52 protein-coding genes (2 of these 52 running past the window's edge) are annotated in these 56,524 nt (G+C 70.3%); 25 read left to right on the top strand and 27 right to left on the bottom strand.

From position 1 onward, the window contains the following. The 3 genes from ACXVUM_RS06190 to ACXVUM_RS06180 form a co-directional block, all read left to right on the top strand. On the top strand, positions 1-1,212 hold the 3' portion of the coding sequence (locus ACXVUM_RS06190) for an acyl-CoA dehydrogenase family protein (RefSeq protein ID WP_458520958.1). Its footprint begins 3 nt before the window's first position; the window shows 1,212 of its 1,215 coding nt (coding positions 4-1,215); its start codon lies beyond the left edge, outside the window; its stop codon occupies positions 1,210-1,212. After that, on the top strand, positions 1,209-2,231 hold the full coding sequence (locus ACXVUM_RS06185) for a phosphotransferase family protein (protein ID WP_458520957.1): 1,023 nt from the start codon (positions 1,209-1,211) through the stop codon (positions 2,229-2,231). Before ACXVUM_RS06190 ends, ACXVUM_RS06185 begins: the two co-directional genes overlap by 4 nt. 153 nt (positions 2,232-2,384) lie before the next feature. Then, positions 2,385-3,656, top strand: coding sequence for an HNH endonuclease (locus tag ACXVUM_RS06180; RefSeq protein WP_458520956.1), 1,272 nt, complete (start codon positions 2,385-2,387; stop codon positions 3,654-3,656). A gap of 13 nt (positions 3,657-3,669) precedes the next feature. Here the strand turns inward: ACXVUM_RS06180 and ACXVUM_RS06175 are convergent, their stop codons facing one another. From ACXVUM_RS06175 to ACXVUM_RS06160, 4 genes are all read right to left on the bottom strand, one after another. Then, complete coding sequence (locus ACXVUM_RS06175; protein WP_458520955.1) at positions 3,670-4,287, bottom strand: dihydrofolate reductase family protein; 618 nt, start codon at positions 4,285-4,287, stop codon at positions 3,670-3,672. A 61-nt stretch (positions 4,288-4,348) separates the two neighbouring features. After that, positions 4,349-4,747, bottom strand: a complete 399-nt coding sequence (locus tag ACXVUM_RS06170; protein WP_458522798.1) for a PaaI family thioesterase — start codon at positions 4,745-4,747, stop codon at positions 4,349-4,351. Between the two features lie 77 nt (positions 4,748-4,824). Further along, a complete protein-coding gene (locus ACXVUM_RS06165) occupies positions 4,825-5,499 on the bottom strand; it encodes a histidine phosphatase family protein (protein ID WP_458520954.1) in 675 nt (224 codons plus the stop codon). A gap of 7 nt (positions 5,500-5,506) precedes the next feature. Continuing rightward, the gene (locus ACXVUM_RS06160; protein ID WP_458520953.1) at positions 5,507-7,003 is read right to left on the bottom strand and encodes an MFS transporter; all 1,497 of its coding nucleotides are present in this window, start codon (positions 7,001-7,003) and stop codon (positions 5,507-5,509) included. A gap of 95 nt (positions 7,004-7,098) precedes the next feature. Here ACXVUM_RS06160 and ACXVUM_RS06155 point away from each other — a divergent pair, with 95 nt between their 5' ends. Next, positions 7,099-7,857 (top strand): TetR/AcrR family transcriptional regulator, encoded by a 759-nt coding sequence (locus tag ACXVUM_RS06155; RefSeq protein ID WP_458520952.1) that lies wholly within the window; start codon positions 7,099-7,101, stop codon positions 7,855-7,857. 103 nt (positions 7,858-7,960) lie between these two features. After that, on the top strand, positions 7,961-8,293 hold the full coding sequence (locus ACXVUM_RS06150; RefSeq protein WP_458520951.1) for a helix-turn-helix domain-containing protein: 333 nt from the start codon (positions 7,961-7,963) through the stop codon (positions 8,291-8,293). A 30-nt stretch (positions 8,294-8,323) separates the two neighbouring features. On the opposite strand, the gene ACXVUM_RS06145 is transcribed toward ACXVUM_RS06150, so the two are convergent. The 5 genes from ACXVUM_RS06145 to sfnG form a co-directional block, all read right to left on the bottom strand. Then, on the bottom strand, positions 8,324-8,977 hold the full coding sequence (locus ACXVUM_RS06145) for a response regulator (RefSeq protein ID WP_458520950.1): 654 nt from the start codon (positions 8,975-8,977) through the stop codon (positions 8,324-8,326). Next, entirely contained in the window at positions 8,974-10,254 is a 1,281-nt protein-coding gene (locus tag ACXVUM_RS06140; RefSeq protein WP_458520949.1) for a histidine kinase, read from the bottom strand. Before ACXVUM_RS06140 ends, ACXVUM_RS06145 begins: the two co-directional genes overlap by 4 nt. 45 nt (positions 10,255-10,299) lie before the next feature. After that, positions 10,300-11,307 (bottom strand): sigma-70 family RNA polymerase sigma factor, encoded by a 1,008-nt coding sequence (locus ACXVUM_RS06135; protein WP_458520948.1) that lies wholly within the window; start codon positions 11,305-11,307, stop codon positions 10,300-10,302. A gap of 63 nt (positions 11,308-11,370) precedes the next feature. Beyond that, entirely contained in the window at positions 11,371-12,048 is a 678-nt protein-coding gene (locus tag ACXVUM_RS06130; RefSeq protein ID WP_458520947.1) for a hypothetical protein, read from the bottom strand. A gap of 4 nt (positions 12,049-12,052) precedes the next feature. Further along, positions 12,053-13,159 (bottom strand): dimethylsulfone monooxygenase SfnG, encoded by a 1,107-nt coding sequence (gene sfnG, locus ACXVUM_RS06125; RefSeq protein ID WP_458520946.1) that lies wholly within the window; start codon positions 13,157-13,159, stop codon positions 12,053-12,055. A 474-nt stretch (positions 13,160-13,633) separates the two neighbouring features. On the opposite strand from sfnG, the gene ACXVUM_RS06120 reads away from it, so the two are divergent. Further along, entirely contained in the window at positions 13,634-14,959 is a 1,326-nt protein-coding gene (locus tag ACXVUM_RS06120) for an ROK family transcriptional regulator (RefSeq protein ID WP_458520945.1), read from the top strand. An 18-nt stretch (positions 14,960-14,977) separates the two neighbouring features. On the opposite strand, the gene ACXVUM_RS06115 is transcribed toward ACXVUM_RS06120, so the two are convergent. The 3 genes from ACXVUM_RS06115 to ACXVUM_RS06105 all read right to left on the bottom strand — a co-directional run bounded on the left by ACXVUM_RS06115 (position 14,978) and on the right by ACXVUM_RS06105 (position 17,933). Continuing rightward, positions 14,978-15,826 (bottom strand): ABC transporter permease, encoded by an 849-nt coding sequence (locus ACXVUM_RS06115; protein ID WP_458520944.1) that lies wholly within the window; start codon positions 15,824-15,826, stop codon positions 14,978-14,980. After that, positions 15,823-16,818 carry an ATP-binding cassette domain-containing protein gene (locus tag ACXVUM_RS06110; protein ID WP_458520943.1) on the bottom strand — a complete coding sequence of 332 codons (996 nt, stop codon included), beginning with the start codon at positions 16,816-16,818 and terminating at the stop codon, positions 15,823-15,825. The genes ACXVUM_RS06115 and ACXVUM_RS06110 overlap by 4 nt, the downstream gene beginning before the upstream one ends. A gap of 224 nt (positions 16,819-17,042) precedes the next feature. Beyond that, complete coding sequence (locus ACXVUM_RS06105) at positions 17,043-17,933, bottom strand: SDR family oxidoreductase (protein WP_458520942.1); 891 nt, start codon at positions 17,931-17,933, stop codon at positions 17,043-17,045. A gap of 96 nt (positions 17,934-18,029) precedes the next feature. On the opposite strand from ACXVUM_RS06105, the gene ACXVUM_RS06100 reads away from it, so the two are divergent. Both ACXVUM_RS06100 and ACXVUM_RS06095 read left to right on the top strand, forming a co-directional pair. Further along, positions 18,030-18,605 carry a TetR/AcrR family transcriptional regulator gene (locus tag ACXVUM_RS06100; RefSeq protein ID WP_458520941.1) on the top strand — a complete coding sequence of 192 codons (576 nt, stop codon included), beginning with the start codon at positions 18,030-18,032 and terminating at the stop codon, positions 18,603-18,605. Between the two features lie 148 nt (positions 18,606-18,753). Then, entirely contained in the window at positions 18,754-20,757 is a 2,004-nt protein-coding gene (locus ACXVUM_RS06095) for an SDR family oxidoreductase (RefSeq protein ID WP_458520940.1), read from the top strand. On the opposite strand, the gene surE is transcribed toward ACXVUM_RS06095, so the two are convergent. Beyond that, positions 20,748-21,545 carry a 5'/3'-nucleotidase SurE gene (surE, locus tag ACXVUM_RS06090; RefSeq protein ID WP_458520939.1) on the bottom strand — a complete coding sequence of 266 codons (798 nt, stop codon included), beginning with the start codon at positions 21,543-21,545 and terminating at the stop codon, positions 20,748-20,750. The genes ACXVUM_RS06095 and surE overlap by 10 nt on opposite strands. A 44-nt stretch (positions 21,546-21,589) precedes the next feature. On the opposite strand from surE, the gene ACXVUM_RS06085 reads away from it, so the two are divergent. After that, complete coding sequence (locus tag ACXVUM_RS06085) at positions 21,590-22,411, top strand: DNA-formamidopyrimidine glycosylase family protein (RefSeq protein ID WP_458520938.1); 822 nt, start codon at positions 21,590-21,592, stop codon at positions 22,409-22,411. Here the strand turns inward: ACXVUM_RS06085 and ACXVUM_RS06080 are convergent. Further along, positions 22,408-23,214: an enoyl-CoA hydratase gene (locus ACXVUM_RS06080; RefSeq protein ID WP_458522797.1), complete on the bottom strand. Its 807-nt coding sequence runs from the start codon at positions 23,212-23,214 to the stop codon at positions 22,408-22,410. The genes ACXVUM_RS06085 and ACXVUM_RS06080 overlap by 4 nt on opposite strands. Positions 23,215-23,332: 118 nt before the next feature. Here ACXVUM_RS06080 and ACXVUM_RS06075 point away from each other — a divergent pair, with 118 nt between their 5' ends. Genes ACXVUM_RS06075 through ACXVUM_RS06060 form a run of 4 tightly spaced genes read left to right on the top strand, consistent with a single transcriptional unit; the run spans position 23,333 to position 26,401 of the window. Beyond that, positions 23,333-23,755 (top strand): TOBE domain-containing protein, encoded by a 423-nt coding sequence (locus ACXVUM_RS06075; protein WP_458520937.1) that lies wholly within the window; start codon positions 23,333-23,335, stop codon positions 23,753-23,755. Beyond that, the gene (gene modA / locus ACXVUM_RS06070) at positions 23,755-24,531 is read left to right on the top strand and encodes a molybdate ABC transporter substrate-binding protein (RefSeq protein WP_458520936.1); all 777 of its coding nucleotides are present in this window, start codon (positions 23,755-23,757) and stop codon (positions 24,529-24,531) included. Before ACXVUM_RS06075 ends, modA begins: the two co-directional genes overlap by 1 nt. After that, positions 24,528-25,331: an ABC transporter permease gene (locus ACXVUM_RS06065; RefSeq protein ID WP_458520935.1), complete on the top strand. Its 804-nt coding sequence runs from the start codon at positions 24,528-24,530 to the stop codon at positions 25,329-25,331. The genes modA and ACXVUM_RS06065 overlap by 4 nt, the downstream gene beginning before the upstream one ends. Then, on the top strand, positions 25,328-26,401 hold the full coding sequence (locus ACXVUM_RS06060; RefSeq protein WP_458520934.1) for a sulfate/molybdate ABC transporter ATP-binding protein: 1,074 nt from the start codon (positions 25,328-25,330) through the stop codon (positions 26,399-26,401). Before ACXVUM_RS06065 ends, ACXVUM_RS06060 begins: the two co-directional genes overlap by 4 nt. Before the next feature lie 8 nt (positions 26,402-26,409). Here ACXVUM_RS06060 and ACXVUM_RS06055 read toward each other — a convergent pair whose 3' ends face one another. From ACXVUM_RS06055 to ACXVUM_RS06045, 3 genes are all read right to left on the bottom strand, one after another. After that, positions 26,410-26,979: a dihydrofolate reductase family protein gene (locus ACXVUM_RS06055; RefSeq protein WP_458520933.1), complete on the bottom strand. Its 570-nt coding sequence runs from the start codon at positions 26,977-26,979 to the stop codon at positions 26,410-26,412. A gap of 62 nt (positions 26,980-27,041) precedes the next feature. After that, positions 27,042-28,010, bottom strand: coding sequence for an adenylate/guanylate cyclase domain-containing protein (locus ACXVUM_RS06050; RefSeq protein ID WP_458520932.1), 969 nt, complete (start codon positions 28,008-28,010; stop codon positions 27,042-27,044). After that, positions 28,007-29,188 carry a TetR/AcrR family transcriptional regulator gene (locus ACXVUM_RS06045; protein ID WP_458520931.1) on the bottom strand — a complete coding sequence of 394 codons (1,182 nt, stop codon included), beginning with the start codon at positions 29,186-29,188 and terminating at the stop codon, positions 28,007-28,009. The genes ACXVUM_RS06050 and ACXVUM_RS06045 overlap by 4 nt, the downstream gene beginning before the upstream one ends. A gap of 113 nt (positions 29,189-29,301) precedes the next feature. On the opposite strand from ACXVUM_RS06045, the gene ACXVUM_RS06040 reads away from it, so the two are divergent. The 3 genes from ACXVUM_RS06040 (at position 29,302) to ACXVUM_RS06030 (ending at position 34,637) form a co-directional block, all read left to right on the top strand. After that, positions 29,302-30,510 carry an acetyl-CoA C-acetyltransferase gene (locus ACXVUM_RS06040; protein ID WP_458520930.1) on the top strand — a complete coding sequence of 403 codons (1,209 nt, stop codon included), beginning with the start codon at positions 29,302-29,304 and terminating at the stop codon, positions 30,508-30,510. A gap of 33 nt (positions 30,511-30,543) precedes the next feature. Then, the gene (locus ACXVUM_RS06035) at positions 30,544-32,718 is read left to right on the top strand and encodes a 3-hydroxyacyl-CoA dehydrogenase NAD-binding domain-containing protein (RefSeq protein WP_458520929.1); all 2,175 of its coding nucleotides are present in this window, start codon (positions 30,544-30,546) and stop codon (positions 32,716-32,718) included. 392 nt (positions 32,719-33,110) lie between these two features. Further along, a complete protein-coding gene (locus ACXVUM_RS06030; RefSeq protein ID WP_458520928.1) occupies positions 33,111-34,637 on the top strand; it encodes a flavin-containing monooxygenase in 1,527 nt (508 codons plus the stop codon). Positions 34,638-34,653: 16 nt separating this feature from the next. On the opposite strand, the gene ACXVUM_RS06025 is transcribed toward ACXVUM_RS06030, so the two are convergent. After that, positions 34,654-35,232: a GNAT family N-acetyltransferase gene (locus tag ACXVUM_RS06025; RefSeq protein ID WP_458520927.1), complete on the bottom strand. Its 579-nt coding sequence runs from the start codon at positions 35,230-35,232 to the stop codon at positions 34,654-34,656. 47 nt (positions 35,233-35,279) lie between these two features. On the opposite strand from ACXVUM_RS06025, the gene ACXVUM_RS06020 reads away from it, so the two are divergent. Next, a complete protein-coding gene (locus tag ACXVUM_RS06020; protein ID WP_458520926.1) occupies positions 35,280-36,137 on the top strand; it encodes an alpha/beta fold hydrolase in 858 nt (285 codons plus the stop codon). 3 nt (positions 36,138-36,140) lie between these two features. On the opposite strand, the gene ACXVUM_RS06015 is transcribed toward ACXVUM_RS06020, so the two are convergent. The 3 genes from ACXVUM_RS06015 to ACXVUM_RS06005 form a co-directional block, all read right to left on the bottom strand. Next, complete coding sequence (locus ACXVUM_RS06015; protein WP_458522796.1) at positions 36,141-36,797, bottom strand: GAF and ANTAR domain-containing protein; 657 nt, start codon at positions 36,795-36,797, stop codon at positions 36,141-36,143. A gap of 282 nt (positions 36,798-37,079) precedes the next feature. Beyond that, positions 37,080-37,337 carry a hypothetical protein gene (locus ACXVUM_RS06010; protein ID WP_458520925.1) on the bottom strand — a complete coding sequence of 86 codons (258 nt, stop codon included), beginning with the start codon at positions 37,335-37,337 and terminating at the stop codon, positions 37,080-37,082. A 71-nt stretch (positions 37,338-37,408) separates the two neighbouring features. Continuing rightward, positions 37,409-39,403: a M13 family metallopeptidase gene (locus tag ACXVUM_RS06005; RefSeq protein WP_458520924.1), complete on the bottom strand. Its 1,995-nt coding sequence runs from the start codon at positions 39,401-39,403 to the stop codon at positions 37,409-37,411. A 209-nt stretch (positions 39,404-39,612) separates the two neighbouring features. Here ACXVUM_RS06005 and ACXVUM_RS06000 point away from each other — a divergent pair, with 209 nt between their 5' ends. Then, positions 39,613-41,235 (top strand): NTF2-like N-terminal transpeptidase domain-containing protein, encoded by a 1,623-nt coding sequence (locus tag ACXVUM_RS06000; RefSeq protein WP_458520923.1) that lies wholly within the window; start codon positions 39,613-39,615, stop codon positions 41,233-41,235. A 17-nt stretch (positions 41,236-41,252) separates the two neighbouring features. On the opposite strand, the gene ACXVUM_RS05995 is transcribed toward ACXVUM_RS06000, so the two are convergent. The 3 genes from ACXVUM_RS05995 to ACXVUM_RS05985 all read right to left on the bottom strand — a co-directional run bounded on the left by ACXVUM_RS05995 (position 41,253) and on the right by ACXVUM_RS05985 (position 44,465). After that, positions 41,253-42,815, bottom strand: coding sequence for an ATP-binding cassette domain-containing protein (locus ACXVUM_RS05995; RefSeq protein ID WP_458522795.1), 1,563 nt, complete (start codon positions 42,813-42,815; stop codon positions 41,253-41,255). A gap of 64 nt (positions 42,816-42,879) precedes the next feature. After that, positions 42,880-43,299: a DUF3054 domain-containing protein gene (locus ACXVUM_RS05990; RefSeq protein ID WP_458520922.1), complete on the bottom strand. Its 420-nt coding sequence runs from the start codon at positions 43,297-43,299 to the stop codon at positions 42,880-42,882. Further along, positions 43,296-44,465 carry a lysylphosphatidylglycerol synthase transmembrane domain-containing protein gene (locus ACXVUM_RS05985; RefSeq protein ID WP_458520921.1) on the bottom strand — a complete coding sequence of 390 codons (1,170 nt, stop codon included), beginning with the start codon at positions 44,463-44,465 and terminating at the stop codon, positions 43,296-43,298. Before ACXVUM_RS05985 ends, ACXVUM_RS05990 begins: the two co-directional genes overlap by 4 nt. Positions 44,466-44,596: 131 nt before the next feature. Here ACXVUM_RS05985 and ACXVUM_RS05980 point away from each other — a divergent pair, with 131 nt between their 5' ends. The 5 genes from ACXVUM_RS05980 (at position 44,597) to ACXVUM_RS05960 (ending at position 50,824) form a co-directional block, all read left to right on the top strand. After that, the gene (locus ACXVUM_RS05980) at positions 44,597-45,883 is read left to right on the top strand and encodes a PE-PPE domain-containing protein (RefSeq protein ID WP_458520920.1); all 1,287 of its coding nucleotides are present in this window, start codon (positions 44,597-44,599) and stop codon (positions 45,881-45,883) included. 77 nt (positions 45,884-45,960) lie between these two features. Further along, complete coding sequence (locus ACXVUM_RS05975) at positions 45,961-47,214, top strand: AI-2E family transporter (RefSeq protein ID WP_458522794.1); 1,254 nt, start codon at positions 45,961-45,963, stop codon at positions 47,212-47,214. Next, positions 47,211-48,383 carry a MacS family sensor histidine kinase gene (macS, locus tag ACXVUM_RS05970; RefSeq protein ID WP_458520919.1) on the top strand — a complete coding sequence of 391 codons (1,173 nt, stop codon included), beginning with the start codon at positions 47,211-47,213 and terminating at the stop codon, positions 48,381-48,383. Before ACXVUM_RS05975 ends, macS begins: the two co-directional genes overlap by 4 nt. Next, complete coding sequence (locus ACXVUM_RS05965; protein WP_458520918.1) at positions 48,380-49,027, top strand: response regulator; 648 nt, start codon at positions 48,380-48,382, stop codon at positions 49,025-49,027. The genes macS and ACXVUM_RS05965 overlap by 4 nt, the downstream gene beginning before the upstream one ends. A 63-nt stretch (positions 49,028-49,090) precedes the next feature. Continuing rightward, positions 49,091-50,824 carry a DUF2339 domain-containing protein gene (locus tag ACXVUM_RS05960; protein ID WP_458520917.1) on the top strand — a complete coding sequence of 578 codons (1,734 nt, stop codon included), beginning with the start codon at positions 49,091-49,093 and terminating at the stop codon, positions 50,822-50,824. A gap of 7 nt (positions 50,825-50,831) precedes the next feature. On the opposite strand, the gene ACXVUM_RS05955 is transcribed toward ACXVUM_RS05960, so the two are convergent. From ACXVUM_RS05955 to trmB, 3 genes are all read right to left on the bottom strand, one after another. After that, a complete protein-coding gene (locus ACXVUM_RS05955) occupies positions 50,832-53,852 on the bottom strand; it encodes an MMPL family transporter (RefSeq protein ID WP_458520916.1) in 3,021 nt (1,006 codons plus the stop codon). A 63-nt stretch (positions 53,853-53,915) separates the two neighbouring features. After that, complete coding sequence (locus ACXVUM_RS05950) at positions 53,916-54,590, bottom strand: NYN domain-containing protein (protein ID WP_458520915.1); 675 nt, start codon at positions 54,588-54,590, stop codon at positions 53,916-53,918. Beyond that, complete coding sequence (gene trmB / locus ACXVUM_RS05945) at positions 54,587-55,384, bottom strand: tRNA (guanosine(46)-N7)-methyltransferase TrmB (RefSeq protein ID WP_458520914.1); 798 nt, start codon at positions 55,382-55,384, stop codon at positions 54,587-54,589. The genes ACXVUM_RS05950 and trmB overlap by 4 nt, the downstream gene beginning before the upstream one ends. A 65-nt stretch (positions 55,385-55,449) precedes the next feature. Here trmB and ACXVUM_RS05940 point away from each other — a divergent pair, with 65 nt between their 5' ends. Further along, positions 55,450-56,256 (top strand): hypothetical protein, encoded by an 807-nt coding sequence (locus ACXVUM_RS05940; protein ID WP_458520913.1) that lies wholly within the window; start codon positions 55,450-55,452, stop codon positions 56,254-56,256. Then, positions 56,253-56,524, top strand: partial view of a hypothetical protein gene (locus ACXVUM_RS05935; RefSeq protein ID WP_458520912.1) — the 5' end (the start) only. 1,018 nt of this gene lie beyond the right edge of the window; the window shows 272 of its 1,290 coding nt (coding positions 1-272); it begins with the start codon at positions 56,253-56,255; the stop codon falls past the right edge of the window. Before ACXVUM_RS05940 ends, ACXVUM_RS05935 begins: the two co-directional genes overlap by 4 nt.

Here is a 56,524-nt window from a genome sequence, read left to right as displayed (position 1 = left end):
GCTGTCGACCTGCGGTACGACGACGAGGTTCAGCGGACGATCGAGGCGACACAGGCGTTCATCGCCGACGTCGTACTGCCCGTCGAGGAGGAGTTCGACGGCGACTTCGAGAAGGCCGGTGGCGAGCACCTGCGCATCGAGCTGCAGGAGAAGGCGAAGGCGGCAGGTGTTTTCGCCCCCCACGCGCCGGTCGAGTACGGCGGCCTCGGCCTGAACATGTCCGACCGCGCACCGGTGTTCGAGGCCGGCGGACGTTCGGTGTTCGGGCCGATCGCCCTGAACATCGGTGCACCCGACGAGGGCAACGTGCACATGCTGTCCCACATCGCATCGCCGGCGCAGAAGGAGCAGTTCCTCGCCCCGCTGGCCACCGGCGACGTCCGCTCGGCGTTCGCGATGACCGAGCCGGAACCCGGTGCGGGATCGGACCCCTCGGCGCTGACCACCGCGGCGACGCGGGTCCCCGGCGGGTGGTCGATCACCGGCCACAAATGGTTCATCACCGGCGCCGACGGCGCAGGGTTCTTCATCATCATGGCCCGCACGTCGGGCTCGCCCGGTGAGAGCGGGGGAGCGACGATGTTCCTCGCACCCGCGCCGGACGAGGGCATCGAGATCGTGCGGCACATGGGCACCACCGACCGCGCCGGGCTGGGCGGGCACTGCGAGATCAGGTTCCGCGACCTGTTCGTCCCCGACGAGAACGTCCTCGGCGAGGTCGACGAGGGCTTCCGCTATGCGCAGGTACGTCTGGGTCCCGCGCGGATGACGCACGTGATGCGGTGGCTCGGCGTCGCCGTCCGTGCGCACGAGGTCGGGGTCGACTACGTCGCACGCCGCCGGGCGTTCGGGGGGCGGCTCGGCGACCTCGGCATGATCCAGCAGATGGTTGCCGACAACGAGATCGACCTCGCCGCGTCGCGGGCGCTGCTGGTGAAGGCCTGCCACGAGCTGGATCTCGGCCGTCACGCCAGCAACGAGACGTCGATCGCCAAGACGTTCGCCGCCGAGGCGTATTCGCGGGTCGTCGACCGCGCCATCCAGATGTGCGGCGGGTCGGGCGTCACCGACGACCTCCCGCTGGCGCGTCTGCAGGCTGAGCTGCGGCCCTTCCGCATCTACGACGGGGCCTCGGAGGTCCATCGCTGGGCGATCGCCAAGCGGGCCGTCGGACGTGCGGCGAAGAAGCAGCAGGCGCAGGAGGCGCGATGACAGGCACGACGCCGTTGCCGGGCATGGATCCCGTTGCCCTGCGGTCGTTCCTCGTCGAGTCCGGGGTCGAGGTGGCCGGCGATCTCGATGTCCATCTCATCTCCGGTGGGCGCTCGAACCTGACGTTCGGGGTCACCGACGGGACGACGAGGTGGGTGGTGCGTCGCCCACCGACGAGTGGTCTGACGCCGTCGGCACATGACATGAACCGCGAGTGGACGGTGACGTCGGCGTTGCAGGGCACGGCGGTCCCGGTGGCGCGGACGGTCGCGTTCGACGCCGAGGGCACCGTCCTCGGCGCACCCTGCACCGTCGTCGAGTTCGTCGAGGGCACGGTGATCCGCAGTGCGTCGGAGCTCGATGCGCTCGACGACGCGGCGGTGGACCGCAACGTGGACGCGTTGATCCGCACCCTGGCCGATCTGCACGCGGTCGACCACCAGGCCGTCGGGCTCGGCGAGTTCGGTCGTCCGGAGGGGTTCGTCGCGCGTCAGGTGAAGACCTGGACGCGGCAGTGGGGCTTGGTGAAGACCCGCGAACTGCCGGACGTGGAGAGGCTCGCCGGCCTGCTGGCGGAGAACATCCCGACCGACTCCGCGAACGCGATCGTGCACGGGGACTTCCGCGTCGACAACACCATCCTCGACGCCGACGACCCGGGCGTCGTTCGTGCGGTGGTGGATTGGGAGATGTCGACACTGGGTGACCCGATCACCGACGTCGCGCTGATGTGCGTCTACCGCCAGCCGATCTTCGACAGGGTGCTGGGGCTCTCGGCCGCGTGGACGAGCCCCCGCTACCCCGACACCGACGAGCTCGCGCAGCGCTACGCGACCGCCGCCGGCGTCGAGATGGCGCACTGGGACTTCTATCTCGCCCTGGCGAACTTCAAACTCGGTGTTATCGGCGAGGGCATCGCCTACCGCGCGCTGCAGGGATCGTCATCGGGCGAGGGGGCCGAGAAGGCCGCCGAGGCGACCCAGGAGTTCATGGCCGAGGGTCTCCGCGCCCTGGGCTGACCGATCGCTCCGACACAGGACCGGCACGGGTACGTGTGGGACCGGCACGGGTACGTGAGAGACCGTCACGGGTACGTGTGACATTCAATTCGGTTGCGGTTGGCCGTGTTTGGGCCTCGGGGATTGTCGGACCCCTCGTGTACACATGTGCGTATGGAGCACACCGGCATCGTCGACGCCCGCGAGGCGCTGCGTGGTGTCATGGCCGTGCTGGCCGACCTACCGGCCGCCGGTGATGAGGCCGAGGCGATCGACCGCATCTCGCTGATGGAGTCGATCAAGGCGGTGTGTGCCGCCGGGCAAGCCGGCGACACCCTGCGGTTTCAGGAGTTGCGGTCCGCCGCGGAGGCAGAGGCGGGTGTGCCCGTCGAACGACGCTGCCGCGGACTGTCCGCGGAGGTCGCATTGGCGCGGCGGGTGTCGGGTAACGCCGGCGGTCGGCATCTGGGGTTCGCCCGCGCGATGGGCGAGATGCCCAACACCTTCGCACGTCTCCGAGACGGGTCCTTGTCGGAGTGGCGGGCCACCATCCTGGTCCGCGAAACCGGGTATCTGCAGGTGGAGGACCGTCGCGCGATCGACGACGCCCTGTGCGCGGATCCCGCCACCCTCGACGGTGTCGGCGATCGGGCGGTGGAGGCGCTGGCGAAGCAGATCGCCTACTCCCGTGACCCGCACGCCGTGGTCGACCGCAACGCCAGCGCCCCGAAGGATCGGCGGGTGAGCCTGCGGCCGAAACCGGATGCGATGGTGCAACTGTCTGCGCTGTTGCCGATGACCGCGGGCATCGCCGCCTACGCCGCCCTGACGAAGCAAGCTGACCTGATCTGTCAGTCCGACGACCGCACCCACGCCCAGGTGATGGCCGACACCCTGCTGCGTCGCCTCACCGGTGTGGCAGTGCCGGCGAAAGTCGCCCTCGCGGTCGATGTCGTCACACCCGCGGACGTTCTCGCCGGTGCAAGTGACGCCGCGGCGGATGTTCCGGGCTACGGCCCGATCCCCGCCGCCACCGCGCGGGATCTGATCGGCGACGCACTCGACCACGACACGACAGTCACTCTGCGCAGGTTGTTCGCCGCACCCGAGACTGGGGCGCTGGTCGCGATGGAATCCCGGGCGCGGCTGTTCCCGACAGGCCTACGCCAGTTCCTGACCCGCCGCGACGTGTCGTGTCGGATTCCTTATTGCGACGCCCCGATCGCCGAGATCGACCACGCCCACCCCCATCACACCGGCGGGCCGACCACCGCTGACAACGGCCTCGGTGAATGCCGCACCCACAACAGACAGAAAGAGAACCCCGGCTGGCAGGTCACCACCGCCACCGACGACCACGGCCGACACGAAGCCCTGGTCCGCACACCCACCGGCCACGAACACCGCTCCCGAGCGCCGGCGCGACCGGGCGACGCGGCCGCCTAGATGTACTGATCGGTCAGCGGATGACGCGATAGCGCAGATGCACGGTGCTGGGTGGTGCTTCGAGGACCCGGACCAGTTCGAGTGCGGGTGCGCCCGGGGCGAACCCGTCGAACAGTCGCTCGCCGCCGCCGAGGATCTCGCCGCTGACCTGCAGGTCGATCTCGTCGACGAATCCTGCCGCGATGGCCTGGCGTGCGCACGACGCGCCGCCGGCGATCGAGATCGAGCGACCATCCGCGACGTCGACGGCCTGGCGGTAGGCGGATTCGATGCCGTCGGTGACGAAGTGGAAGGTCGTCCCGCCCTGCATCTCGATGGGGTCGTGGGCGTGGTGGGTCAGCACGAACACCGGGCAGTGATACGGCGGTTCGTCGCCCCACCAACCACGCCAGTCGGAGTCGCCCCAGTCCCCGCGGATGGGACCGAACATGTTGCGGCCCATGATGGTCGCACCCATCCCGTCCATCATGTCCGACATGACCTGCTGATTCACGGGGTGGCCGGCGTCGGGGCCGATGTGCCAGCGGTGCAATGCCGGACCGCCGACCCCCAGGGGGTTGTCGGCGCTCTGGTCCGGACCGGCGACGTAGCCGTCGGCCGAGATGGACATCGACAGGTTCGTCCTGCTCATCGTGATCGTTCCTCCGCGTGGTGGGGTTGTCGCTGATGTGGACTCATGCCGGCGTCGGAACTCATCGGCCCACCGCCTTGTCGCCTCGGAGCGTCAGGACGGTGCTGGTCGCCGTGGCGACGGTCTTGCCGTCGTCGCGGGTGATGTCACATGCGTAGTGCTGCACCGTCGCCCCGATGTGCGTCGGGTACGCGCGCGCGGTGAGGGTCCCGGCGAACATCGGCCGCAGGAACGTGATGCGCAGGTCGATGCTGGTGAACGACTCGCCGGGGCTGACGGTGGTCGATCGAGCGGTCCCGATCGCCGCGTCGGCGAGTTCACCGATGAACCCGCCGTGCACCGTGCCCTGCTGGTTGCTGTGCAGGTCCGGGTCGGTCACGACCGTCAGGGTGGCGGTCCCCGCGTCGATCTCGGTGATCTGGAACCCGAGCAGCAGGGAGATCGCCGTGGGGTACCGCAGGAACGTGCGGTCGTCGGGATCGAGCGTCCCCGCCACGTGACGTCGCAGGTACTCGAGCACCGACAGGTCGTGTCCGCTCATCGGAACGTCATCACGTCTCGGTCGGCGACGAGGTCGAGGTGGGCGTGGTCGTTGACCGAGACCACCGACACCCCCGATCGGCCGGCGAGGAGCTTGGTGACCGAGGTGTTGATCATCGTCCTGGCCACCGCCACCCACGTCTCGTCGTCGAGACCCCACAGCGATGCGACGACCGCGGCGATCGTCCCCGCCGACGACACCGCGACCACCGTTCGACCCGAACCTGCCTGTGCTGCCAGCCGTTCCAGCGACCGGTCGGCGCGGGCGCGATACGCCCGATACGAGCCCTCCTCCGTCGAGGACGCCGCGACCCAGGTGCGGAGGTCCTCGTCGAGTCGGGCCTGGAACCCGGCGCCGTGGACGCCGCCGTCGGATGCGCTGCCCGACGTGATCGAGCCGAGGTCGTATTCGTCCCACCCCTCGTCGACGCCGTGCTCCGGGGCGTCGGCGAACCCGTCGAGGATGTGGCGCAGCGTCTGCTGTTGGCGTGCCAGCGATCCGGACACCGCGTGGTCGACGCGGTCGGTCCGCACGGCGAGTGCGCGACCTGCCCGCCGTGCCTGCTCGGCCCCGAGATCCGTCAGGCCGCCCGCCTCGGACTGTGCCGCCGCGAGCGACCCGTACGCCTTCGCGTCGGCCTGACCATGACGGACGAGATAGATCACTCCCATGCGCCCATCATGACCGAGCGGCCTGTGCCGCCGGCACGCGATCCCGGACCGAGAGGGTGAGCAGAGCGGTGACGATCAGCAGTCCGGCCGCACAGGTCGACGTCACGTGCATCCCGTCGACATACGCGACGCGGGCGGCGTCGAGAACGCCACGACCCGCGTCGCCGCCCAGGCGGGCCGCGGTCGCCACCGCACCGCCGAGCCCGTCGGCCGCGGCCCCGGACACGCCGGGAACCGAGGTGTCGACCGTCGCGCGGTACACGGCGGTGAGCACGCTGCCCAGCACGGCGATCCCGATCCCGCCGCCGAGCTCGCTGCTCGTCTCGAGCATCCCGGCGACGGCACCCGCTCGGTCCGCGGGCGCCACGCCGACGACGTGGTCGGCGACGACGGTGGCCGCGGCGACGAGACCTCCCGCGATGAGAGTGCTGGCGGCGAGCATCACCCACAGTGCCGATGTCCCACCGCCCCAGGTGATCAGGAAGCCCGTCGCAGCCACGGCGAGTCCGCCGGCCATCACCGCGGGGCGGCCCCATCGGGCCGCGAGGGTCGTCGACGCAGGCGCGACCGCCGCGACCACGACGGTGGGAGCGAGGCTCCACAGGGCTGCCGTGAGCGGCGAGTACCCGAGCACCGACTGCAGGTACTGCGTGACGAGGACGGCGTTGCCGACGATCCCGAACATCGCCATCAGGTTGACGACGATCGACGACGCGAGGCGTCGGTCGGCGAAGAGTCGGAGATCCATCAGCGGATGCGGGATGACGAGTTGGCGCTGCACGAATACCGCCCCGATCGCGAGACCCGTGGTCAACACCGCGAGTGCCGTGGGCGTGAGGCCGTCGGTCCCGAGTGCCTCGATCGCACCCACGATCGGCAGGATCGCGCCGAGAGCCAGTGCTGCGCTGACGACGTCGATCCGGCGGCTGCGATCGCCCGTCCCGCCGGGCAGCAGCAGAGGCGCCGCGACGAGCAGCGCGACCATCACCGGGATGTTGACGAGGAACACCGACCCCCACCAGAAGTGCTCCAGCAGCAGCCCGCTCACGATCGGCCCGACGGCGACCCCGCCCGCCATCACCGCGGACCACGCTCCGATTGCCTTGGCGCGGGCGCCGTCGTCGGTGAACAGGTGCCGGATGAGCGCGAGCGTCGACGGCATCAGTGTCGCGCCGGCGATGGCGAGGACGGCCCGGGCGCCGATGAGCATCTCGGCGCTCGTCGAGTACGCGGCGAGCAGCGACGCACCGGAGAAGAGCGCCGCGCCGACGACCAGCACCCGTCGGTGGCCGACGCGGTCGGCGACAGCGCCCATCGTGAGCAGCAGACCGGCCAGCACCAGCCCGTAGATGTCGAAGATCCACAGCTGCTGGGCGGGCGAGGGCCGGAGATCGGCGGCGATGTCCGGCACCGCGAAGAACAGCACCGACACGTCCATCGAGACGATCAGCATCGGCAGGAACAGCGCGAGAAGGCCCCACCAGGGGGAACGGGTCGTGATCATCGGGATCCTCACTGTGTACGTAGTCCACTGTTTATGTCGTACGCACAGTAGATGCGTATCTGCGTATACCGCAAGCAGTTTGTTACGATGGCCCGGTGAGCAGCGATGACGTGGCGATCCCGCGCTATCTCGAGCTGTTGTGGGAGCGGTCGACGGGAACCCGGCGCGGTCCGAAGCCGGGCGTCGGGATCCGGGACATCGGCGCCGCCGGTACCCGACTGGCCGATCGGGGTGGGCCGGACGCGATCTCGATGAAGGCGGTCGCGCAGGAACTCGGGATGACGACCATGTCGCTCTACCGCTACGTCGACAGCAAGGACGAACTGCTCGCAGTGGTGCTCGACGAGGGCTACGGGCCGTGTCCCGACGACGTCGCCACCGGCGAGAGCTGGCGCGAGCGCGTCGAGTCGTGGACACGGGCTGTCGCGGCGGGCCTGTCGGCGCGGCCGTGGATCGTCGAGATCCCCCTCACCACCCCGCCGGCGACACCGAACATCCTGGGGTGGACCGATGCGGGTGTCGCTGCCTTCGACGGCACCGGGCTGTCGGCCCGTGCCGTCCTCAGTTCGCTGCTGGTGCTCGACGGCTTCGTCCGCAACCACGTGCGGCAGGCCGCTCAGCTCGGTGCGTTGCGGACCGACGGCACGCCCGCGCCCGACGACCGCTCGTACGAGACGGGCATCCTCGCGCTCGTCGGGGACACCGGTCGCCTCCCTGCCCTCACGGCAGCGGCGCGCGAGATCGCGGCGGGTGACGCGTCGACCTTCTACGACGACGAACTCGCCTACGGGTTGTCGGTGCTGCTCGACGGCCTCGAACGCCGCGTCGAGGCCGTCGCCGACCTTCCGCTGTGAGCGAAACACCCGTGTCGCGGGCGGCGCGGCCGGCGCTGCCGCCACTACCGTGGCAGCAAGGTCCCGGCCGGGTGGGACGCGCGCGCGTGAGAAGGAGGCACCGATGACCGATCTGCATGTGGTCCCCGCGGACGAGGGCACCACGGAAGCGGTCGCTGCCCCGCTGCTGCGCGAACTGCTCGGGGCCACGCTGCGTGCCGCACGTCAGCGCCAGCAGCGCACGCTCAAGGACGTCGCCGACCGAGCCGGTGTGTCCATGACGTACCTGTCCGAGGTCGAGCGGGGTCGCAAGGAGGCGTCGTCGGAGGTCGTGGGTGCCGTCACCCGCGCACTCGGTGGCGAACTCGTCGACCTCCTCACGGAGATGGCCGGCGCGGTCGCCCGTCCCGCCCCCGCATCCCCGGCGCGCACCACCGCGATCCGCGCGGTCGCCTGACCCCTCGCACGATCCGCGCGGTCGGCGTCGTCAGGAGTCCCGACCGGCGTCGTGCACGACGAGCGCGATCTGCACACGGTTGGTGAGCTGCAGCTTGTCGAGGATGTGCGAGATGTGACTCTTCACCGTCGCCACCGTGACGAACAGTTCCCGCGCGATGTCCGCATTCGACAGACCTTGCGCGACAGCGGTCGCCACCCGCATCTCACCCGCGGTCAGCTCGGCCAGCTGCCGCTGCGCGGCGGCGCATCGCTCGTCGCGTTCGGGGCCGGTGATCCGGTCGATCAATCGCCGCGTCACGGTCGGTGACAGGATCGGGTCGCCCGCGACGACGGCCCGGATCGCGGCGATCAGGTCACCGGGTGGGGTGTCCTTCAGCAGGAATCCCGACGCGCCCGCCCGTAGCGCCCGCACAACCAGGTCGTCGGCGTCGAACGTCGTGAGCACGATGACGTGCGGAGGATCCCGCAGGTCGCGGACGGCGGCGGTCGCGTCGATGCCGTTCACCTTCGGCATGCGCAGATCCATCAGGACCACGTCTGCGGCCGTCTCCCGCACCAGGTCGACGACGCCGGATCCGTCTGCGGCCTCACCGACCACCTCGATGTCGGGTTCGCCGCCGATCATCGTGGCGATGCCTGCGCGGACGAGCCACTCGTCGTCGGCGAGCACGACGCGGGTCACGCGACGGCTCCCGACTGCCACGGCAGGTGCGCGTCGAGGACGAACCGGTGCTCGACGACTCCGTGGTGCAGGGTCCCGCCGGCCAGCGTCACCCGCTCTTCGAGACCCGTCAGGCCGGTGCCCGTGCCGGGGATGGGGTGGTGATCGGCCGAGTGGTTGAGCGGTTGACTGACGGTCACCCGGAGGCCGCGTCCGGGGCCGCCCACGACGTCGACGGAGACCGGGACGGAGCCGGCGTGCTTGCGCGCGTTGGTGAGTCCCTCCTGCACCACGCGGTAGGCGGCCCGCCCGACGACGCCGGGGATCTCGGCGGGTTCGTCGATGTCGATGTGCGGGGTGATCTGGGCCCCGGTGCTGCGGCCCTCGGCGAGGAGGTTCTCCACGTCGACGAGGGACTGCGGCCGGACGGTGAGGTCGTCGGTGCTGTCGCGGAGCATCGTGATGACGTCACGCAGGTCGTCGAGCATCTGGTGGACCCCGCCGCGGATCACGCCGGCCGCGCGGGCGATGTCCTCGGGGGGTGCGTCGGGTCGGTACTCGAGCGCACCGGCGTGCACCGACAACAGGCTCATGCGGTGGGCGAGGACGTCGTGCATCTCGCGCGCCAGCCGTTCCCGCTCGCCGGCACGGGCGGCGGCGAGGCGTTCGCGCTGTTCGGACTCGGCCCGTCGAGCGCGTTCGGCCAACGAGATCAACAGCTGACGGCGGCTGCGGATCGAGGTGCCCCATCCGATCGCCCCGCCGGTGAGCAGGACGCTGAAGGCGAGGGCGATCCAGAACTGAGTCCCCGACGTGCCCGCGACCAGCACCAGGTTGAGCTGTGCGGCGACGACGCCGAGGACACCGACGGCCGCCGCGTACCGGAGCGGTCGGTGGACGGCGAGCGAGAAGGTTGCGAGGTAGGCGGCACCGGCGACCGCGGTGAACGGGATGCAGACGAGGTTGGTCACCACCGCGATCTGCAGCGGCCACCGACGTCGCCACGCCAACGCCGCGCAGGCGACCGTCCCGACGACGAGGTCCGGCCAGAGCGACAGCGTGTTGCCACCGATGCCCGGGACCGCAGCCACCACACCGATCCCGGCCGCCAGCACGATGACGAGCGCGTCGACGACGACGTCGCGGGAGGTCCGTCGACCGTGCAACGGTCGCGGGTCGCCGTCGAGTTCGGCCTGCACCACGCCGGGCAGCCAGGGCCGTCGGACGCGTGGCGGCTCCGGCGCCGGGACGCTCGGGTAGGGCAGGGGCAGGCTCATGACGAGGACATCGTCACCCATCGGCGTCCCCCACCGCATCCGGCAGAAGTCGGAGACGTGCAGCGGTCAGGTCGCCGGCCGTGCAGGGAGCCCGAAGCGCGCGAACAGGGCCTCGGTGTCGTCGTCGAAGAACACCACCGCATGGTCGACGGTGCGCCCGTCGTCGGACAGTTCGAGCACCTGCAGCTGGAACGGCAGATGTTCGCCCGACTCCTTGTCGAGCATGTAGAGCCCGTACGCGTGCTGCCCGTTGGCGATGGTGGGCAGCAGAATCTGGTCGCCGGCCTTCTCCGCCGGGCAGTTCTTCCGGATGAGCGTGCCGATGGCGTCGCCGCCCTCGTACCATCCGGTGAACGGCGGCATCTCCCAGATCGACGACGCGGTGAACATCGCGACGATGGCGTCGACGTCATAGTCCTGGAAGGCCGCCACGTAGCGGGCGAGAGTCTCGCGCTGCACCGCGTCGTCGGGTTCGCGGGTCGAATCCCGCTGCGGGGCACTGTTCTTCACCTGTGCCCGGGCGCGCTGCAGCAGGCTGTTGACGGTGGCGACACTCAGGTCGAGCGTCGACGCGACCTCGGCGGCGCGCCACTGCAGGACGTCCCGCAGGATCAGCACGGCGCGCTGACGTTCCGGCAGATGCTGCAGCGCGGCGATGAACGCGAGACGGATCGACTCCCGTGAGTCGACGACCGTGGCGGGGTCGGCGGTCTCGGCGGGCGCGACCTCGTCGGTGCCGGACCACGGTTCGAGCCACGGCACCTCCTTGTCCATCACAAGCGTGTCGCTCGGGTCGTGGGCGTCACTGCCGAGCCCGGACGGGAGTGGGCGCTTCTTCTTGCTCTCCAACGCGGTGAGACAGGTGTTGGTGGCGATCTTGTGCAGCCAGGTCCGCACGGACGCGCGCTGGTCGTATCCGGCGTAACCGCGCCACGCGCGGATGTAGGTCTCCTGGACCAGGTCCTCGGCGTCGTGGTGGCTGCCCATCATCCGGTAGCAGTGCGCCATGATCTCACGCCGATAGGGCTCGGTGATCGCGAGGAACTCCGCGTCGGTCGAGATCGAGGTCGTCATGGCTGACGAGCCTAGATCAGCGGTCGGACATCCGGCGGGGTTCGCGAACACCCCGACCGCTGGTCAGCGGGCGATGCGACCGGTGAGGACCCACCCGCCGAGCAGGTCGAGATCAGCGGTGTCGCCGGATGCGCCCGCGGTGTCCCCGTGTACGGCCGCGGTGCTCACATGGATCAGTGCCTGCGCGGCGTCTGTCGCCGCTCGACTCGCGAGCACCGTCGCCACGGCCAGCGCGGCGTGTGCCTCGTCGCGGAGCAGGTCGGGATCGTCGGGCGAGGTCCGCACGGCGTCGACCGCGACCCCGGCGCGGGCGAGGGTGGCCTCGGCCGCGCTGACGGCCGTCGCGAGTTCACCGAGTCGGGGGCGGGCGGTGCTCCCGGCCCCGTCGAGTTCCCGCGCGGCCGCGATCACCCCGTGCAACGCGGCTGCCGCAGACCCCGTCTCCAGCGCGGTGTCCAGCAGGCGGGCGACGAGGTCGTGCCCGACCGACTCGTCGCCGTCGATCAGGGAGCGACGAACCTGCCGCGCCAGGTCGAGATGGGAGACCGCCAGGACCCGGACCACCTCGGTCGCCGTCGACGGGGAGACCCCGCCGTCGGCGGGCGCGAGGACCACGCCGAGGAGCCCGGAATCCCGCAACCGCGCCGACGCACCCGGACCGGGACAGCCGCCGATCACGCGCGCGGCGTCCACTGCGTCGGTGGTGGTCTCGATCCGGGTCGTCGGCGTGGCGAGTGTCATGGCGTCAGGCCGGGACCTTCTCCGAGGCCTCGATCTCGCGCACCAACGGCATGACCTTCTCGCCGAAGTACTCGACCTCCTCCTGGAAGTGCAGGAAGCCGCCGAGGATCAGGTCGACGCCGAGCTTCTTGTAGGCGACGATCCGCTCGGCGATCTGCTCCGGGGTGCCGATCAGCTGCGTCTTGAAGCCGTCGTTGTACTGGACGAGGTCGGCGAACGTCGAGTCCGCCCACATGCCCTTGCCGTCCGACGTCGACTTGCCGGCCTGCTGCACGGAGTCCCGGAAACCCTGCACCGCAGGCTTGTTCGCCTTCTCGATGATCTCGCGCAGGGTGTCGTGCGCTTCCTTCTCGGTGTCACGCGCGATGATGAACCCGTTGAGGCCGAACTTGGTCGACCGGTTGTGTGCCTGGGCGACCGAGCGCAGATCCTCGATCTGCTCGGTGACGCCGTCGAAGTCCTTGCCGTTGGAGAAGTACCAGTCGGCGAACTGTCCGCCGTTGCGACGTGCCGCCGTCGAGTTGCCGCCCTGGAACAACTCGGGATTCGGGCGCTCGGGGGTGTTGAGCGGCTTCGGCTTCAGCGTGAAGTCGCGGATCCGGTAGAAGTCGCCGGCGAACTCGACGTTGTCCTCGGTCCAGATCTTGCGGATCACCTCGAGGAACTCGGCGCTGCGACGGTAGCGCTCGTCGTGTTCGAGCCACGGCTCGCCGAGGGCCTTGAACTCGCCCGAGAACCAGCCGGAGACGACGTTGATCGCGAAGCGCCCGTTCGACAGGTGGTCCGCGGTCGCGCCGAACTTCGCCAGCACGGCCGGGTGCCACAGGCCGGGGTGGATGGCGGTGATCACCTTCAGCTTCTCGGTCGCCATCAGCAGTGCCAGCGAGAACGAGGTCGACTCGTGCTGGTACTCCGCGCCGTAGGACGCCATGTAGCGGACCTGGGACAGTGCGTACTCGAAGCCGACGCGCTCGGCGGTCTGCGCGAGCTTCTTGTTGTACTCGAACTCCCAGTTGGTGCGCTGCTCGATGTCACTGGTGACGAGGCCGCCACTGACGTTCGGGACCCAGTAGGCGAACTTGATCTCGTCGGCGATGCTGTCGGTGCTCATTCTCTTCTCTCTGTAAGCGGTGGGACGTCACGGGACGCTGGCGCGCTCGGGCGGCGAGGAGAAACGCGGTCCACTCCGCCCGGCGTCCGGGGCCGTGTCGTCCATGTGGGGGTGTCCCGAGAGGACGAGGATTCGACGCCCAGCGCAGCGTACTCGGCGACACGGCACGCACCGTCGACTAAAACCCGCGGTGAGCGAAAGACGGTCCTCGTCACCCGGGGCGTCCCGTCTTTGCCGCGGTCCGGTGGCCCTTGCTAGATTCGGCGTCATGCAGGGCGCGACGCCATCCATCCCGGAGGTCACCTATGTGATCACCGCGTTGGGCTGCCGTCTGCCTTTCGCTCGCATTCTCTGTCGCCCGAATCTCTGAACCGTCCCCGGTCGTCGGCATGTCACCCGACCACCGGATGTCAGACATTCACGTCCATCTCCGTGCAGGTCACGCCGGACATGGCACATTCGACAGGACATCTCATGACCGCATCGCTCGACCACGTCACCACTCGCACCCGCCCACCAGCGGGTCCCCGTCCGCTCTACGCCGGGGCGCGGACGCGACCGGGTTCCCGGGCCCTGGCCATCGGCGCGGCCGGCGGCCCGCTGAACACGAGGACTCCGGTCATCCACATCGCGACGCCCCAGCTGCAGTTGTCGACGAAGCCGTCGGCGGTCGTCCTGCGCATCGCGCGCCTGCAGGGACCGATCTTCCGGGATGATGCCGCCTCGCAGTCCGGGCTCTCCGTCTCGACGGTGAACCGGCAGGTCACGGCTCTGCTCAAGGCGGGACTCGTCCGGGAACGCGCCGACCTCGCCCCGGCCGGCGCCATCGGTCGCCCCCGGCTGCCCTTCGAGCTGAACACGACCGACTTCCTCACGGTCGGCATCCACATCGGCCTCAAGGTCACCTCGATCACCACCCACGACCTGCAGCACCGTGTCGTCGGCGCCATCCAGATCCCGACCCCGGTCGGTGACACCGCCGAGCAGACGCTCACCGCCATCGGGTTGTCGGCGCGCAGGTTCGCCTCGCGGTGGCCGTCGCGGCGGGTGTTGTGGACCGGCGTCGCGATCGGCGGGCGGGTCGCCGAGGGCGGACTGGTCGACCACCCCCGGCTCGGCTGGACCGGGGCCCCGGTCGGTCCGATCCTGTCGCGGACGATCGGACTCCCGGTGTCGGTCGCATCGCACGTGGAGGCGATGGCCGCGGCCGAGTTGCTGGTGAACCCCGAGACGACCTCGGACGGCGACCGCCCCGGCAGTTTCCTGTACTTCTACGCCCGGGAGATGGTGGGCATCGCGTTCACCGTGGGCGGCACCGTCTACACCCCCACCGCCGGTCCGCCGGTCATCGGACATTTCCCGATCGGGGCGACGACCTGGCTCGACCCGTCGGGCACCGGAAGGCTCGAGCCCGCTGTCAGCGACACCGGGATCGTCGACGCCGCTCGCGCAGCGGGCCTGTCCGTCGCGCAGATCGAGGACGTCCACGCGGCCGCGGCCTCGGGTGACGAGGTCGCGTCGGCGATCCTGCTCGAACGTGCCGAGGTGCTGGGTCGCACCGTCTCGCTCATCGCCGACATGTTCAACCCCGACCACGTCATCCTCGGCGGGCAGGCGTTCACCGACGCCCCGACCACGCTGCCGGCGGTCGCTAAGGCCGTCCGTTCGACACCCGCCGCGCCCGACCGCGACGTGCGCGTGAGCCGCGCGGGCGCGTCGGTGCAGCAGCAGGCGGCCGGAGCGGTGTCGCTCGACGCGGTCTACAGCGATCCTCTCGCTGCGCTCGCGCTGACCGCCTGACCCCCGGCGGGCGGTGCGTCAGTCGGCGGTGCGCTTGTTGTAGGCGCGCAGGGCGAACGGCGCGATGACCAGCGTGAGACCGATCGACCAGAGGATGGTCGCGATCTCCGGGTGGTGCAGCGGCAGCGCAGCGCCCGGTGCGGCGTCGGGACCGTTCCCCCACAGGACACGCAGGGACTGCACGAGCGAGGAGATCGGGTTCCACTCGGCGATCGTCCGGAGCCAGGCGGGCATCGGTCCGGTGGGGACGAAGGTGTTGGCCACGAACGTGATCGGGAACAGCACCGTGAACATCACGCCGTTGACCGCCTCGACCGAGCGCATCAGCGACCCGACGAAGATGCCCCACCAGATCATCGCGAACCCGAACACGACGATGAGCGCGAAGGCGAGGATCGCCTCGCCCGCGTTGCCCCGGATCCGCCACCCGATGAGCAGCCCGGTGACCGCCATGACGGCGATACCGATGGACGAGTGCAGGAGTCCGGCGATGCTGCGACCGATGAGCACGGACGACCGGTTGATCGGCAGGGACCGGAACCGGTCGATGATGCCCTTCTCCAGGTCGCCGCAGATCCCGGTCGCGACGATGAACGCCGAGAACACGATGGTCTGCCCCATGATGCCGGGCAGGAGGAACTCCTTGTAGTCGACGCCGCCGGTCTGGGTGATCGACGCGCCGAACACGTAGGCGAACAGCACCACGAACATGATCGGCTGCACCGTCACGTCGGCCAGCATCTCGGGCATGCGCTTGGTGTGGATCAGGTTGCGCTTGACCATGATCCAGGACTGCTGGGCGAGCGTGGTGCGACGGATGTCGGGCGCGGGCAGGGACACCTCGGACGGGGTGGCGGTGGTGGTCATGCCTGGATCTCCTGCTGGTCGGTCTCGGTGGGTTCGGCGCGGTGACCGGTGAGCGAGAGGAACACGTCGTCGAGGCTGGGTCGCGACAGCCCGATGTCGTCGACGGCGATGCCGCTGTCGGTGAACCAGCCGATGACCCGGTTCATCTCGGCGAGACCGTCCGCGGGGGCGGTGAGGCGGCGGGCACCCGTGTCGACGAAGACCTCGCCGCCGGTCTTGCGCAGCAGCGCCTCGGCCGCCGGGATGTCGGCGGCGTGGGAGACGGTGAGCACCAGGCTGGCCTTGCCCGCCTGCTCCTTGAGCTGCAACGGCGACCCCTGCGCGATGACCTTGCCCTTGTTGATGACGACGATGTCGTCGGCGAGTTGGTCGGCCTCTTCGAGGTACTGCGTGGTGAGCAGCAGCGTAGTGCCCTGTGCGACGAGGCCGCGCAGCACATCCCACAGTTCGGAGCGGCTGCGCGGGTCCAGGCCGGTCGTCGGCTCGTCGAGGAAGAGCACCGGCGGGGAGGTCAGCAGGCTGACCGCCAGGTCGATCCGGCGACGCATGCCGCCGGAGTAGGACTTCACCGGCCGGTCCGCGGCCTCGCTCAGCGAGAACTGCTCGAGCAGTCGGTCGGAGATGCTGCGCAGCTCGCGACGGCGGATCCCGTAGAGCCCGCCGATCATCGTGAGGTTCTCTCGACCGGTGAGGATCTCGTCGACGGTGGCCGCCTGTCCGGTGAGGCCCATGGTGCGGCGCACGGCGTCGGGCTCGGCGACGACGTCGTGGCCGGCGATGCGTGCCGTTCCCGCGGTGGGGGACGTCAGGGTGGTCATCATCCGCACGGTGGTGGTCTTGCCCGCGCCGTTCGGGCCGAGCAGACCGAGCACGCTCCCCCGGGGGACGGAGAAGCTGACATCGTCGACCGCGAGCGCGTCGCCGAACTTCTTGACCAGCCCGATCGCCTCGATGGCCGGGGCGTCGGTGGAGGTCGGAGCAGGGGTCGACATGGCCGCCAGCGTATCGGTGGAGTCGGACAAATCGCCACGGGATATCGGGCGGGGAGCAGACATCGGGAGCCTCTCGGACGTCGGGTCGTCACGGGTTCAGACCGGGGGTGCGGTCGGAACTCATCGGAGGGAGTCGTCCCGGATGTCCGAGATCCGTCGGAACCGGTTCCGCGGGGTCGCCCGCCCGGGCTCCGCGTCCCCGGTCCGACCCGTCGTCGCGGGCGTCAGTGCGACGCGGGGCTGATCCGTTCGAGGTCGTCGAGGAGTCCCGGATGGGTCGGCGTCCATCCGAGGCGCTCGCGTGTGCGGGCGCTGCTCGCGGGCTGGTCCATCGCGAAGATCGACGCCAGCGCGCCGAACGTCTCGTCCGGGACCTGCTGTACGGGCACACCCAGGCGCCGTCCGATGACCGCGGCGATGTCGGCCACCCTCACCCCCTCGTCGGCGACCGCGTGCCACACGGTGCCGGCCGGCGCGCTCTCGAGTGCGAGCCGGAACAGCGCCGCGGCGTCGTCTGCGTGTACCGCCGGCCACCGCTGGCTGCCGTCGCGGGGGACACCGGCCACCCCGGACCCGCGCGCCATCTCGGTGAGGATGCCGGCGAACCCGCCCTCCCCGTCGGCGTGCACGGTGCGCGGCATGCGGACGGCTACGGCGCGGACGCCGTCGTCGGCCAGCGCGAGCGCCGCGGCCACCGTGCGGGAGCGGCCCGCGACGGGGCCCTCGATCGGCAACGGGTCGTCCTCGGTGGCGACCCTGCCCGCGATCGGCGGTGTCCCGGAGACGACGGCGAACGGCCGGTCGGTTCCGCGGAGCGCCTCGCCGATCGCGGCGACGGCCTCGGATTCCTGCGTGGTCGCGCGGGTGAATCCCTCGGCGTCCATCGCCGAGTGGTCGAACGCGAGGTGCACGACCCCGTCCGACCGCTCCGCGCCCGACCGGAGGACGTCGAGGTCGGACAGGGTGCCGCGGAGCGGTTCGGCCCCCGCCGCGGACACCCCGCTCGCCGCGGCATCGGTACGTGCGAGTGAGGTGACGGCGTGGCCGTGTGTCACCAACTCCCGGACCACCGCGCTGCCGATCAATCCGGTTCCGCCGGTGACGAATACGTGCATGGGATCTCCGATTCTCGAGCGCACCCAGTGATGCGACACATGTCCCATCACCATACACGCGTGATGAGACACCTGTCGCATCACTAGGGTGGGGGTATGGCCCGGTGGGAACCCGATGCGCGGGAACGGATGATCGTGGCCGCCGTCGACCTGTTCACCGAGCAGGGCTACGACGCGACCACCGTCGCCCAGATCGCCGAGCGCGCGGGCGTCACCCGCAGCACGTTCTTCCGTCACTTCCCCGACAAGCGCGAGGTGTTGGTCGCGGGCCAGGAGACGCTGAGCCTGATGCTCGCGGAGGGGATCGCCGACGCGCCGGACGGGTCGGGTCCGGTCGACGCGGTCGCCGACGGCCTGCGCCGCGCCGCGCAGATGATGGGTGCGACCAACCGCGAGATCGGGCCGCGTCTGCGGGCTGCGGTCGCGGCGAGCACCGAACTGCAGGAGCGGGACGCGTTGAAGAGCGTGGGGCTCGCGGCCGCGATGCAGGAGGCGCTGCAGCGCCGTGGGGTCGATGAGACGACAGCGCACCTCGTGGCGGAACTGGGCGTCCTGGCCTTCAAGATCGGATTCGCACGGTGGACGGACGACGCTGACCCCGCTGCCGTTCTGGGTGATCACACGATCGCCGCCCTCGCCGAGTTGCGGGCGACCGCCGCGTCACTCGGCTGAACGGCCCCGCGCGGACGGACTCCTGCCGGAGGACTTCGGGCCGTGTCACTTGGCTCGGACGTCGGCCTGATGTGAGCAACTGCCTGTCAGCAGGTCCCCGGTGCGCGACGATGGTCACCGACGAATGTCCGCACGACACGGAGGTGTGATGACCGCGTATCTGGTGACCGGTGCGACGGGTTTCCTCGGGCGGCGGTTCGTCGCCCGACTGCTCGAACGCGAACCCGACGCCACCGTCCACGCCCTCGTCCGAGCCTCGTCGGTGCCCCGCATCGAGCGGATGGCGGCGGAGTGGATCGGCGGTGAGCGGGTGACACCCCTGGTCGGTGACCTGACGCAACCCGAGCTGGGCCTCGGCGACGACGCGCCTGCCGTCGACCACATCGTGCACCTCGGCGCCGTCTACGACATGACGGCGAGCGCAGCGGAGTCGGAGGCGGCGAACGTGGCCGGCACCAGCGCGGTGATCGACCTGGCCCGGCGTCTCGACGCGACGTTGCACCACATCTCGTCGGTCGCCGTCGCCGGGGATCACCGCGGCCGGTTCACCGAGGACGACTTCGACCTCGGCCAGGGGCTGCCCTCGCCGTATCACCAGACGAAGTTCATGGCGGAGAAGATGGTCCGCGAGACCCCGGGTCTGCGGTGGCGTGTCTATCGTCCGGCGATCGTCGTCGGCGACTCGGAGACCGGCGAGATGGACAAGATCGACGGTCCCTACTACTTCTTCACCGCGCTGCGGTTGCTCGCCCGGTTGCCGCATCTGCTGCCCACGCTCGTGCCCGACATCGGTGACACCAACATCGTCCCGGTCGACTACGTGGCCGCCGCGATGGTCGAACTCGTCCACGGCTCGTCGGATCTCGACGGCCGCGCATTCCACCTCGTGAACCCGCGGCCGCAGTCGGCGGCGGAGGTCTTCGGCGCGCTGGCCCGAGCGGCGGGGGCACCGACCGTCGTGGGCGCGATCCCGGAGCAGATCTCGACGCGCGCGCTCGCCGCGACGGAACTGCCGGGCATCAAGATCGCGCGGGATCTGCTGCTCGACCAGATCGGCATCCCGCCGGTCATCCTCGAACACATGGCGTTCCCGTCCGTGTTCGACTCGACGGCGACCGAGCGTGAACTCGCGGGCACGGGGCTGTCGGTGCCCGAGTTCTCCGACTACGCGGACGTGCTGTGGGAGTACTGGCTGGACAACCTCGACCCGAACCGCGCGCGGCGTCCCAGCGAGCACGGTGAACTGTCCGGGCGTCGCGTGATGATCACCGGTGGGTCGTCGGGCATTGGGCTGGCGACGGCCCACAAGGCCGCGCGTCGTGGCGCACGGGTCATCCTGATCGCCCGTGGCGCAGAGGATCTCGAGGCCGCAGTGGAGGAGATCCGGTCCGCCGGCGGAGACGCGTACGGCTACCCGTGTGACATCACCGACGACGAATCGGTCGACGTCACCGTCAAGCGCATCCTTGACGAGCACGACCACGTGGACTTCCTCGTCAACAACGCGGGCCGGTCGATCCGGCGCGGCGTCGTGCACTCCACCGACCGCATGCACGACTTCGAACGCACCATGAGCGTCAACTATTTCGGCGCGGTACGACTCGTCCTCGCCCTGCTGCCGGGTATGCGGGAGCGGCGCTTCGGGCACATCGTCAACGTGTCGTCGATCGGCGTGCAGACGAAGGTCCCGCGGTTCTCGGCGTACGTCGCGAGCAAGGCTGCGCTCGACGCGTTCAGCGACGTGGTGTCGTCGGAGCTGCACGACGACGGCATCACCTTCACCTCGATCAAGATGCCGCTGGTGCGGACGCCGATGATCGCGCCGACGACGATCTACCAGTCACTGCCGACGTCGTCACCGGATGACGCCGCCGACATGGTGATCCGGGCGTTGGAGAAGCGGCCGGTGCGCATCGAGACACCGGTTGGGACGATCGCCGAGTTCACCGGCATCTTCGCGCCGCGGTTCAAGAACCTGCTCCTGCACCAGGCGTACCGGCTGTTCCCGGAGTCGGCGGCGGCGAAGGGGGAGAAGCCCGCGGAGAGCTCGTCGTCGAAGAAGGGCTCGCGCCCGCCGGTCCCGGTCCCGAACGCCGGCCTGCCCGAGTCGGCGAAGCGGATCGCGCGGCTGATCCCCGGCGTCTACTGGTGAGATGCGAGTCGGGTGGTCAGATCGCTCGCGATCGCGGCGAGATGGTCACCCGCGTCCGGGGTCCCCACCACCGGGACCACTGACAGGCTGATCCGTCCCTCGCGCAGCACTGCGGTGTCTGTGCCTGCGGCGGGATCCGGGCCGGGCTCGAATGCCAGCTGGTAGTCGGGGCCGTCGCCGGTGTACCCCATGCGGCCCATCGGCAGATGATCGGCGTGCGCGGCCGCCGCCGTCAGCGGTCGGGGAGCCTCCGCGTTCGGGATGTTGACGTTCAGGACGGCGCCGTCGGGGACGAGGTCGGCGGGGGCTGCTCCGTCGAGCAGTGCGGTGACGGCGCGCACGGTGTCGTCGAACAGCTCGGGAGTCGGCGCGGTGTCCCACGCCATGTGTGTCGAGACGGCGATCGCCGGCACCCCGAACCCGGTCGCGCACACCGCGGCGCCGACCGTGCCCGAGAAGTGCACGGCCTGACCGGCGTTCGCGCCGGCGTTCGCACCCGAGACGACGAGATCGGGACGACCGCCGAGCGTGGTCTCGAAGACGTGGGTGAGGCCGAAGATGACGGAGTCCGCCGGCGAGCCGTCGACGGACCAGACCGGTTCGTCACCGAGGGGGCGCGAGACCGTCAGCTTCCCCGACGACGAGATGCGTGCGCTGGCGCCGCTCTGGTTCGTCGCGGGTGCCACGACGACCACCTCGTGGCCGGCCACGCGGAGACCGTCGGCCAGGGCGGTGATCCCGGGCGCCTCCCAGCCGTCGTCGTTGGTCAGCAGGATCCGCAGGCTCATGACGCCTGACGCTATCGGCCACGTGCTGCGGGCACGATGGGGGAGTGCCCGAAGGTGACAGCGTCTACGTCGCCGCCCGCAAGCTCGACGTCCTCGTCGGTCGGACGGTGACGCGCGGTGAGCTGCGGGTGCCCGCCCACGCGACGGCCGATCTGTCCGAACACACGGTCCTGGGTCTCGACACGCACGGCAAACACCTGCTCACTCGGTTCTCCGACGGGCTGACCCTGCACACGCACATGCTGATGACCGGGAGTTGGACCGTCTCCCGGCAGGGGAAGTGGCTCCCGCGCGAGAAGATGCTCGACGTGCGGGTGCTGCTGCGGACCGCCTCGGAGTCCGGCGTCGACGGGCCTGCGGCCTACGGCCTCGCGATGCCGATCGTCGAACTGATCCGCACCGCCGACGAACACACGGTGATCGGCCACCTCGGCCCCGACCCGCTCCGCGCCGACTGGGATGCCGACGAGGCGGTCCGACGCATGACCGCAGACCCCGAGCGCGCCGTGTCGGCCGTCCTGCTCGACCAGCGCTGCGTGGCGGGCTTCGGCAACCTGTGGGTCAACGAGTTGTGTTTCATCCGCGGGCTCAACCCGTGGACCCCGATCGGTGAGGTCGACGTCCCGGCCCTCCTGCGCCTCGGGCGCAAGGCCCTGCACCACTCGGCGACCGTGCGAGGTGCCTACCAGGTCACCACCGGCAACAGTCGCCGAAGCGAGCAGCACTGGGTCGCGGGCCGCAAGGCCAAGCCGTGCCTGCGATGCGGTACCCCGATCCGCGTCGTCGACGAGATCCCGAACGATCCGGAGCGTCGTCGCACATGGTGGTGTCCGCACTGCCAGCCGGGTCCGGAGCCGCCGGTCTAATCCTGAAAGACTGGTGGCCGCTTCTGTTTCCGGGCCTTGACGGCCTCCTGGAAGTTGCCGGTGAGCAGGCGGATCAACAGCTGGCCGACGCCCTCGGCGTGCATGTGCGAGGTGAGCGACGACGCGTCGAGGCCGGCCCACAGCGTCTTCTTGGTGAGTTCGATTCCCGGCCGACTCCATCCGGCGATGGTCTGGCCGTAGCGGACCGCCTCGTCGACGACGTCCTCGACGTCGACGACCTTCGAGACGAGACCGATCCGATCGGCCTCGGCGGCATCGACGTCCCGGCCGGTGAGCATGATCTCGAACGCCCGTGACGAGCCGATCGCGCGCGGCAGCAGGTAACTCAGGCCGAGTTCGGATGCGCTGAGCCCGTTGTTGATCCCCGCGGCGCGGAAGTAGGCGCCGTCGGCGGCGACGCGGATGTCGCAGGCGAGGGCGAGACACAGACCCCCGCCGATCGCGGCACCGTTCACCGCGGCGATGACCGGTTGGTGCATCCCGCGCAGTGTGGTCACGAGGTCGTCGAGCAGCTCCATCATCCGCAGCGCGATGGTCGGGGTGGTGAGGCCGCCGATGTGCGGCACGTCGGGGACGTCGCCGCTCTGGTCGGCGCCGGAGCAGAACCCTGCCCCGGCGCCGGTCAGCACCACGGCCCGGACGGAGTTGTCGTCGCTGAGGCCGCGCAGGGTGTCACGGAGCGGGATCATGACCTCGAACGCCATCGAGTTCATCCGCTCGGGCCGATTCAGCGTGACGACAGCGACGTCCGGGACGGGGCGATCGACGAGCACGAAGTCCATACCCAATGAGAACACGTTCTCGTTTTGCCGGGGCGTGATGGTGGGAGAACATCCTCAGATCCGTATGTGCGGGGCGGTGAGCTTGTTGTGACCGCATCTGCGTGCCACCCTGGACGGGATGGTCGAGATACGCGTTGCCCGAGCCGCCGAGTTGCTCGGCGTGAGTGACGACACCGTTCGTCGCTGGATCGCCGCGGGGGAGGTCTCGTCGTCCACCGACGACGTCGGTCGGACCGTCGTCGACGGTGGCGATCTGGCCCGGCTCGCCACCCGGCGCGCACCGGAGCCGGTCGCCGACGGGACCGGCGTCGAGCGCTCGGCCCGCAACCGCTTCGTCGGCCTCGTGACCGATGTCCGCTCCGACGTGGTGATGTCGCAGGTGACCATGCAGTGCGGACCGTTCGAGGTGACGTCGCTGATGAGCACGGACGCGGTGGCCGACCTCGGGCTCGAGGTCGGAGCCGTCGCCACAGCGGTCGTCAAGGCCACCACCGTCATCGTCGAACGCCCCGACAGCTCCCTCGAGAGAAGCGCCCCGTGATGCGCAGCCGATTGCGCGCCGCCGTTCTCGCGCTGGTCGTCGCCGGCCTCGCCACCGCCTGTTCCTCCGGGGGAGGGGGCGCGGACTCGTCGTCGGCGCCCGGCGCGCCGGTCACGCTCACCGTGTACGCCGCCGCCTCGCTGAAGAAGGCGTTCACCCAGATCGCGCAGGACTTCGAGAGAACCCACCCGGGCGTCACGGTGCGGACGACGTTCGGAGGGTCGTCCGCGCTGGTGACGCAGATCGAGCAGGGCGCCCCCGCCGACGTCGTCGCGACCGCCGACGAGCGGACGATGGCCTCGCTCGGGGACACCGCGCAGGACCCGCGGACGTTCACCCGCAACGTGCTCACCATCATCACCGCGCCGGGCAACCCCGAGCGCATCACCTCGTTCCGCGACCTCGCCCGGTCCGGGGTGACGACGGTCCTGTGCGCACCGCAGGTCCCGTGTGGCAACGCCGCCGCCATGGTGGAGAAGGACACCGGTGTCGACATCCGCCCGGCCAGCGAGGAGACGTCGGTGACGGGGGTGGTGACGAAGGTGACCAGCGGGCAGGCCGACGCCGGGCTCGTGTACACCTCGGACGCGAAGGCGGCCGGGTCCGCCGTGACCGCGGTGGACGACCCCGCGTTCGCGGCAGTGGTCAACGAGTACCCGATCGCCACGGTGAAGGGTTCGCGACAGGCCACGCAGGCGCGGCAGTTCATCGACCTCGTCACCGGAAGCACCGGGCAGGACGTGTTGCGCCAGTTGGGGTTCGGCGCCCAGCGGTGAGACGCAACCCGGGCGCACGTGGGGTGCCGGTGTGGCTGTACGTCCCCGCTCTCGTCGGTCTGGCGCTCATCGTCATCCCGCCCGTCGCGCTCGCCCAGCGTCTGCCCTGGCGTGACTTCTGGTCGTCGATCACCTCCGAGTCCTCCGTGCAGGCACTGGAACTGAGCCTGCGTACGGCAACGGTCAGCACCGCGCTCTGCGTGCTCATCGGCGTCCCGATGGCGGTCGTCTTCGCCCGCTCCGACGGAGTCGTCCTGCGCGTCGTACGGGCGTTGGTGCTGCTCCCGCTGGTGCTTCCACCCGTCGTCGGCGGGATCGCGCTGCTGTACGCCTTCGGTCGGCGGGGCCTCATCGGTGAGCACCTGACGGTCGTCGGCATCGACATCGCGTTCTCCACGACCGCGGTCGTCCTCGCCCAGACGTTCGTCGCCCTCCCGTTCCTCGTCATCAGCGTCGAAGGGGCACTGCGGGTGTCGGGGTCCTCGTACGAGCAGGTGGCCGCCACGCTCGGTGCCGGCCCGACCCGCACGCTCCTGCGGGTGACGGTCCCGCTGGTGGCGCCGGCGCTGCTCAGCGGGCTGGTGTTGGCGTTCGCCCGGGCGGTGGGGGAGTTCGGTGCCACGATCACGTTCGCGGGCAACGCCCCCGGGGTCACGCAGACCGCACCGCTGAAGATCTACGTCGACGAGATCAACGATCCCCAGCAGGCGTTGCCGCTGTCGTTCGTCCTCATCGTGGTCGCGCTGATCGTCGTCGTCGCGGTGCACCTTCGACGCCCCGGTGCGCAGGCGGCGCTGTGAGCGGTTTGCACGTCCGGGCGACGTCGCGCGCCCCCGCCCTCGACGTCGACGTCACCGTTCCCGACGGCTCGACCGTTGCGGTTCTGGGACGCAACGGCGCCGGCAAGAGCAGCCTGCTGAACCTCGTCGCGGGGCTGCTGCGTCCGGAGTCCGGGATCATCAGCGTCGGCACCAGGACCCTCGTCGACGACGACACGTTCGTCGAACCCCACCGCCGGTCGGTGGCGTTGCTCGGCCAGCAGGCGCGGCTCTTCCCGCACATGACGGTCGCCCGCAACATCGCCTTCGCCCCCGCCGCGGCGCGACTGGGCCGCACGGAGATCCGACGCCGCGTGCAGCGGTGGGCGGAGGCTGTCGACGTCACCGGGCTGCTGGACCGCAAGCCCCACCAACTGTCCGGTGGACAGGCCCAGCGGGTCGCCGTGGCGCGGGCCCTTGCCGCCGACCCGGCGGTGCTGCTGCTCGACGAACCGTTCTCGGCCCTCGACGTCGATGTGGCCGCCCGTCTGCGCACCCTGCTCGGAGAGGTGCTCGCCGACCGCGGCCGCGTCGCACTGCTCGTCACCCACGACCTCGTCGACGCGGTCACCCTCGCCGACACCGCGCTCGTCCTGGCCGACGGGCGGGTCACCGCGCAGGGGCCGGTACGCGAGGTACTCGCCCGTCCCACCGACGATTTCGCGGCCCGGCTCGCCGGACTGAATCTTGTCGCCGGCCGGTGGGACGGAACGGCGGTGGCGGTCGGTGAGGTCCGCGTCGTCGGGGAGCTCGCGGTCGGCGCCGCACCGTCGGCAGGGGAGAGCGTCACCGCGGTCTTCGATCCGTCGGCGGTCGCCGTCTACGCCGAACGACCGACCCACGGCAGTCCGCGCACGGTGGTGCAGGCCCGGGTCAGGGAGATCGCGCCGGTGGGATCGCGGGCCGCAGTCCGGTGTGCGGCACCCGGTTCGGTCGAGATCACCGCCGAGGTCAGCTGGGCCGCTGTCGCCGACCTGGGTCTCGTCGCGGGGGCCTCGGTGTGGCTGACGGTGAAGGCGGGCGAGGTCCGGGTGTACCCGGCACCCTCCTGACCGCCTGGTCAGTCGGGACGGACCACGTCGAGGACCTGCTTGCAGATCCCGTTGCCGTAGACCTCGTGCTCGACGAGACGCAGATGCGTGCTGTCCTTGTCGGTCTCACTGAACAGACGCTTGCCGGCGCCGAGCAGGACCGGGAACACCAGTAGGTGGTAGCGGTCGACGAGGCCGGCGTCGGCGAGCGACGCACCGAGAGACGCGCTGCCCTGCAACAGGATCGGGCCGCCATCGGTGCTCTTCAGCGCCGCGACGTCGTCGACCGAGCGCAGGATGGTGGCCGGCCATCGGTCGTCGTCGGAGGCCAGCGTCGTCGAGACCACGTACCGCGGGAGGGTGTTCATGTGGGCGAACTCCTCCCTCGTCGGCCACACCGGCGCGAACGCCTCGTACGAGGTGCGGCCGAACAGCAGGGCGCCGGCCTCCTGTTGCTCACGCCCCTTGAGCTCGTAGGCGGCCGGGTCGAACTCGATGCCGGTGAAGGTCCAGCCCGAGTTGCGGTAGCCGGGCTCCCCTCCGGGGGCCTCCATGACGCCGTCGAGTGAGACGAACGCGGTGACGATCAACGAGCGCATGGGATCCTCCGGGGGTCGGCCTGATGGTGTCACCAGAGTTCGACCTCAGCCAGGCGGAGAAATCATCGCGCGGCGTCGGTGGACTCGTGGTCGCGGTTGTACTCGATCACCCGGGCCTTGAGATGCCGGTATCCGCGGACGTTCAGCGTGCCGATCGACTTGAAGAAGAACCGGTCGTCGTCGACGACGTCGGCGAGGGCGGCGTCGCACAGCGAGGTCCCCGGCCGGGCGGACCCGGTGAGACGCGCGGCGATGTTGACCGGCTCCCCGAACACGTCACCGAACCGGGTCAGCACGCGGCCGTACGCGAGGCCGACGCGGAGCGGCGGGATGTCGTCGATCTCCGAGATCGAGTGCAGCTCCATCGCGATCTCGACCGCCGAGGCGGCGTCGTCGACGGCGAACATCACGGCGTCGCCGAGGGTCTTGATCACCTGACCGCCACGGTCGGTGACGATCTCACTCGCCTTCACCTCGAACGTCTCGAGGAGGGTGTTGAGCTCCTCCATGCCGATCTTCCGGGACAGGCTGGTGTAGCCGACGATGTCGCAGAAACCGACGGTGAGATCGTGCCGCTCGTCGCCGTTCGCGCCGCGGTCGGCGGAGAGGTTGCGCAGCGACGCGGCGAGGTGCCGGCGCCAGATGAGGGTCTGCACACGGCCCATCGCGGTGGCCATCTGCGGCATGCTGATGTCGTTGCCCGGATCGACCGCGAGTTCCTGCAGTCGGTAGGCCTGCCAGTCGGCGAGCCGTGACATCGTCTGCCCGATCGACCGTGCCGCCGCGATGGTGGTCCCCTCCGGGGCCGAGGCATAGGCGGCGATCACGGTGCCCATCGCCGCGAGATCGTCCTCGGTGAAGATGGCCTCGTCGCGGTCGTCGTGGGCGAAACCGAAGGCACGCCACAGCTCGTGCGCGAAGTCCTCGGGCACGCCGAGTTCGACGATGGCCTGGTCGCGCGTGAACGCCGGGGGCCCGCCCAGCAGGGCCTCCTCGATCTCGGAGAACGATCCGGCCTCGTCGGCGCTCACAGTCCCAGCACACCTCTCATCAGGCAGACGAGCTGCCCGGGCAGCTCGGGCCGCATCCGCCCCCGGCGCATCCGCACCACGTCGTTGGCGATGCTCAGTGCGGCGTGCACGGTGACCGCGGCCTCCGCGGGTGCGAGACCGGGCTCGATCTCCGTCACCAGCGTCACCCAGCGTCGCACGTAGTGGTGCTGCGCGGCGAGGAGATCGTGAGCATCGGTGTCGCGCAGGACCGGACCGTTGTTGAAGGCCACAGACAGGTCCGGTGTCGCACTGAGCACCGTCACGTACGACTCGACGAGCGCACCCAGGAACTCCGTCGGACCGACGGTCCCGGCCCGTGCCGCCATCGCCCCGGCCTCGAGGCGGGCCGCGCTGCGCCGACCGATGTCGACGAGGATCGCGAGCTTGCTGGGGAAGTGTTTGTAGACGCTGGGCCCGGTGATGCCGACCGCCTCGCCGATCTCGTCGACGCCGACGTGCCCGAAACCGTGTTCCTCGAACAGGGCCGACGCGGCGTCGAGGATCTCCTCGCGTCGGCTGCCGGACGGCGTCTCGGTCACCACCGTCGGGGCGGGCGGTGCCGTGTCGTCCGGTCTCGCCGCGACGGTTCGCCGCACCAGCTCGACCAGGCGGGCCTGTGCGCGGGCGACGGGGATACGGGTGCTGTGGGCCGACGTGCTGCCGACGATCGACAGGACGGCCCAGGCGATCAGTCGGGCCGATCGAGGGTCGAGGTCGGTGCGGTCGTAGGTGAGCGCGGCGGCCCAGCGGTCGAGGATCTCGCCCGTGCGGCGGTGGACCTGGGCGTTCTGTTCGTCGGACAGGAAGGTGCCGTTCCAGCGCCAGAGGATCGCCGCGTCCGGGCGATGCAAGCCCATGCGGCATGCGGCCGCGATGAGCGCCTCGCGCTGCTCGGCCGGATCGCCCGCCGGCGCCGACAACGCCCCGTCGGTGCAGGCCTGCAGGTCGTCGACCCGGGCCATGACCGTCTCCGCGAGCAGCGTCTGCTTGTCGGCGAAATGCCGGTAGACGCCGGGTGCGGTCACCCCTGCCGCCCGGGCGACGTCGGCGACCGACACCCGTGCATAGCCCCGCTCGGCGAAGAGCGCGGCCGCCGCGTCCAGCAGGGCGCGACGGCGATCGGGGTGTCGGCGTGACCGAGCGGGGGCGGCAGTCATGGTGAACCGACACTAGCGCACGGCGAACAGTCGGCGAACCTTGTGAGCACCGGGTATGGCGGCGTAAGTTAGCGCGCGTTAGCCTACGGGCACCGATGTGAAAGGACCCGTCCATGAGTGACGCATTCATCTACGAGGCGATCCGTACGCCGCGTGGCAAGCAGCGTGGTGGATCGCTGCACGGCACCAAGCCCGTCGACCTCGTCGTCGGACTGATCAAGGAACTCCGTACCCGCTTCCCCGACATGGACCCCGCCGACATCGACGACGTCGTGCTCGGTGTCGTGTCGCCGGTCGGCGAGCAGGGCGCGGTCATCTCGCGCACCGCGGCGCTCGTGGCCGGCCTGCCCGACACCGTCCCCGGCACCCAGATCAACCGCTTCTGCGCCTCCGGCCTGGAGGCGAGCAACCTCGCCGCCCAGAAGGTGGCCTCCGGGTGGGATCAGCTGGTCATCGCCGGCGGCGTGGAGTCGATGTCGCGCGTGCCCATGGGCTCCGACGGTGGCGCGATGTTCCAGGACCCGGCCACCGCCTACGACCTCTACATCGCCCCGCAGGGCATCGGCGCCGACCTGATCGCCACCCTCGAGGGCTTCGGCCGCGACGACGTGGACGCCTACGCCGTGGAGTCGCAGAACCGTGCCGAGGCCGCCTGGTCGGCCGGCTACTTCGCGAAGTCCGTCGTCCCCGTGCGGGACATGAACGGCGTGCTGGTCCTCGATCACGACGAGCACCGTCGTCCCGGGACCACCGTCGAGCAGCTCGGCAAGCTCAAGTCGGCGTTCGCGGGCCTGGCCGACATGGCCGGCTTCGACGAGGTCGCGAAGCAGAAGTACCACAGCGTGGAGAAGATCAACCACGTCCACACCGGCGGCAACAGCTCCGGGATCGTCGACGGTGCCGCCCTGGTCCTCATCGGCAGCGAGGAGGCGGGCAAGCGCGCCGGCCTCACCCCGCGTGCGCGCGTGGTCGCCACCGCCCAGACCGGCAGCGACGCGACCATCATGCTCACCGGGCCGACCCCGGCGACCGAGATGGTGCTGAAGAAGGCCGGACTCACCGTCGACGACATCGACGTGTTCGAGCTGAACGAGGCCTTCGCCTCGGTCGTCCTCAAGTGGATGAAGGATCTGAAGATCCCGCACGAGAAGACCAACGTCAACGGCGGTGCGATCGCGATGGGCCACCCGCTCGGTGCGACCGGCGCCATGATCCTCGGGACCGTCGTCGACGAACTCGAGCGCACCGGCGGCCGCTACGGCCTCATCACCCTCTGCATCGGTGGCGGCATGGGCGTCGCGACCATCATCGAACGCGTCTGACGCGACCGGCCTCACAGGAGAATCCGAGAACACATGAGTGACAACATGATCGCGTGGGAGAAGGACGCCGACGGCGTCGTCGTGCTCACGATGGACGACCCCAACCAGGGCGCCAACACGATGAACGACCTCTTCCAGACCTCGCTGAAGGCGACCGTCGAGCGCCTCGAGGCCGAGAAGGACGACATCACCGGTGTCGTGCTCACCTCGGCGAAGAAGACCTTCTTCGCCGGCGGCGACCTCAAGGACATGTCGAGTGGCCGCGGCGACAAGGACAAGGTCGAGGTCGCGACCGAGATCACCAACCGCACCAACGAGTTGAAGTCGTACCTGCGTCGCCTGGAGACCTTCGGCAAGCCGGTCGTCTCGGCCATCAACGGCGCCGCGCTCGGCGGTGGTCTCGAGCTGGCGCTCGCCACCCACCACCGCATCGCCGCGGACGTGAAGGGCGCCTCCATCGGCCTGCCCGAGGTGACCCTCGGTCTGCTCCCCGGTGGTGGCGGCGTCGTCCGCACGGTCCGGATGCTCGGCATCCAGAACGCCCTGATGAACGTGCTGCTGCAGGGCCCGCGGATGAAGCCAGCCCAGGCGAAGGAGACCGGTCTGGTCGACGAGGTCGTGGGTTCGGTGGAGGAGCTGCTCCCCGCCGCGAAGAAGTGGCTGTCGGAGAACCCGGATGCCAAGCAGCCGTGGGACACCGACGGTTACAAGATCCCGGGCGGGTCGCCGTCGAGCCCGTCGGTCGCGCAGTTCCTCCCGGCGATGCCGGCGATCCTGCGCCGCCAGCTCAAGGGCGCCCCGATGCCCGCTCCGCGCGCGATCCTCGCGGCCGCGGTCGAGGGTGCGATGGTCGACATCGAGACCGCCGCGCAGATCGAGTCCCGCTACTTCGTGTCGCTGGTGACCGGCCAGGTCGCCCAGAACATGATCAAGGCGTTCTTCTTCGACCTGCAGCACATCAACGGTGGTGGATCGCGCCCCGACGGGTACGACAAGTACACCGCCACGAAGGTCGGCGTGATCGGCGCCGGGATGATGGGTGCGGCCATCGCGTACGTCTCGGCCAAGGCCGGGATGGACGTGGTGCTCAAGGACATCGACCTCGACGCGGCCAAGCGCGGCAAGGGCTACTCCGAGAAGCTCGAGGAGAAGGCTCTCAAGCGTGGCAAGACCACGCAGGAGAAGTCCGACGAGTTGCTCGCCCGCATCCACCCGACCGTCGACCCGAAGGACTTCGCCGGCGTCGACCTCGTCATCGAGGCCGCGTTCGAGTCGGTCGAGGTGAAGCACAAGGTGTTCCAGGAGATCGAGGACATCGTCGAGCCCGACGCCGTTCTCGGCTCGAACACCTCGACGCTGCCCATCACCTCGCTGGCCGAGGGTGTGCAGCGGGCCGAGGACTTCATCGGCATCCACTTCTTCTCCCCGGTCGACAAGATGCCGCTGGTGGAGATCATCCGTGGAGCCAAGACCTCGGATGCGGTGCTCGCCAAGGTCATCGACTACACGCTCGCGATCAAGAAGACCCCGATCGTCGTCAACGACAGCCGCGGGTTCTTCACCTCGCGTGTCATCGGCACGTTCATCAACGAGGCCATCGCGGCCGTCGGTGAGGGTGTCGAGCCGGCGTTCATCGAGCAGGCGGGGCAGCAGGCCGGTTACCCGGCTGCGCCGCTGCAGCTCTCGGACGAGCTGAAGCTCGGTCTCATGCAGAAGATCCGCAACGAGACCGCTGCCGCCGCGAAGGCCGAGGGCAAGGAGTACCCGGATCACGGGTCCTTCACCGTGGTGGACTGGATGCTGGAGCAGGGCCGCGACGGCAAGACCGCGGGCAAGGGCTTCTACGAGTACGACGAGAACGGCAAGCGGACCGGGCTGTGGAACGGTCTGCGCGAGCAGTACAAGTCGGGCAGTGCGCAGATCCCGTTCCAGGACATGGTGGAGCGCATGCTCTTCGCCGAGGCCCTGGAGACGGTGAAGTGCTTCGACGAGGGTGTCATCACCTCGATCCCCGACGCGAACATCGGGTCCATCTTCGGGATCGGTTTCCCGGCGTGGACCGGTGGCGTGGTGCAGTACATCAACCAGTACGAGGGCGGCCTGCAGGGCTTCGTCGACCGGGCTCGCGACCTGGCGTCGAAGTACGGCAAGCACTTCGAGCCGCCGCAGTCGCTGGTCGACAAGGCAGCCAAGGGTGAGAAGTACTGATCTGATCGTCTGATCCGATCGCAGAGCGGCCCGGTTCCCGATGGGAGCCGGGCCGCTCTTCTGTGTATCGAGCGCAACCGCGGTGCTGACTGGGTGGAAGCGACCATCGAGTGTGCTGACAGCGGCAGGTCAGGTGTGTCGGCGACTGCGCACACTCGATGCGGCGTTTCCGCCCTGTCGGCGGCTTGTCGCCGTGGCGCTCGTTCTGGAGCCGCCGACAGTGCGGAAGACCGTCGCCGAGTGTGCGTTGTTCGTCTGTCGCGTCGCGGAGCGACGTCAGCACACTCGACGGCGGTTTCCACACAGTCGGCACCGGAGTCGCCGCCGCGGACGTCAGCACACTCGGCGGCGTTTTCCCACAGTCGTAACCTCCACCGGCAATACTGTCATCCATGGATGGCACTGTCACGGCTCCCGACCACGAGATCGTCATCGTCGGGGGTGGGTTCTCCGGCATCGGCGCCGCGATCCTTCTCGACCGTGCCGGGTTCTCCGACTACCTGCTGGTGGAGGACGGTGACGGGCTCGGTGGGGCGTGGCACTGGAACACCTATCCCGGCGTCGGGGTCGACATCCCGTCTTTCAGCTACCAGTTCTCCTTCGATCAGCGCACCGACTGGTCGCGCATCTACGCTCCCGGGCGGGAGTTGAAGGCCTACGCCGACGACGTCGCGCAGCGCTTCCGGGTCACCGAACACACCCGTCTGAACACGCGCATCGTCGGCGCCGAGTTCGACGAGACCGCCGATCTCTGGACGTTGCGGACCGGCGGCGACGACTCGATCACCGCGCGCCACGTCGTCAGCGCGACCGGTGTGCTCACCCAACCCAAGCGCCCCGACATCGCCGGCATCGACGACTTCGACGGGGTGGTCCTGCACACCGCGCGCTGGGACCACTCGGTCGACCTACGCGGCCGCCGGGTCGCGGTCATCGGGACGGGAGCGTCCGCGGTGCAGGCCATCCCGGAGATCGCCGCCGTCGCCGATCACCTGACCGTCTTCCAACGCACGCCGATCTGGTGCATGCCCAAGCCCGACGCGCCCATCCCCGGTGTCGTGCGGACCGCATTGTCACGGATACCGGGCGCGCGGCGTCTGGCCCGGACGGTGTCGCAGGCGTTCGTCGAGGTGAACTTCCCTCTGCCCGCACACTTCGACGGCATCGTGCCCATCGCCGCCGGAGGCGAGAAGCTCGCCCGGGCGTACCTCCGACGCACCGTGACCGACCCGGTCACCCGCGACAAGCTGACGCCGCGCTACGCGATGGGGTGCAAGCGGCCGAGCTTCTCGAACGCGTACCTCCCGACCTTCAACCGCGCGAACGTGTCCCTCGAGACGTCGTCCATCGACCGCGTCGAAGAGGGAGGGATCCGGACCGCTGACGGCACGCTCCACGAGTGCGATGTCCTGGTGCTGGCAACGGGATTCAAGGTCTTCGAGCGGGGCAACATGCCGCCGTTCGACGTGCGCGGCGTCGGTGGCCGCGACCTCGAGGCCTTCTGGACCGAGAACCGGCTGCAGGCCTTCCACGGGGTGAGCGTGCCGGGGTTCCCGAACCTCTTCTCGATCCTCGGGCCCTACGCCTACAACGGGTCGTCGTACTTCAACCTCATCGAGACCCAGAGTCGACACATCGTCCGGTGCCTGCAGCGCGCCCGGTCCGCCGGCGCGACGCGCGTCGAGGTGTCGGAGCAGGCGAACGACGAGTACATGCGATCGATGCTCGGGCGGCGCGGGAACCAGGTGTTCTTCGCCGGCGGGTGCGGGTCGGCAAACAGCTACTACTTCGACGAGCACGGTGACGTCCCGTTCCGGCCGTCGACGACCCTCGAGACCATGTGGACCAGCCGACGTTTCGACCTCGGCGCCTACGAGTTCACCCGGGCCGCCGACCGGGAGACGTCGGCCATCCGCTGAGAGACACCGACAGTGGTCAGGGCTTCCGCCACATCGCCCAGAGGGTCGGTCCGTCGTGGGGGAGGGTGATCTCCCCGGTGACGACGAAGCCGTACCGCTCGTACAGCGGCACGTTGCGGATGTTGCTGCTCTCCAGATAGGCCGGACCGGTGATGGTCGGGAGGCGGTGCTCGAGGAGCGCGGAACCGTGGCCGCGGCCGGGTTCGATCGCGCCGAGCTGCGCGAGATACCAGTGCGGCTGTTCCGGGCGGTGTTCGAGCATGAGTCGCGTCGCGACGGACCCCCGACCGGCCGCGCCGGGACGCATCGCCGTGAGCAGCAGGGGGAGCAGTAGGAACCGGTGTCGCAGTGGCGCGCGGAACGACGGGGGATCCCAGAGCGCCGCACCCACAGCACGATCGGAGTCGAACCGGAGGTCGGCGGCGTCGGGGGAGCAGTGTTCGTGACGCGCCGCGACGCGGAAGTACCTGCCGGGGTCGTCGTCGTGGAAGATCCATCGCACGACGGGATCGTCGGCGAACGCCTGCGCCAAGATGTCCGCGACGACGGTGCGTTCGTCGGGTCGTGCTCGTCGGGTCTGCGTGGTGGCGGCCATGGCACCTTCCTGATCCGGATTTCTGTAACACGTTCTAGTCTGTGGGTGTGGACGTCACCTTCGAGAGCACCCGCCGCGAGCTTGCCACCGACAAGGGGGTGCTGCGCTATCACGAGGCCGGCGATCCGGACGCGCCGCCGCTGGTGCTGTTGCACGGATCGGGCCCGGGCGTCACCGGCTGGCGCAACTACCGCGGCAACCTCGGTGTGTTCGCCGAGCACTTCCACACGTTCGTCCTCGAGTTCCCCGGCTTCGGCGTCAGCGATCCGTGGGGCGGCATGCCCGTCCTCGACGCCGGGAAGTCGGTGACGGCGTTCCTGCGAGGACTCGACATCCCCTCGGCCGCGATGATCGGCAACTCGATGGGCGGTGTCGTCGGCGTCACCCTCGCGATCCGCAAGCCCGAACTCGTCGACAAGCTGGTCACGATCGGCGGTGTGGGTGCGAACCTGTTCAGCCCGCAACCGACCGAGGGACTGCAGCTGCTGCAGGAGTTCGCCGACGACCCCGACCGGGACCGCCTGGTCCGATGGCTGCGATCGATGGTCTACGACAAGTCGCTGGTCACCGACGAGCTCATCGAGGAACGGTGGGAGGCCGCGACACATCCCGACGCTCGCAAGACGGGCGAGACCATGTACGGCTCGGCGGCGTTCGCGATGCAGCAGGAGTTCCTGGCCGCATCGGACGCACCGCCGTACTGGGCGACGATGCACAAGGTGCAGTGCCCGACGCTCCTCACGTGGGGTCGCGACGACCGGGTGAGCCCACCCGACATGGCGCTGGTCCCGATGCGGCTGATCCCCGATGCGCAGCTGCACGTGTTCCCGCGCTGCGGCCACTGGGTGATGATCGAGGCCAAGGAGGTCTTCGAGTCGACCGTCCTGGCCTTCCTGCGCGGCTGACCGCTACGGACCCGGGCCGGCCTCCACCAACTGCAGTGCCACGTCGGCGAGCTTGGTGTTGGAGTCCTGGGACAGGCGCGCGAGGAGTTGGAACGCGTCGTCGGCGGACAAGGAGTAGCGCTCCATCAACATGCCCTTGGCCTGGCCGATGATGTCGCGGTTCGTGAGCGCGGACCGGATCTGCTCCTTCTCACGCACCGACGAGAACGCGATGGCCGCGTGCGCCGCGAACAGGCTCCCGATGGACTGCGACTCGGCGTCGAAGGCATCGGTCTGCCTGCTGTGCAGGTTCAGGGCACCGAAACTGTCACCCTCGACGTAGAGGCAGAAGCAGAGCATCGACCGGATCCCGAGATCGGCCGCGGCCGCACTGAACTGTGGCCAGCGGTCGTCGACGCGCATGTCGTCGATGACGACCGTGTCGGCCTGCAGGGCCGACGTCACACAGGGCCCCTGCTTCAGCTCCGCCTGGAGTCGATCGGACTCCGCGGCGAGATCGCCGACGAGCACCGGGCTGGTGATGGTCGACTTGTTCTCGACCAGGGTGATGCTCGCGTACTCGGCATTCGGGATCGAGTCGACCGCTGCCACACAGATGGCCCGCAGGATCGTGTCGGTGTCGCGACTCTCCGACCGGAGTCGGCGTGCGACGTCCGCCATCTGCATCGGCAGCGGGGGCGGGCACGGCGGCTCCTGCGATCCGTGGTCGAGCAGATCGGAGTGTGACACCTCCCCGTTGGAGTCGGGCTGGCCGGTCACGACCGCACCCGTCGGCGCACGAGCGCCTCACCACGCACACAGAGTTCGTTCAACGCAGCATTTCCTTCGCCGCTCGACGTACGGGTCGAGTCGACCCACCGGCGGACACCCGTGACTGGATGTCGGTGCGCTGGATTGTAGCCACACGATGTGGCACGCGCGGTGACACGTCGAAAATGCTGGTCAGGACGCCAGAGTTCGGTAGGCGTGGTAACCGAGATGGGCGCCGTAGGCCAGCAGTCCGACCGTCGCGAGCTTGCGGGTGGCGGGGACGAGCAACCCGATCCCCAGACCGGTCTCGATCGCGCCGTGACGCAGCACCCAGGTCCGGGTGTCGTCCGGGAAGGCGGTCGCGGTGAACGCCTCGAACTTCTCCGGCGCGACGTAGTGCAGCGGTCCGACGACGGCGAGCGACGCCCCGACGATCGTGAGTGCGGCCATGGCAGATCCACCTCGGTTCTCCCGTTCCCGCCCGGTGTGGGCAGGAGATCTGGCTCACCGTAGCGGGGTGGTCACCAGATGCGGACGCGCTGCCCCGGCTCCAGGTAGAGCCCGTCGCCCTCGTCGACGTCGAACGCCTCGTAGAAGGCGTCGATGTTGCGGACCACGCCGTTGCAGCGGAACTCCGGCGGCGAATGCGGGTCGATCGACAGGCGTCGGATGGCCTCGGCCTCCCGCGTCTTGGTGCGCCACACCTGCGCCCACCCGAAGAACACCCGCTGCAGACCGGTCAACCCGTCGACGACAGGGGGCTCGGTGCCCTCGGTCGCGATGCGATACGCCGCCAACGAGATCGACAGGCCGCCGAGGTCGCCGATGTTCTCGCCGATCGTGAACTCGCCGTTGACGGTGTGAGACGGGTCGAGTCCGGTCGGGGTGAAGGTGTCGTACTGCTCGATCAGCGATCGGGTGCGCTTGCCGAACTCGCTGCGATCGTCGTCGGTCCACCAGTCGACGAGGTTGCCGTCACCGTCGTACTTGGCTCCCTGGTCGTCGAAGCCGTGGCCGATCTCGTGGCCGATCACCGCACCGATGCCGCCGTAGTTCGCGGCGTCGTCGGCGTCGGGGTCGAAGAAGGGCGGCTGCAGGATGGCCGCGGGGAAGACGATCTCGTTCATCCCGGGGTTGTAGTAGGCGTTGACGGTCTGCGGGGTCATGAACCACTCGTCGCGGTCGACGGGCCCACCGATCTTCGCGAACTCACGGTCCTGTTCGAACGCCGACGCGCGGGCGACGTTGCCGACCAGGTCGTCGGGCCGGATCTCGAGGCCGGAGTAGTCGCGCCAGGCGGCGGGGTAGCCGATCTTGGGTGTGAACTTGTCGAGCTTGGTGAGTGCCTTCTCGCGGGTCGTGGGGCTCATCCAGTCGAGGTCGCTGATGTTGCGGCGGTAGGCCTCGACCAGGTTGGCGATGAGCTCGTCCATGCGCGCCTTCGCGGCGGGCGGGAAGTGGCGCTCGACGTAGAGCTTGCCGACGGCGAACCCGACGGCCGCCTCCACGAGGCCGACACCACGCTTCCACCGCTCGCGGATCTCGGGCGTGCCCGACAGTGTGCGGCCGTAGAAGGCGAAGTTCTCGTCGACGACGGCCGACGTCAGGTAGGGCGCGGCGGAGTGCACGAGACGCCACTGCAGCCAGGCGACCCAGTCGGTGAGGGGCCGGTCCGCGACGAGGCCGCCGAGGCCGGTCAGGAACGACGGCTGTCGCACGACGACCTCCGCGACGACCGACTCGTCGGCCACGCCGAGCCCCCGCAGCCATGCGGCGACGTCGAACGCGCCGGTGGTGGCGTCCACCTCGTCGCGGGTGAGGAGGTTGTAGGTCAGGTCCGCGTCGCGGCGACGTACGACGTCCCAGTGGTGGGAGGCGATGGCGGTCTCGAGGTGCAGGACCCCCTCCGCTCGCCCTGCGGGATCGTCGAGACCGGCGAGGCCCAGCATCCGTTCGACGTGGGCGCGGTACTCGGTCCGCGTCTGCGCGTGCTTCTCCTCGCGGTAGTAGGACTCGTCGGGCAGCCCGATCCCCGACTGCGCGAGGTGCACCAGGTAGCGGTCGGAGTTCTTCGAGTCGGTGTCGACGTAGAAGCCGATCGCGCCACCGGCCCCGCGCCGCTGCAGTTCACCGATCACCTCCGCGAGCTCCTCGGTGGAGCCGATGCCGGCGATGCGGTCGAGGTCCGCGCGGATCGGGTCCAGTCCGAGGGACTCGATGCGATCGGTGTCCATGAACGACGTGTAGAGGTCGCCGATGCGCTGCGTGTCGGTTCCCGACTCCGCCTCCGAGCCCGCGCACTCGACGACGATGTCGCGGACGTTCTCCTCGGAACGATCCCGCAGGGTCAGGAACGATCCGTCGATCGGACGGTCGGAGGGGATCTCGTGCTCGGCGATCCACACACCGTTGACGTGGGCGTAGAGGTCGTCCTGGGCGCGGACGTCGTCATCCACCCAACGGAGGTCGATGCCGGACGGACGGTCGGTGTCGGTGGGTGCACTCACCCCGCCCATCCTGGCACCGCATCCCCCCGACCGCACGGACCCGTCCGCCCGGGCACGCCGAGGGCGTAGTGTGTCCGGGAAAGGCACTGTGCGCGCGCCGATCTCAGTGGTCGCTGTACACCTGATCGTGACCGGATCGTGAGCGAACCGAAAACGCCAACGGTGTCATCCGTGACCTGACCCGGGTGAACTGATCACGTGACGGGTTCGGTGTCGTGATGGTCTCCCTCTCCCTGCGTTCGCGCGTGGCGGCGGCCACGGTTGTCAGCGGTGTGCTGGTGCTCGCGTCGTGTGGTGTCTTCTCCGACTCCCCGACGTCGGGCTCGCAACGCATGCTCGCGGCGTTCGGCGCAGCCCTCGACGCGCAGGACGCGTCCCGTGCGGCGGCGTTGACCTCCGCCCCGGGTCAGGCGGCCCCCACCATCGCGGCCACCCTGGCCGGAATGCACGCCCGCGACGTGACGGTCCGGGTCACCAAGCCGGTCGAGTACTCCGACGGGACCGCCGACTACGGACTCGACTACACGTGGGACCTCGGGTCGGGTCGCAGCTACAGCACGTCGACGACGGGGACCGCCCGGAAGCTGTCGTCGGGATGGCGCATCCAGTGGGACCCCACCGTGCTCGCCCCTGGCCTGCAGAGCGGCGGGTCGTTGCGTCTGGTCCGCACCGACGCCACCCCCGCACCCGCGGTCCTCGACACCGCGCGCAAGCCGTGGATGACCCCACAGGGACTCAACGACGTCGTGTTCGACCCGTCGGCCACCCGGGACCGCGCGGCGAGCATCCGCCGGCTCGCCGACGTCATCGCACCGATCGCCCCTCTGATCACCGCGCCGGTGATCACGCAGCGGGTGGCCGCGGCCGGCGACAAGCCGACCACCGTCGTCGCGCTGCGCGACCCCGACATGAAGGTCCTCGCCGGCGATCCCTCCGCCGTCCCGGGTGTCTCCGTGAACCGGACCACCGCGTTGTTGACCACCGATCGTCGGATCTCGTCGCCGCTGGCCGACTCCACCGCGGCCTACTGGCAGGCGCTGCGGGACGCGACCTCGGGGTGGGCGGTCCAGCGGGTCGGGGCGGACGGTTCCGTCACCCCGCTCGCCGGTCAGCAGGGGCCCGCGGCGCCGAGTTTCTCCACGACGATCGCGCCGGACGTGCAGCTCACGGTGAACTCCTCTGTCGTCGACGTCGCGCAGCCCGCGACGATGCTCGTGCTGGACGCCCGATCGGGCTCGATCATCGCAGCGGCCAACAACGACGCCGCCGACGCTGCGGGTGCGGACCTCGACAACGCGGTCACCCCCGGTTCGACGCTGGATCCGGTCCTCGGTGCCGTCGACGCGCGGACCGGGGACGACCGTGACGCCGCCGAGAAGGCATTGCACTCCCTCGGGCTGGGTGTCGACTACACCGTGCCCGGGGTGACCGCGGCGGCGACCCGCGCGGCCTCCATCTCCTCGGCGGGGCTCGACTCCGCCCCGCAGGTCTCGGCGCTGTCGATGGGCGCCCTCGGCGTGGCCATCGCCCGGATGTCAGGTGTCGCGCCGACGTTCGTCCGCGGGACGACCACCACCGTCCGCGGCGGGGACCTCGGCCCGATCGACCCGGCGATCGGGGGACGCATCGCCGCGGCCATGCGCACCACCGCCACCACCGGTGACGCCAGCGACCTGACGGGCGCCCCCGATCTGCGGGCCCTGGTCGGGACCAACGGTCCGCAGGGGCCGGGCTGGTTCGTCGGCATCACGCGCGGACAGGTGATCGTCGTGCACTGTGCGGGCGAGCGGTCGGGATCGGCGGCGCTCCAGGTGGTCCAGAAGTACCTGCGCCAGCGCTGACGCGATCCCGGGCGGCGTCAGAGGTCGTCGAGGTCGATGTCGCGGGTGATGCCCAGCGCGTCGACGAAGTGGGCGTCGTGGCTGACGACGACCAGTGCTCCCCGGAAGTCGGCGAGTGCCTGCGCGAGGTGATCGCGGGTCGGGATGTCGACGTTGTTCGTCGGCTCGTCGAGGACGAGCAGTCGCGGAGCGGGTGACGCGAGCAGCGCGACGGCCAGTGCCGCGCGCACCCGTTCACCGCCGGACAGTTCTCGGACGGGCCGGTCGGCGTCGTGTCCACGGAACAGTAGTCGGGCGAGGCCGGCGCGCCGGTGTTCGGCACCACGGTCCGGGCTGACGGCAGCGACGAGGTCGTACGGACTCGCGTCGGGATCCATCCCGTCGAGGACCTGGGGGAGCACACCGGTGGGAACCGCGGGAGGTGCAGCGACGAGATGGTCGAGCAGTGTGGTCTTCCCGGCACCGTTGCGGCCGCGCAGCGCGATCCGCTCGGGCCCGACGATCCCCACCTCGATCGCGCCGGTGGGCAGCGTGACCCGCATCGGAGCGAGGACCACCTGCCCCGGGTGCACCACGGTGTCGGGGAGGTCGACGCGGACGGTGCGGTCGTCGCGGACGGCGTCGGCGGCGGTCGCCGCGGTCTCGCGTGCCTCGTCGAGCCGACGACGATGTCCCCCGGTGAGTTTCGCGGCCGACTCCTGCGCCGCGCGCTTGCGCTGCTGCATCACGATCTTCGGTTCCCGCTTCTGCTCGGACATCTTCCGGCCGTAGCGCTGCCGGTGTGCGACGACCGTCTGGGAGTCGGCCAACTCGCGCCGCTGCCGGGCCTCGTCGTTGCGTGCGGTGGCGAGGACCTCACGGGCGCGGTCCTGCTCGGCCGCGACGACCTCCTCGAAATGCCGGTGGTTCCCGGCCATCACGCGGATCGTGCCGTCACGGACCTCGGCGATCGCGTCGACGGTGTCGAGGAGTTCGCGATCGTGGCTGACGGTGATCACCTGCCCGTCGAACCGGGCGATCGCGTCGAGCAGCAGCCGCCGTCCGTGGGCGTCGACGTTGTTGGTCGGCTCGTCGAGGACGAGGAGTTCGGGGCCGGCGAGGACCGCACCGATGACCGCGACGAGGGTGGCCTCTCCGCCGGAGAGGGTGTCGACGACACGCGACAGATCGGCGGGGCCCGCCACGAGGCGATCGAGACCGAGCTGCGCGAACAGGGCCACGGCACGCTCCTCGACGTCCCAGTTGCCCTCCAGCGCAGTGTGATCCGCGTCGCTCGCGCACCCGGACTCGATCCGGAGCAAGGACTGTCGTAGACCTGCGATCCCGACCAGTTCGTCGATGCCCACGGCCGATCGCAGCGTGATGTCCTGCGGGACGAGCCCCACCGAGGTGGGGCGGTCCAGCGTCCCGGAGGTGGGTGTCAGTTCCCCGGTCAGCAGCCGTACCAATGTCGTCTTCCCGGAGCCGTTCGCGCCGACGACGCCGACGTGATGACCGGCCAGGGTCGCGGAGACGTCGTCGAACACGACTGTGCCGTCGGCGAAACGGAACCGTAGGGACGCCGCCGTCACCGATCGCATCACCACGTCGGGCGACGCTATGCCGGGACCGCGTCCGGCGCCAGCGAATTGTCGTGGCGAGGGATCACCCGGCGCGTCGGGACCGCACGAATCGCCCGGCGACACCGCGCAGTCCGCGCCACCCGAGGAGGAAGAGGCCGAGGAAGACGGAGGCGACGACGACGAAGCTGACCGCGATGCCCTGGCCGAACTGGTCGCGCAGGATCATGCCGATCGCGACCGTGCACACCCAGATGACGAGACCGTCGGGGACGATGCGTTCGGGCCGGAAGTGTGGACGGCCGATCTGCTCGGTGTGGACATGGGCCACCACGTAGCCCACGGACCAGCCCACCGCGGCACCGATCCCGAAGGGCCAGAAGGTCGACAGGATGCCGGTGATCGCGAGGCCGTCCTCGTGGCTGATGCGTCCGATGACGACGAACACCACGATCACCACGATGTCGGCGAGGGCGGCGGACAGGATCACACGCGGACGGGTCATCGCGTCGTCTCCGGTTCGTCGTCGGGTGGATCCGTGCCGTTCGGCACCGGTCCGTCGGTGCGGGCCTCGGGACCGTCGAGATGCGGTGCCGTGTGCGTGGCCGCCTCCTCGAGTTCCTCGTCGGTGTCCGACAGGGCCTTGCGGAACATGACGGCGATGACGATCCAGCCGACCAGGGCCACCAACAGGTAGCTGACGAGACGGTAGACGAGGACGGCGGTGACCGCCTCGCCGGCACCCATCCCGGCCGACGTCAGTGCGGGGACGAGGACGGCGTCGACGACGCCGAGCCCGCCGGGCAGGAGGGGGAACGCGGTGCCCACGGCCTTGCCCGCCGCATACGCGACGGCGAGACCGGCGATCCCGGGCTCACCGCCGACGGCGTAGCAGGCGAAGGCGAGGCAGGCGACGTCGGCGACCCAGTTGAACAGCGACCACCCGAACGCGATCGACGTGTCCTTGCCCGTGAGCTGCACCGCCCGGAGCTGGTCGACGATCTCGTGCCACCGTTGCACGCCGTGCTCGTGGTCCTTGTCGCGCATGTTGTTGAGCGCGTGCAGGGTTCGCGTTCCGATCGACTTCATCATCTCGGGGTGCGAGGCGACGTACTGAGCGAGGATCACGAACGCGAGGAACCCGCTGATCGAGAAGATCACCGAGAACGGGCTCGTCTTCGCGCCCGCGAGGAGTGCCCCGCCGATGCCCAGGACCGCGAGGCCGACGCCCATGAGGAGCCCGGACATCACGACCTGCCACGAGGCGATCACCGGCGTCGCACCCCACCGTCGCGTCTGTCGATAGGTGAACGCCGGCGCGATGACGTTGCCGCCGGGCATCGTCTGACTCACGGAGTTGGCGGCGAGGACGACCGCCAGGGACCGCATCTGCGACACCCGCACGCCCGCGGACCGCAGCAGGGCGCGCTGGACCTGGGCGAAACTGTCCATCGAGAAACCGGATGCCACGATGCAGGCGACCACCCACCACCAGTTCAGGCGGTCCATGCTGCGCCACGCCTCGGTCAGTTTCGGCCAGACGAGGACGACCTCGACGGTGAGCACGATGACGACCAGGGCCAGGGCGACCCATCGGACCCACCAGAAGCGACGGCGGGTCGGGGCGGCGGGCGCACCGTCCTCGGCGGCGTCGCCGAACTGAGCCGTCATGGGCTCCCACAGTAGTCATCTCCTCGACCGACACCTGCGCGCATGTCCGGCGTGCCCGTTATCCTGCTCGTCACGGGGACGGCTGCGGGGGCAGCCGAGGGGGGATCGTCATGGGGACTCGTCGCTTGGTCATGGGTTCGACAGCGCTGGCCATGGCCGCCGTGCTGTCGGCCGGGGTCGGAGTGGGCTCGGCGCTCGCCGAGAACCCGCCGCAGACGGGTGGAGGCACCATCCTCGCGCTCGGCGGCAACAGCAATCCCGAGGGCCAGGACATGCAGAAGGAGCTGTCCGGCTACTTCTCGGGTGAACCGGGCACCGCCTACGCGGGCCGCACCTTCCGCATCGTCGAGTGGCCTGCGCAGACGCCGTTCACCGCAGGGTGGACCGGCCTCACCTACGACCAGTCGCAGCAGGCCGGCATCTCGGCGCTCGAGGTCGCCGCCGTCGGTCCGCACGCGCCGCAGGGTCCGCTGCTGGTCGTCGGGTACTCGGCGAGCGCCGGTGTGGTGATGACGACCCTGCGGAAGTGGGACGAGATCCGCGCCGCCGGCGGGCAGGCGCCGTCACCGGACGACACCACAGCGCTCGTGTTCGGGAACCCGAACCGACCCAACGGTGGGGTGTTCGCCCGGTTCCCCGGTCTCTACGCCGTGCCCTTCGGGATGACGTTCACCGGACCCGCTCCGGTCACCTCGTACAAGGTCACCGACGTGAGCTGGGAGTACGACGGTGTCTCGGACTTCCCGCGGGACCCGTCGAACGGCCTGGCGCTGCTCAACGCCGCGTTCGGGTTCCTGGTGCACGGCGACTACAAAGACCTCGACCTGAACGACACGTCGTCGATCGTCTCCGACGTGACCGTCGGCAACACGCGGTACGTCACCGTCCGGGGCGAGTACATCCCGCTGCTGATGCCGCTCCGCCTGCTCGGCGTCCCCACGTCCGTCCTCGACGCGATCGAACCCGTCCTGCGGGCGCGCATCGAACAGGCCTACGACCGGACGACGAGCCCCGGCACACCCACCCCGGCCCGGATCGGCTCGGGTCTGTCACCCCAACAGATCGTCGGGCAGTACGTCGACGCGATCGACCAGGCCCGTCAGACGATGCAGCAGGCGACCGCACAGCGGACCCCGACCGCCCAGCACACCCCGACCGCGCAGAGCAGTTCGACCGCGCAGAGCACCTCGACCGCCCCACAGACGACCGCACCGGCGACGTCGACCACCTCACCGACGACCACGGTCCCGACGAGTACGTCGACACCGACGAGCACCACGTCACCGTCGACCACCACGTCACCGACGACCACCTCACCGGCGAGCACGACGTCACCGTCGACGACCTCACCGCCGTCGACGTCGACCGGGACGACCACGCAGCGATCGGCGACACCCACGACGGCATCCGCGGGCTGAGGGGTCCCGCGAGCGCAGGCAGGCCGGTGCCTGCGGGCTAGGGTTGATCGGTGAGCGACCGTACGTCCGATCCGGGCGTGACCCCGGGCGCCGGGAGCGGGCCCGCGCCGTCGACCGGCGACGACCGCCTCGCGGTGCACCCGCTGGTGCGGGCGGCGTCCGAGTGGTCGTGGCGCCTGCTGATCATCGGTGTCACCGTCTACGCGCTGATGTGGGTCGGCCACCGGTACGAGCAGGTCGCCGTCCCGATCGCCCTCGCCATCCTCGGCTCGGCGTTCCTGGTCCCCGTCGTCGACTGGCTCGACCGCCGAGGTCTCCACCGCGGGGTCGCGGTGGCGCTGACGATGATCGTGGCGATCGGTGTGATCGCCGGGATCCTCACCTTCGTCGTGCAGCAGTTCATCGCGGGTCTGCCCGACCTCACCAATCAGGCGACGTCGACGATCGACTCGGTGAAGAGCTGGCTCGTCCACGGGCCGTTCGATCTCGAGCAGCAGCAGCTGGACCACGTCGGCGACGACATCGTGTCCATGTTGCAGCGCAACCAGAGCAAGATCACCAGCGGCGCCATCGCCACGGCGGCCACGGTCACCGAGCTCGCGACGGGTGCCCTCCTGCTGCTGTTCCTGATGATCTTCTTCCTCTACGGCGGCGGGCAGATCTGGGTGTTCGTCACCAAGCTGGTGCCGAACTCCATGCGGGACCGTGTTCGCGTCGCGGGCCGGGCCGGGTTCGGAACGCTGGTCGGATACGTCCGCGCGACCGTCGCGGTGGCAGCGGTCGACGCGATCGGCATCGGGGTGGGACTGGCGATCCTGCAGGTTCCGCTCGCCCTGCCGCTGGCGTCGCTGGTGTTCGTCGGCGCGTTCATCCCGATCGTCGGTGCGTTGGTGACCGGGGCGCTGGCGGTGGTGGTCACCCTCGTCACGCAGGGGTGGATCGCCGCGGTCATCGCCCTGGCCGTCGTCGTCGCGGTGATGCAGCTCGAGAGTCACGTGTTGCAACCGTTCCTGCTCGGGCACAGCGTGCGGGTGCACCCGGTGGGAGTGGTCGTCGGCATCGCCTCGGGCATCGTGACCGCAGGCATCATCGGCGGTCTGCTCGCGGTCCCGATCATCGCCTTCCTCAACACCGCGGTGCGCTCGATCATCGGGTCACGCCCGGATCCCGACGCCGACGGGTCGACCGTCGCGGCGGATGAACCCATCTGGGACACCGCCGATCATCCGGGCATCGACGGCCGACCCGACGAGGACGCAGCCGACGACCCCGATCACGGCGACGATCCCGACGAGGGTGACGGCACCGACGGGGCGTCGGGGAAGTCGTGACCACGGCCCGCGACGACGCCGCTGTGGGCGAGCTGTGGCGGGCGGGTCAGGTGTTCCGGGCTCTCACGGTCCTGTACTCGGTCGGCTTCGTCGTCGCGGTCCACGACGACCTCGAGCATCCCGCGGGCGGGGTGGCGGTCGCGGTCGTCGTCGTGCTCTGGTCGCTCGCCTGCGGATGGGCGTATCTGCGCGGCCCCGGGCGGACGGTCGCCTGGGTGACCGCCGATGTCGTGGTCGTGTGTCTGGCGATGCTCTCGACGCTGCTGCTGGCGTCCGACGGGTGGCGGGCCGATCACCAGTCGGTGCCGACGACGTTGTGGGCGGCCAACGCCGTCATCGCGGTGGGGATCCAGGTCGGTGCGGCGGGCGGCGGGATCGCCGCTGTCGCCGTGATCGTCTGCAGCACGGTGGCGAAGGGTTTCGTCGTGGTGGACCTCGCCCGCAACGCGGCGGTCGTGATCCTGCTGGCGCTCGGCGTGGTCATCGGGTTGGGGGCGACCGCGCTGCGGCGTGCGTCGGCACGTCTGGCCGAGGCCACTCGACTCGCCGCCGCCACGGCCGAACGGGATCGTCTGTCGCGGCACGTCCACGACGGGGTCCTGCAGGTGCTGGCGCTCATCGCGCGCCGCGGACGCGAGATCGGTGGCCCGACAGGCGACCTGGCGGATCTCGCAGCCGCCCAGGAGCGGGCGTTGCGGGAGCTGGTGGGGTCGGCGGCGTCCACGCGTACCGGGCGGGCCGTCGATCTCGCGGCGGAGTTGCGGCAGCGGGCCTCCGATCGGGTGACGGTCAGCGCGCCCGCGGGCCCGGTCCTCGGACCCGACGAACGCGTCGCGGAGGTCCTCGCCGCGGTGGACAATGCGCTCGACAACGCGAGGCGACACGGCGGCGGACCTGATGTCGGCGGGTCCGTGCCGGGCGGTTGCCCGAACGTGTTCGTCCTGCTGGAGGATCTCGGCGACAAGGTGGTGGTGAGTGTGCGTGACGACGGGGTGGGGATCGCGCCGGGGCGTCTGCGTGACGCGGCGGCGCAGGGGCGCCTCGGTGTCGCCCAGGCCATCGTCGGACGGATCGAATCACTCGGGGGGACCGCACATTTGGAGTCCGCACCCGGTGAGGGTGCGGAGTGGGAGCTGACGGTTCCCTGGGGCCCTGGGGGTCGGGGATGACGACGGTGATGGTCGTCGACGACCACCCGATGTGGCGTGAGGGGGTCGCGCGGGATCTGGGTGAGGAGGGCTTCGACGTGGTCGCGACCGCGGACGGCGTGCGCGCCGCGGTCGCCCGGGCCGGCGCGGTCCGACCCGACGTCGTGCTGATGGACATGCAGCTCCCCGACGGCACCGGTGCCGAGGCGACGAGTGGGGTCGTCGAGGCGTCGCCGGAGACCCGTGTCCTCGTCCTGTCGGCGTCGGCCGAACGCGCCGACGTCCTCGACGCCGTGAAGGCCGGCGCCAGTGGGTATCTCGTGAAGAGTGCCTCGCGCGCGGAGTTGGTGGAGGCGGTGACCGCCACGGCCGCGGGGCAGGCCGTGTTCACCCCCGGGCTCGCCGGACTGGTGCTGGGCGAGTTCCGTCGGATCGCCGAGGCAGGGGCATCCGATGCCCAGGCGAGCACACCCCCGATCACCGACCGTGAGACCGAGGTGCTCCGGCTGGTCGCGAAGGGGCTGACCGCGCGGCAGATCGCGACGCGTCTGGGTCTGAGCCATCGGACGGTCGAGAACCACGTGCAGTCGACGCTGCGGAAGTTGCAGCTGGGCAACCGGGTGGAGCTGACGCGCTACGCGATCGAGCACGGCCTCGACGAATAGTCCCCACCCGGACTGAGTAGTCGCACCCATGCCCGCGACGTCGGCTGCGACGACCATCGGCGCATGACAGCCCCATACCCCCACCCCGCCCACGTCCAGCGGCTCGCACACGAATGCGCACAGCTGGCGTACCGCACGTCGCAGATCGCCGCGGAGCTCGCCGCGCTGCAGGCCGCCGCGGCCCCACCGCCTCCGCCGCCGGTCCCTGTGCCACCGATGCGGCACACCCCGCAGCCACCGCCGCCGCCACAAACGCCGCCGATCGAGCCGCGCCGATCCTGGCTCAGTCGCGCCGCCGACGACGGCCGCCTGGTCGGGGCGGTCCTCGCCGTCGCGGGCGTCGCGGTGACCGTCGTCGGCGTGGGGTTGCTGCTGGTCCTCGCAGCCCAGGCCGGTCTGCTGCGGCCGGAGGTCCGCGTGGCCGCAGGCGTGGTGTTCGCGGTCGTGCTCGCGCTCCTCGCGATACGGTCACGCAGGCACGGTGGCGGCGTCGGTGCGATCGCGTTCGCCGCGACCGGGGTCGCGACGGCCTACCTCGACGTGATCGCCGTGACCAGGATCTACCACTGGTTTCCCGCGATCGCCGGTCTGCTCGTCGCGGCTGCGGTCGGCGGCGCCGGGGTCGCCTGGGCCCGGCGGTGGCGTTCCGAACAGCTCGCGGTGATCGCCGTCGTCCCGCTCGTCGCGGTCGCGCCGCTGGTCACCGGTGGGGTCGATCTCCGTCTGGTCGGGTTCATGCTGGTCCTGGCGGCGGCCTGCGTGGCCGCGGCGCACCGGACACCGTGGTCGGCGCTCCCCGTCGTCGGCGTCGGGGCGGCGTCTCTGTGGACGACCGCTGCCGTCGTGGCGGCGCGGCACGCGGGTGCCGACGTCCCTCTGCTCGCCGCCGCCTGCGCACTGACTGCCGTCGCAGGTCTGGCCGCGGCGTCGTCCTCGGTGCTCCGTCGCGCGGGCGGTACGGACGCCGCGGTCGCGTCGATCCTCGGGTGCGTCCCCGTCCTGATCAGTGGCGTGGCCGTCGATCGACCGCTCGCGGCCGCACTGCTCGGCGCGGTGGCGGTGGTGACCGCCGCGATGGTGGGACTGTCTGCCCGACGGTTCGCGGTGCCGCGACCGGTGCGGACGACGTGGGCCGGGTTGGCGACGATCTCGACCCTCGTCGCCGTCCCGACCGCGGTCGATGCCGCCCTTGCGGTGCCGGCGCTGCTGGCGATCGCCATGATCGTCTCCCTGGCCGGGCGGACCGACCGCGTGATCGCCACCGTCGGCGTCGCTCTCTCGGTGGTCGGTGGCGTCGCCTACCTCGGCTGGTCGGTACCGGTGGATGCGCTGCTCACGCCGGCCGAGCGCTCCGGCTCTCAGGCGGTTGCCGCCGTGGTCGCGAGCGCCCTGGTGATCGCCGCCGCGGGTGCGGTCGGTCTCGGTGCATGGCGTCGCACGGAGGTGTGGGTGGTCGCCGGAGTCGTCGCGCTGTACGGACTCACCGCGACGGTGGTGACCGTCGGTGTCGCCGCGGGCGGGGTCGAGGCCGGCTTCCTCGGCGGTCACATGGTCGCGACGGTCCTGTGGGTGGTCGCATCGGCGGGTGTGCTCGCCGTCGCAGGACGTGTTCCCGCCGGGGCGCGGCGGCGCCTGCCGATCGGCGCGGCGCTGACGCTCGCCGGAGCGGCGGTGGTCAAGCTCGTGACGTTCGACCTCGCGACGTTGGACGGCGCGTTCCGCGTCGGTGCGTTCGTCGCCGCCGGGATCGTGCTGCTCGCGGTCGGCGCACGTCAGGCACGGGCACGCGCGGCGTGAACCGGTGTCAGCCCCGGTCGCCGTCGCGGCCGGCCCGGCGGCGCAGCAGTTCCTGCACGCTGATCTGGCTCTCGCCCTCGCGCTTGTGCCGTCGTCCGCCGTTGTCGACGTCGTCCCGCGGATCCTCGCGCGGGGTCTGACGCGGGGGCGGCGGGGGCGGAGCCGACGGACGACCGTTCGACCCGGAACCGTTCGACCCGGAACCGTTCGACCCGGAACCGTTCGATGCCGGGCCGTTCGATGTTGAGCCGTTCGGCGGTGGCGTGTCGCGGATGGCGCTGTTCAGCCGGATCCCGCTGTCACCGAGGCTCCATCCTCCGGTGTCGGGTCGCGACGAGGAACCAGCTCGGGTGGACTGCCGGCCTGTCGGGCTCGGTCGTGGCCCGGGGGCGGGAGTCCGCTGCGGCCGACCCGGTCCGCGCGGGGCGATGGGTCCGCTGTCCGGCGGCGGCGGGGGACGGCGCATCGAATCATCGTGTGCACGAACGGGTTCGCGGGGCGGGACCGGGCGTGGTGCCGGTCGCGGACCGTCGGGTCGAGCGTCGGGCGGACCCTCCGGCCGCTCACGACGCGGCTCGGGCCGCGGTGCACCGCGACGATCGCCGACCACAGGTCCGACGCGTGCGGGATCCGCCCGGACCGGACCCTCGGGGCCCTGCGGGCGACGGACGGGGCCGCGCACGGGTGGTCGGGCACCGGCCGTCGCGAGCGCGGTGGTCGGGACCTGGGAGACGACGGTGCCGGCGTCGCGCTGGGCGCCGGGGGCGACGACGCGGCCGGGCTCGTCGACGAGGACGGTCTCGCCGAGGCCGATCCGGCGTTGCACGGCCTGCATCCACCGCGGTGCCCACCAGCAGTCGTCGCCGAGGAGCTTCATCACGGCCGGCACCAGGAGCATGCGGATGACGGTGGCGTCGAGGATCAGCGCGGCGATGATGCCGAACGCGATGTACTTCATCATCACGATCTCGGAGAAGCCGAACGCCCCGACGACGACGACGAGGATCGCCGCCGCGGCGGTGATGATGCGCCCGGTGTGGGCGGTACCGCTGCGGATCGCCTCCGTGGTGGTGGCGCCCTGTTGGCGCGCCTCCACCATCCGGGACAACAGGAACACCTCGTAGTCGGTGGACAGCCCGTAGATGATCGCGATGATCAGCACGAGCACCGCCGACATGAGGGGTCCGGGGGTGAAGTTGAACAGGCCGGCGCCGTGGCCGTCGATGAAGATCCAGGTGAGGACACCGAGCGTCGACCCGAGACCCAGCGCGGACATCAGCGCCGCCTTGATGGGCAGCACCACCGAGCCGAACTGCAGGAACATCAGCAGGAACGTCACGACGATGAGCAGCACCGCCATCAGCGGGAGGTCGTCGAGCAGGGTGTCGATGGAGTCCTGCGTCAACGCCGGGGTCCCCGCGACGTACATCGTGAGGCCCTGGGTGTCGATGCCGCGCAACGCCTTCACCGCGTCGGCGGTGATGTCACGGTTCACCAGACCCGCCGACATCTGCACCACACCGGTGGACGTGCCGTCGATGGTCCCGGTGAGCGCGCCCTGGCTGGAGTCGAGGCTGAACTGTTTGGTGAAGCCGGGGATCTTGTTGGCCTCGTCGGCGATCTCCTGCAGCTTCGCGCCGTCCGACGGGTTGTTCTCGTCGTACCGGATGACGAGCTTGACCTCTTCGGTGCGCTGCGTCGGGAAGATCCGGTCGAAGTCCTCCTGTGCCGTGCGGAACGAGTTGTCCGGCGGCAGGTACTTCTCGGTGATGCCGCCGAAGGAGATGTTGCTGAACGGGACGATGAGCACCAGCAGGAGCAGCACTGTGGGGATCGCGGTCTTCAGCGGGTGACGCATCACCCAGCCGGCCAGGCGACCCCACGGCCCGTTCTCGATCTCCTTCTTCGGCTTGGTCCGTCGCAGGAACTTGAAGCCGAGCGCGTCGATGCGTGTGCCGAGGATCGACAGGATCGCCGGCAACACCGTGATGGACAGCAACGCGGCGAGTCCGACGGCGCAGATGGCGCCGTAGGCGACGGACTTGAGGAAGCCCTGCGGGTAGATCAGCACGCAGGCGAGGGCGGCGATGATGATCGTCGCCGAGAACACGACCGTCTGACCGGCCGTCATCACCGTGCGTTTCACCGCCAGCGGAGGTGGATAGCCCTCGGCCAGTTCTTCTCGGAAGCGGCTGACGATGAACAGTCCGTAGTCGATCGCGATGCCCAGCCCGATGAGCGAGATGACCGGTTGGGCGAAGAAGTTGACCTGCGTCGTCGAGGCGAGCGCGTTGAGGATGCCGGTGGCGCCGGCGATGGTGAGGCCGCCGATGATGACCGGCAGCACCGCGGCGACGACACCGCCGAAGATGAAGAACAGCATCAGCGCGACGAGCGGCAGCGCCACCAGTTCGGCCCGGGACGTGTCCTTCGCGACGCCGTCGGAGATGGCGTTGGCGATCGGCTGCAGTCCGGCGACCTGGAATGTGGTGCCCTGCAGGTCGAAGCGACCGGATATGTCGTCGAACGCCGGTTCGATCTTCTTGTAGTTGTTCAGGACCGTCGTGTCGTCGTCGCCCTTGACGCCGATCGAGATGAACGCGTGTTGCTTCGACGCGTCGAACGTCTGCGCCCGGATCTGGCTCTGGGCCGCCTGCCCGGCGGCGCCGACCGCCGGCGCGAAGGGATCGATGATGCCGGGATCGTCGCGGTTGACGATCGTCGGGTAGGTGCTGACCAGGCTGTCGACGAACTTCTCGACCTTCGCCCCGAACTGGGGGTTGTCGACGGTCGTGCCCGCGGGCGGGGTGATCAGCAGGACGATGTCGGACTTGTGGTCACGCCCGAACGTGGAGTCGGCGAGTTGCGACCCCTTCACCGACTGCGAGCCGTCGTCGAAGAACCCGCTCTGGCTGAGGTTCTTGCCGAGTCCCAGGCCGTAGATCCCCAGTCCGCCCATCACCACGATGAGCACGGCGATGACGGCGAAGCGCATCCGGTACACGAATGTGCCTATGGCTCCGAACACCGCTCACGTCCTCTCATCCCGGTCGGGCATGATCGCACCGATTGTCGCACCGGTGCGCTGTGCCTACTGCTGACGTCCGCTGAGCAGTGCCGACAGCGGACGGAACGGTGCCAGCCAGGCGCCGTCGTCCGGCAGCGAATCGAGATTGATCCGCGGCAGCGGCTCACGGAAGACCCCCGCGATGTCCTCCAGGTCCACGAAGGAGATCACCTCGGAGGTGACCGCCCAACTCGCGTGTTCCCGGAACCCCAGCACCGTCACCGGCACGCCCTCGGCGGCGACGTCCTCGATCAGCGTACGGAAGGCCTGCCCGTCTGCCGAGGCGACGTAGAGCCCCGCGAGCCCGACGGTGTGCCTGCGGAGCTCGATGTGGTCGAGCATGTCGGAATCGACGTCGGAGTCCTCGGTGAGCTTGGGCTTCGCGAAGACGGCGAACCCGACGTTGCGCAGCGCCTCGACCCAGGGGCGCACGACCTCCGCGGTCCCCGGGGCGATGTTGGTGAACACCGTGGCCTCGGGTTCGACCTCGGACTCGTCGTCGCCGAGGGTGCGGGAGATCTCCGTCGTCTCGGCGAGGAGCCAGCGCCCGAGGGCGTCGAAGCGGGGCCGGTGGGCGGCGGTGGGGCGGCCGCCCAGGATCGAACCGAGCCCCATGTCGAGGTTCGGGGCGTCCCAGACCAACAGCACCCGTCGGGCGGTGCTGGTGCCGGAGATGGTCTGCGCGACGTTCCCGCTCACGAGTCGTTCCTCTCGTCGGTGCGCGGGACCCGCGCGAGCACGAACTCGGTGACCGGACGGCCCTCGCGGTCGGCTCGTCCCTCGAACTTCGTGGTCGGACGGTCCAGTGAGAACGGCGCCTCACCGGTGAGCGGGACGAACACGTCCTGGTCGGCGAGGACCTCGGCGATCCACTCGGCGTAGTCGGCGTGGTCGGTCGCGATGTGCAGGACACCGTCGTCGGCGAGGGCACGGGCGAGGAGATCGACGGTGCCCGCCTGGATCAGCCGGCGCTTGTGGTGGCGGGCCTTCGGCCACGGGTCCGGGAAGAAGATGCGCACGCCGGTGAGGCTCGCGGGGGTCACCATCTCGCGGAGGACCACGACGGCGTCACCGCGGACGATCCGGATGTTGTCGATGTCGCCACGGGCGATCAGCCCGACCAGCTGCGCGAGACCGGGCTTGTAGACCTCGACGGCGAGGACGTCGAACTCCGGTTCGGCGGCGGCCATGGCCGCGGTCGCCGTCCCGGTGCCGCACCCGATCTCCATGATCAGCGGGGCCTCGCGGCCGAACCATGCCCGCAGGTCGAGCGGTCCGGCGGCGGTGTCCGCGGACTCGCCGACCGTGGCGTCGCGACCGATGATCGGCCACACTGTCTCCCAGTTCTGCTGCTGGGCCGGGGTCAGCGTCCCGCGACGCGACCGGAAGCTCGTGACCCGGGGGTACAGGCGCGCGCGGGCCTCGTGATCGGGGAGCGCGTCGGTACCAGCGGTGCGCGTCGAGCCGGTCTCGGGGGTGTCCACGGGAGCCATCGTGTCAGTCCCGGGCGTCCGGACACACCTCGCGGAGCGTGTCGGCTGGTCGGAGAGGGGAGTCGGTGGACCCGGTGCTGGTCTCGACGATCGAGGAGATCCTCCGTCGTCACCCTGACGAGCCCCTGGCCGGGCGGGCCCGACGGGTCCTCGAGGGGCCGGTCCGCGTGGCCGTCCGCGGCCGGCCCGGCGCAGGTCGGGACACCCTCGCCCGTGCGCTGCGCGACCGGCTGGGTGTCGCGCCGATCGTTCCCGGCGACGATCTCGACGACGCCGACGTCTGGTGCCACGCGCTCGTCGGGTGGCCGCGCTCGGAGGATCTCGCCGCGCTGCGTCGACTCCCCGCCGACCGGACGGTGGTGGTCCTGACCAAGGCCGACACGCTCGGCGATCCCGACGCCGCCCGCGATCGCGCACAGGAGTGCGCGGCGGTGCTGGGCACGCCGGTCCACCCGGTCAGCGCCGTCCTGGGCTGCGTGGACCTGTCCGCCGACGAGGTCACCTTCCTGCAGGCGATGGCCGACGCCGACGAGCCCGTCCCGTCGATGGCGGCGACTTTCGTCTCCGGGGACGGCGAGGAACGACGCCTGCGGACCGGGCTGCTGCGCCGCGTCGACCAGTACGGGCTGCTCGTCGCCGTCGACGAACTCGCGCTCGCCCGTGACGACGGTCGGCGGTTGGATGCAGCCGCTCTGAACCGGCTGCTCGCGCAGGAGAGTGGTGTGGCCGCGCTGCGGCCCGTGGTGGAGGCGATGCGCCCGGCCGTCGAGCGTCACCGCCGGCAGGTGGCGCTCGGACTGCTCGACCGCATCGCCGCGTCGGGCACCGAACGCGACATGGTCGAGGCGACGCTGGCGCGGGTGTCGTCGTGACCGCCGTGATCGTCACCGGGGTCCCGCGGTCGGGCGGACGCACCCTGGCCGAGGCGCTCACCGTGGTGGATCCCGGTCTGTCCGTCGTCGCCGCGCCGCCGGACGCGGTCGCGGGGCGTCGAGCGACGGTGGGGTTGCTGGTGGTGGAGCCGTCCGCGCTGTGCGGGGACGACGACGTCGCGGCGCTCGCCGCCCTGCGTGCCGCGATCGGTCACGTCGCGATCGTGGTCACGAAGGTGGACGCGTTCTGGGACTGGCCGACGGTCGC

Source organism: Williamsia sp. SKLECPSW1 (assembly GCF_054332755.1).
This window is presented reverse-complemented; position numbering and strand designations above follow the sequence as displayed.

Bases quoted from the DNA above. Each gene is read 5' to 3' on its own strand.
- ACXVUM_RS06185 (WP_458520957.1), top strand. From the start codon at position 1,209: ATGACAGGCACGACGCCGTTGCCGGGCATGGATCCCGTTGCCCTGCGG.
- ACXVUM_RS06180 (WP_458520956.1), top strand. From the start codon at position 2,385: ATGGAGCACACCGGCATCGTCGACGCCCGCGAGGCGCTGCGTGGTGTC.
- ACXVUM_RS06175 (WP_458520955.1), bottom strand. From the start codon at position 4,287: ATGAGCAGGACGAACCTGTCGATGTCCATCTCGGCCGACGGCTACGTC.
- ACXVUM_RS06165 (WP_458520954.1), bottom strand. From the start codon at position 5,499: ATGGGAGTGATCTATCTCGTCCGTCATGGTCAGGCCGACGCGAAGGCG.
- ACXVUM_RS06160 (WP_458520953.1), bottom strand. From the start codon at position 7,003: ATGATCACGACCCGTTCCCCCTGGTGGGGCCTTCTCGCGCTGTTCCTG.
- ACXVUM_RS06150 (WP_458520951.1), top strand. From the start codon at position 7,961: ATGACCGATCTGCATGTGGTCCCCGCGGACGAGGGCACCACGGAAGCG.
- ACXVUM_RS06140 (WP_458520949.1), bottom strand. From the start codon at position 10,254: ATGGGTGACGATGTCCTCGTCATGAGCCTGCCCCTGCCCTACCCGAGC.
- ACXVUM_RS06135 (WP_458520948.1), bottom strand. From the start codon at position 11,307: ATGACGACCTCGATCTCGACCGACGCGGAGTTCCTCGCGATCACCGAG.
- ACXVUM_RS06130 (WP_458520947.1), bottom strand. From the start codon at position 12,048: ATGACACTCGCCACGCCGACGACCCGGATCGAGACCACCACCGACGCA.
- sfnG (WP_458520946.1), bottom strand. From the start codon at position 13,159: ATGAGCACCGACAGCATCGCCGACGAGATCAAGTTCGCCTACTGGGTC.
- ACXVUM_RS06120 (WP_458520945.1), top strand. From the start codon at position 13,634: ATGACCGCATCGCTCGACCACGTCACCACTCGCACCCGCCCACCAGCG.
- ACXVUM_RS06115 (WP_458520944.1), bottom strand. From the start codon at position 15,826: ATGACCACCACCGCCACCCCGTCCGAGGTGTCCCTGCCCGCGCCCGAC.
- ACXVUM_RS06110 (WP_458520943.1), bottom strand. From the start codon at position 16,818: ATGTCGACCCCTGCTCCGACCTCCACCGACGCCCCGGCCATCGAGGCG.
- ACXVUM_RS06105 (WP_458520942.1), bottom strand. From the start codon at position 17,933: ATGCACGTATTCGTCACCGGCGGAACCGGATTGATCGGCAGCGCGGTG.
- ACXVUM_RS06100 (WP_458520941.1), top strand. From the start codon at position 18,030: ATGGCCCGGTGGGAACCCGATGCGCGGGAACGGATGATCGTGGCCGCC.
- ACXVUM_RS06095 (WP_458520940.1), top strand. From the start codon at position 18,754: ATGACCGCGTATCTGGTGACCGGTGCGACGGGTTTCCTCGGGCGGCGG.
- surE (WP_458520939.1), bottom strand. From the start codon at position 21,545: ATGAGCCTGCGGATCCTGCTGACCAACGACGACGGCTGGGAGGCGCCC.
- ACXVUM_RS06080 (WP_458522797.1), bottom strand. From the start codon at position 23,214: ATGGACTTCGTGCTCGTCGATCGCCCCGTCCCGGACGTCGCTGTCGTC.
- ACXVUM_RS06075 (WP_458520937.1), top strand. From the start codon at position 23,333: ATGGTCGAGATACGCGTTGCCCGAGCCGCCGAGTTGCTCGGCGTGAGT.
- modA (WP_458520936.1), top strand. From the start codon at position 23,755: ATGCGCAGCCGATTGCGCGCCGCCGTTCTCGCGCTGGTCGTCGCCGGC.
- ACXVUM_RS06055 (WP_458520933.1), bottom strand. From the start codon at position 26,979: ATGCGCTCGTTGATCGTCACCGCGTTCGTCTCACTCGACGGCGTCATG.
- ACXVUM_RS06045 (WP_458520931.1), bottom strand. From the start codon at position 29,188: ATGACTGCCGCCCCCGCTCGGTCACGCCGACACCCCGATCGCCGTCGC.
- ACXVUM_RS06040 (WP_458520930.1), top strand. From the start codon at position 29,302: ATGAGTGACGCATTCATCTACGAGGCGATCCGTACGCCGCGTGGCAAG.
- ACXVUM_RS06035 (WP_458520929.1), top strand. From the start codon at position 30,544: ATGAGTGACAACATGATCGCGTGGGAGAAGGACGCCGACGGCGTCGTC.
- ACXVUM_RS06030 (WP_458520928.1), top strand. From the start codon at position 33,111: ATGGATGGCACTGTCACGGCTCCCGACCACGAGATCGTCATCGTCGGG.
- ACXVUM_RS06025 (WP_458520927.1), bottom strand. From the start codon at position 35,232: ATGGCCGCCACCACGCAGACCCGACGAGCACGACCCGACGAACGCACC.
- ACXVUM_RS06015 (WP_458522796.1), bottom strand. From the start codon at position 36,797: ATGGCGGACGTCGCACGCCGACTCCGGTCGGAGAGTCGCGACACCGAC.
- ACXVUM_RS06010 (WP_458520925.1), bottom strand. From the start codon at position 37,337: ATGGCCGCACTCACGATCGTCGGGGCGTCGCTCGCCGTCGTCGGACCG.
- ACXVUM_RS06005 (WP_458520924.1), bottom strand. From the start codon at position 39,403: ATGGGCGGGGTGAGTGCACCCACCGACACCGACCGTCCGTCCGGCATC.
- ACXVUM_RS06000 (WP_458520923.1), top strand. From the start codon at position 39,613: ATGGTCTCCCTCTCCCTGCGTTCGCGCGTGGCGGCGGCCACGGTTGTC.
- ACXVUM_RS05995 (WP_458522795.1), bottom strand. From the start codon at position 42,815: ATGCGATCGGTGACGGCGGCGTCCCTACGGTTCCGTTTCGCCGACGGC.
- ACXVUM_RS05990 (WP_458520922.1), bottom strand. From the start codon at position 43,299: ATGACCCGTCCGCGTGTGATCCTGTCCGCCGCCCTCGCCGACATCGTG.
- ACXVUM_RS05985 (WP_458520921.1), bottom strand. From the start codon at position 44,465: ATGACGGCTCAGTTCGGCGACGCCGCCGAGGACGGTGCGCCCGCCGCC.
- ACXVUM_RS05980 (WP_458520920.1), top strand. From the start codon at position 44,597: ATGGGTTCGACAGCGCTGGCCATGGCCGCCGTGCTGTCGGCCGGGGTC.
- ACXVUM_RS05965 (WP_458520918.1), top strand. From the start codon at position 48,380: ATGACGACGGTGATGGTCGTCGACGACCACCCGATGTGGCGTGAGGGG.
- ACXVUM_RS05960 (WP_458520917.1), top strand. From the start codon at position 49,091: ATGACAGCCCCATACCCCCACCCCGCCCACGTCCAGCGGCTCGCACAC.
- trmB (WP_458520914.1), bottom strand. From the start codon at position 55,384: ATGGCTCCCGTGGACACCCCCGAGACCGGCTCGACGCGCACCGCTGGT.